Annotated in this window: 46 protein-coding genes (1 of these 46 running past the window's edge); 18 read left to right on the forward strand and 28 right to left on the reverse strand. The window is 46.5% G+C overall.

Annotated elements, in window-relative coordinates:
* Positions 1-317 precede the first annotated feature (317 nt).
* From QUA90_RS21015 to QUA90_RS21030, 4 genes are all read right to left on the reverse strand, one after another.
* Positions 318-3,815, reverse strand: coding sequence for a DUF4347 domain-containing protein (locus QUA90_RS21015; RefSeq protein WP_333447511.1), 3,498 nt, complete (start codon positions 3,813-3,815; stop codon positions 318-320).
* A 909-nt stretch (positions 3,816-4,724) separates the two neighbouring features.
* Entirely contained in the window at positions 4,725-5,129 is a 405-nt protein-coding gene (locus QUA90_RS21020; protein ID WP_333447513.1) for a hypothetical protein, read from the reverse strand.
* A gap of 118 nt (positions 5,130-5,247) precedes the next feature.
* Positions 5,248-5,421: a hypothetical protein gene (locus QUA90_RS21025; RefSeq protein WP_333323831.1), complete on the reverse strand. Its 174-nt coding sequence runs from the start codon at positions 5,419-5,421 to the stop codon at positions 5,248-5,250.
* Between the two features lie 68 nt (positions 5,422-5,489).
* Complete coding sequence (locus QUA90_RS21030; protein ID WP_333447515.1) at positions 5,490-6,977, reverse strand: hypothetical protein; 1,488 nt, start codon at positions 6,975-6,977, stop codon at positions 5,490-5,492.
* A gap of 74 nt (positions 6,978-7,051) precedes the next feature.
* On the opposite strand from QUA90_RS21030, the gene QUA90_RS21035 reads away from it, so the two are divergent.
* Entirely contained in the window at positions 7,052-8,713 is a 1,662-nt protein-coding gene (locus tag QUA90_RS21035) for a glycosyltransferase family 39 protein (protein WP_333447517.1), read from the forward strand.
* A gap of 130 nt (positions 8,714-8,843) precedes the next feature.
* Here the strand turns inward: QUA90_RS21035 and QUA90_RS21040 are convergent, their stop codons facing one another.
* From QUA90_RS21040 to QUA90_RS21050, 3 genes are all read right to left on the reverse strand, one after another.
* Positions 8,844-13,382 (reverse strand): response regulator, encoded by a 4,539-nt coding sequence (locus QUA90_RS21040; protein ID WP_333447519.1) that lies wholly within the window; start codon positions 13,380-13,382, stop codon positions 8,844-8,846.
* A gap of 223 nt (positions 13,383-13,605) precedes the next feature.
* Positions 13,606-13,953 carry a hypothetical protein gene (locus QUA90_RS21045; protein WP_333447521.1) on the reverse strand — a complete coding sequence of 116 codons (348 nt, stop codon included), beginning with the start codon at positions 13,951-13,953 and terminating at the stop codon, positions 13,606-13,608.
* Positions 13,954-14,236: 283 nt separating this feature from the next.
* On the reverse strand, positions 14,237-17,335 hold the full coding sequence (locus QUA90_RS21050) for an MFS transporter (RefSeq protein ID WP_333447523.1): 3,099 nt from the start codon (positions 17,333-17,335) through the stop codon (positions 14,237-14,239).
* A 301-nt stretch (positions 17,336-17,636) separates the two neighbouring features.
* On the opposite strand from QUA90_RS21050, the gene QUA90_RS21055 reads away from it, so the two are divergent.
* On the forward strand, positions 17,637-18,728 hold the full coding sequence (locus QUA90_RS21055; protein ID WP_333447525.1) for an RNA-guided endonuclease TnpB family protein: 1,092 nt from the start codon (positions 17,637-17,639) through the stop codon (positions 18,726-18,728).
* 191 nt (positions 18,729-18,919) lie between these two features.
* Positions 18,920-20,329: an FAD-dependent monooxygenase gene (locus QUA90_RS21060; protein WP_333447527.1), complete on the forward strand. Its 1,410-nt coding sequence runs from the start codon at positions 18,920-18,922 to the stop codon at positions 20,327-20,329.
* Between the two features lie 362 nt (positions 20,330-20,691).
* Here the strand turns inward: QUA90_RS21060 and QUA90_RS21065 are convergent, their stop codons facing one another.
* On the reverse strand, positions 20,692-21,573 hold the full coding sequence (locus QUA90_RS21065) for a glycerol acyltransferase (protein ID WP_333323845.1): 882 nt from the start codon (positions 21,571-21,573) through the stop codon (positions 20,692-20,694).
* 1,194 nt (positions 21,574-22,767) lie between these two features.
* Between QUA90_RS21065 and QUA90_RS21070 the strand changes: the two genes are divergently transcribed.
* The gene (locus QUA90_RS21070) at positions 22,768-23,703 is read left to right on the forward strand and encodes an SH3 domain-containing protein (RefSeq protein ID WP_333447529.1); all 936 of its coding nucleotides are present in this window, start codon (positions 22,768-22,770) and stop codon (positions 23,701-23,703) included.
* 264 nt (positions 23,704-23,967) lie between these two features.
* Here QUA90_RS21070 and QUA90_RS21075 read toward each other — a convergent pair whose 3' ends face one another.
* From QUA90_RS21075 to groES, 7 genes are all read right to left on the reverse strand, one after another.
* The gene (locus QUA90_RS21075; protein ID WP_333447531.1) at positions 23,968-24,396 is read right to left on the reverse strand and encodes a hypothetical protein; all 429 of its coding nucleotides are present in this window, start codon (positions 24,394-24,396) and stop codon (positions 23,968-23,970) included.
* Entirely contained in the window at positions 24,393-25,055 is a 663-nt protein-coding gene (locus tag QUA90_RS21080; RefSeq protein ID WP_333447533.1) for a glutathione S-transferase family protein, read from the reverse strand. The genes QUA90_RS21075 and QUA90_RS21080 overlap by 4 nt, the downstream gene beginning before the upstream one ends.
* Positions 25,056-25,264: 209 nt before the next feature.
* Complete coding sequence (locus QUA90_RS21085) at positions 25,265-25,471, reverse strand: hypothetical protein (RefSeq protein ID WP_333447535.1); 207 nt, start codon at positions 25,469-25,471, stop codon at positions 25,265-25,267.
* Between the two features lie 41 nt (positions 25,472-25,512).
* Complete coding sequence (locus tag QUA90_RS21090) at positions 25,513-25,773, reverse strand: hypothetical protein (RefSeq protein WP_333447537.1); 261 nt, start codon at positions 25,771-25,773, stop codon at positions 25,513-25,515.
* Between the two features lie 151 nt (positions 25,774-25,924).
* Positions 25,925-26,263 (reverse strand): flavoredoxin, encoded by a 339-nt coding sequence (locus QUA90_RS21095; RefSeq protein ID WP_333447539.1) that lies wholly within the window; start codon positions 26,261-26,263, stop codon positions 25,925-25,927.
* Between the two features lie 362 nt (positions 26,264-26,625).
* A complete protein-coding gene (gene groL, locus QUA90_RS21100) occupies positions 26,626-28,266 on the reverse strand; it encodes a chaperonin GroEL (protein WP_333081100.1) in 1,641 nt (546 codons plus the stop codon).
* A gap of 152 nt (positions 28,267-28,418) precedes the next feature.
* A complete protein-coding gene (gene groES, locus QUA90_RS21105) occupies positions 28,419-28,730 on the reverse strand; it encodes a co-chaperone GroES (protein ID WP_332945088.1) in 312 nt (103 codons plus the stop codon).
* Positions 28,731-29,134: 404 nt separating this feature from the next.
* Here groES and QUA90_RS21110 point away from each other — a divergent pair, with 404 nt between their 5' ends.
* The 7 genes from QUA90_RS21110 to QUA90_RS21140 all read left to right on the forward strand — a co-directional run bounded on the left by QUA90_RS21110 (position 29,135) and on the right by QUA90_RS21140 (position 35,303).
* A complete protein-coding gene (locus QUA90_RS21110) occupies positions 29,135-29,560 on the forward strand; it encodes a ferredoxin (protein WP_333383180.1) in 426 nt (141 codons plus the stop codon).
* 646 nt (positions 29,561-30,206) lie between these two features.
* Positions 30,207-30,857 (forward strand): response regulator transcription factor, encoded by a 651-nt coding sequence (locus QUA90_RS21115; protein WP_333081102.1) that lies wholly within the window; start codon positions 30,207-30,209, stop codon positions 30,855-30,857.
* Between the two features lie 338 nt (positions 30,858-31,195).
* Positions 31,196-31,717 carry a LabA-like NYN domain-containing protein gene (locus tag QUA90_RS21120; protein ID WP_006633075.1) on the forward strand — a complete coding sequence of 174 codons (522 nt, stop codon included), beginning with the start codon at positions 31,196-31,198 and terminating at the stop codon, positions 31,715-31,717.
* 188 nt (positions 31,718-31,905) lie between these two features.
* Entirely contained in the window at positions 31,906-33,546 is a 1,641-nt protein-coding gene (locus QUA90_RS21125) for a 2-isopropylmalate synthase (RefSeq protein WP_333447541.1), read from the forward strand.
* A 143-nt stretch (positions 33,547-33,689) separates the two neighbouring features.
* Entirely contained in the window at positions 33,690-34,490 is an 801-nt protein-coding gene (locus QUA90_RS21130; protein ID WP_333447543.1) for a class I SAM-dependent methyltransferase, read from the forward strand.
* 46 nt (positions 34,491-34,536) lie between these two features.
* Complete coding sequence (locus QUA90_RS21135; protein WP_333447545.1) at positions 34,537-34,842, forward strand: antitoxin family protein; 306 nt, start codon at positions 34,537-34,539, stop codon at positions 34,840-34,842.
* Positions 34,836-35,303, forward strand: a complete 468-nt coding sequence (locus QUA90_RS21140; protein WP_333447547.1) for a type II toxin-antitoxin system VapC family toxin — start codon at positions 34,836-34,838, stop codon at positions 35,301-35,303. The genes QUA90_RS21135 and QUA90_RS21140 overlap by 7 nt, the downstream gene beginning before the upstream one ends.
* Positions 35,304-35,392: 89 nt before the next feature.
* Here the strand turns inward: QUA90_RS21140 and hisC are convergent, their stop codons facing one another.
* The 4 genes from hisC to QUA90_RS21160 all read right to left on the reverse strand — a co-directional run bounded on the left by hisC (position 35,393) and on the right by QUA90_RS21160 (position 39,514).
* Positions 35,393-36,439 (reverse strand): histidinol-phosphate transaminase, encoded by a 1,047-nt coding sequence (gene hisC / locus QUA90_RS21145; protein ID WP_333447549.1) that lies wholly within the window; start codon positions 36,437-36,439, stop codon positions 35,393-35,395.
* A 73-nt stretch (positions 36,440-36,512) separates the two neighbouring features.
* Positions 36,513-37,226: a glycerophosphodiester phosphodiesterase family protein gene (locus QUA90_RS21150; protein ID WP_333447550.1), complete on the reverse strand. Its 714-nt coding sequence runs from the start codon at positions 37,224-37,226 to the stop codon at positions 36,513-36,515.
* Entirely contained in the window at positions 37,223-38,077 is an 855-nt protein-coding gene (locus QUA90_RS21155; protein ID WP_333447552.1) for an alpha/beta hydrolase, read from the reverse strand. Before QUA90_RS21155 ends, QUA90_RS21150 begins: the two co-directional genes overlap by 4 nt.
* Positions 38,078-38,254: 177 nt before the next feature.
* Positions 38,255-39,514, reverse strand: coding sequence for an esterase-like activity of phytase family protein (locus QUA90_RS21160; protein WP_333447554.1), 1,260 nt, complete (start codon positions 39,512-39,514; stop codon positions 38,255-38,257).
* A 21-nt stretch (positions 39,515-39,535) separates the two neighbouring features.
* Between QUA90_RS21160 and QUA90_RS21165 the strand changes: the two genes are divergently transcribed.
* The gene (locus tag QUA90_RS21165; RefSeq protein ID WP_333447556.1) at positions 39,536-40,870 is read left to right on the forward strand and encodes a tetratricopeptide repeat protein; all 1,335 of its coding nucleotides are present in this window, start codon (positions 39,536-39,538) and stop codon (positions 40,868-40,870) included.
* Positions 40,871-41,046: 176 nt separating this feature from the next.
* Here the strand turns inward: QUA90_RS21165 and QUA90_RS21170 are convergent, their stop codons facing one another.
* Together QUA90_RS21170 and QUA90_RS21175 are read right to left on the reverse strand one after the other, a co-directional pair.
* On the reverse strand, positions 41,047-41,334 hold the full coding sequence (locus QUA90_RS21170; RefSeq protein ID WP_333243041.1) for a hypothetical protein: 288 nt from the start codon (positions 41,332-41,334) through the stop codon (positions 41,047-41,049).
* Between the two features lie 311 nt (positions 41,335-41,645).
* A complete protein-coding gene (locus QUA90_RS21175) occupies positions 41,646-42,167 on the reverse strand; it encodes a GNAT family N-acetyltransferase (protein WP_333447558.1) in 522 nt (173 codons plus the stop codon).
* A gap of 210 nt (positions 42,168-42,377) precedes the next feature.
* On the opposite strand from QUA90_RS21175, the gene QUA90_RS21180 reads away from it, so the two are divergent.
* Positions 42,378-44,429 (forward strand): ABC transporter ATP-binding protein, encoded by a 2,052-nt coding sequence (locus tag QUA90_RS21180; RefSeq protein ID WP_333447560.1) that lies wholly within the window; start codon positions 42,378-42,380, stop codon positions 44,427-44,429.
* Positions 44,430-44,586: 157 nt separating this feature from the next.
* Here the strand turns inward: QUA90_RS21180 and QUA90_RS21185 are convergent, their stop codons facing one another.
* The 5 genes from QUA90_RS21185 to QUA90_RS21205 form a co-directional block, all read right to left on the reverse strand.
* Positions 44,587-44,805, reverse strand: coding sequence for a hypothetical protein (locus QUA90_RS21185; RefSeq protein ID WP_006633087.1), 219 nt, complete (start codon positions 44,803-44,805; stop codon positions 44,587-44,589).
* A gap of 142 nt (positions 44,806-44,947) precedes the next feature.
* The gene (locus tag QUA90_RS21190; RefSeq protein ID WP_333447563.1) at positions 44,948-46,165 is read right to left on the reverse strand and encodes a DNA double-strand break repair nuclease NurA; all 1,218 of its coding nucleotides are present in this window, start codon (positions 46,163-46,165) and stop codon (positions 44,948-44,950) included.
* Between the two features lie 407 nt (positions 46,166-46,572).
* Positions 46,573-47,367 (reverse strand): HAD hydrolase-like protein, encoded by a 795-nt coding sequence (locus tag QUA90_RS21195; protein WP_333447565.1) that lies wholly within the window; start codon positions 47,365-47,367, stop codon positions 46,573-46,575.
* A gap of 227 nt (positions 47,368-47,594) precedes the next feature.
* On the reverse strand, positions 47,595-48,332 hold the full coding sequence (locus QUA90_RS21200) for a DUF928 domain-containing protein (RefSeq protein WP_333447567.1): 738 nt from the start codon (positions 48,330-48,332) through the stop codon (positions 47,595-47,597).
* Positions 48,333-48,473: 141 nt separating this feature from the next.
* Positions 48,474-49,214 carry a DUF928 domain-containing protein gene (locus QUA90_RS21205; protein ID WP_333211781.1) on the reverse strand — a complete coding sequence of 247 codons (741 nt, stop codon included), beginning with the start codon at positions 49,212-49,214 and terminating at the stop codon, positions 48,474-48,476.
* 336 nt (positions 49,215-49,550) lie between these two features.
* Between QUA90_RS21205 and QUA90_RS21210 the strand changes: the two genes are divergently transcribed.
* From QUA90_RS21210 to malQ, 4 genes are all read left to right on the forward strand, one after another.
* The gene (locus QUA90_RS21210; protein WP_333447570.1) at positions 49,551-51,341 is read left to right on the forward strand and encodes a CHASE2 domain-containing protein; all 1,791 of its coding nucleotides are present in this window, start codon (positions 49,551-49,553) and stop codon (positions 51,339-51,341) included.
* A 74-nt stretch (positions 51,342-51,415) separates the two neighbouring features.
* A complete protein-coding gene (locus tag QUA90_RS21215) occupies positions 51,416-52,174 on the forward strand; it encodes a MinD/ParA family protein (protein WP_333344057.1) in 759 nt (252 codons plus the stop codon).
* 175 nt (positions 52,175-52,349) lie between these two features.
* A complete protein-coding gene (locus QUA90_RS21220) occupies positions 52,350-52,475 on the forward strand; it encodes a photosystem II protein Y (RefSeq protein WP_333053037.1) in 126 nt (41 codons plus the stop codon).
* Positions 52,476-52,937: 462 nt separating this feature from the next.
* Positions 52,938-54,446 carry a 4-alpha-glucanotransferase gene (gene malQ / locus QUA90_RS21225; RefSeq protein ID WP_333447572.1) on the forward strand — a complete coding sequence of 503 codons (1,509 nt, stop codon included), beginning with the start codon at positions 52,938-52,940 and terminating at the stop codon, positions 54,444-54,446.
* Positions 54,447-54,831: 385 nt separating this feature from the next.
* Here the strand turns inward: malQ and QUA90_RS21230 are convergent, their stop codons facing one another.
* The gene (locus QUA90_RS21230) at positions 54,832-55,713 is read right to left on the reverse strand and encodes a RodZ domain-containing protein (protein WP_333323895.1); all 882 of its coding nucleotides are present in this window, start codon (positions 55,711-55,713) and stop codon (positions 54,832-54,834) included.
* The gene (locus QUA90_RS21235; protein WP_333324001.1) at positions 55,710-56,504 is read right to left on the reverse strand and encodes a pseudouridine synthase; all 795 of its coding nucleotides are present in this window, start codon (positions 56,502-56,504) and stop codon (positions 55,710-55,712) included. Before QUA90_RS21235 ends, QUA90_RS21230 begins: the two co-directional genes overlap by 4 nt.
* Positions 56,505-57,122: 618 nt before the next feature.
* Between QUA90_RS21235 and QUA90_RS21240 the strand changes: the two genes are divergently transcribed.
* Positions 57,123-57,671: the 5' portion of a DUF2993 domain-containing protein gene (locus tag QUA90_RS21240; RefSeq protein ID WP_333447574.1), read on the forward strand. The gene runs 243 nt beyond the window's last position; only the first 549 of its 792 coding nucleotides appear in the window; the start codon lies at positions 57,123-57,125; the stop codon falls past the right edge of the window.

Here is a 57,671-nt window from a genome sequence, read left to right on the forward strand (position 1 = left end):
TTATATTTAACTCACCTTGAATATATCGATCGCTCCTGCTAGTGGTCTGCGATCAATTATTCAGCAAACCCTACTTATGGCTAGCCAGCTCAGGATTGCAATAGACGGATGTGCCTCATTCTAGGTGTGGGCGATCGGCAATAAACAAGATTTATTACCGATCGCAGTTGAAAAGAATCAGATCGCTCCTCTTCGTTGGCGTAGCCCCCGTAGGGGCGGTTTGCGCTAACGTCATCCACCAAGTTTCAAGAGTTTGAGAGCTTTCTTAACCACTTCTAAGCGCGCTGGCTGCTTATAGCGCACCCTACCCCAGGCAGTTAGATTGTTACCTGAGTGAAATCGCTAGCGGTGAGAATACCAGGAGTAATATTGTTAAGCTTCGCCAACAATTGATTGGTGTCCGTCACAGTAATCAAAGTTTGATTGTTGCTGGAAGTAATACTGAGTTGATTGAAACTCAAACCAGAATTCAACCCAATTAAATCCTCTCCCTTGCGGAAATCATTAATGATGTCGCTACCCGAACTTTGATTGAGGAAAAACACATCATTTCCCGAACCACCAGTCAAAGTATCGTCCCCCATATCCCCGGAAAGGAAATCGTCCCCAGCACCGCCGCTGAGAATATCATTACCCTTACCGCCGTAAAGCGTATCGTTATCGGTGTCGCCGAACAGCACATCGTTTTCATTGCCACCCAACAGCAAGTCGTTGCCCTCACCGCCATCGAGACTGTCGTTTTCTTTGCCGCCGTAAAGCGTGTCATTTCCAAAATCGCCAAAAATTAGGTCTGCGCCTTCATTGCCAAAAGCAATATCGTTGCCGTTTCCAGCATTAATTGTGTCATTTCCTAAGTTGCCTAAAATGTAGTCGTTACCATCTTCACCGAGTAAGATATCGTCATCTTTGCCACCAAAAAGCGTGTCGTTGCCACCGCCGCCGGCAACTGTATCATTTCCTAAATCTCCCCTCAAAAAGTCGTCGCCCTCACCACCAACAACAGTGTCATTATCTTTGCCAGCGTAGATGGTATCGTTGCCAGCGTCGCCAGAGATGAAATCGCTGCCTTGATTGCCGAAGATTGAGTCGTTATCTGCGCCGCCGTCAATGTTGTCATTGCCGCCCATGCCGTAGAGAGTATCGTTGGCGGCTTGTCCGTTAATTGACTCGTTGATGACACCGCCCATGATGAAATCGGTACCCTCGCCGCCGTTGATAGTTTGTTGGACGGGGTTGGGGGTGATGGTGGCAGGATCTAGTTGCGGGGCGTTGAGGCTATCGAGTAGGGAATCATCTGAGGCCGGAGTTGGAGTCGGTGCGGGAGTTGGTGTTGGCGGCGGAGTCGGCGCAGGCGTGGGAGTTGGCACCGGTTCGGGCGTGGGAGTTGGCGCCGGCGCGGGTGTGGGAGTTGGCACCGGTTCGGGCGTGGGAGTTGGCACCGGTTCGGGCGTGGGAGTTGGCGCCGGCGCGGGTGTGGGAGTTGGCGCCGGAGTCGGAGTCTCAGTCGGGACCGGCGCGGGTGTGGGAGTTGGGACCGGCGCGGGTGTGGGAGTTGGCGCCGGTTCGGGTGTGGGAGTTGGCGCCGGCGCGGGTGTGGGAGTTGGGATCGGCGCGGGTGTGGGAGTTGGCGCCGGCGCGGGTGTGGGAGTTGGCACTGGCGCGGGTGTGGGAGTTGGCGCCGGCGCGGGTGTGGGAGTTGGCACTGGGACGACACTACCTCCCAATTCAAAAGAGCCGCTGTCCACGATCGCACCTGGAATGCTGTCGCCATCTTGAGGGCGAGTCACGCCGCGCTGATCCGTAGTGGGTGCGCCGGTGGCAACCCCTTTATCAATTGCCGGACTTCCTATCAGCAGCGGCCTGACTAAAGCGCCGTTGAGGGTTTGCAAAGGGCCAAGTAAGGGGTCTGCGATCGTCACACTTGTCGTCACCTTGGTATCGGTGTCAATCACCGGCCACTGAAAATTCCCTCCTTGATCGCTATATTGGGCGGTGGCGTGTTGCTGAATGCCCCAAGGGTTTCCTCCGTTAGCCGCTGTATTGTTGGAAAGAATCGTGTTTTTGAGGGTGACATTATTGGCATCGGCGAAGATACCTCCACCAACCCAGCCTGCAGAATTATCGGCGATCGTCGTGTTGAGAATGGTTGTGGGTGCACCAAGAGTCATTGCACCGCCGAGTTTGTTGAAATCACCAGCAGCAAACGCCGTGGAGTTGCCAGAAAACGTACTGTTAGTAATCGTAGCAGGGGCATTGCGTGTCCACAGGCCGCCACCTTGATTGCCGGCTTTGTTGCCCGCAAAGGTGGTGCTGGTAATGGTCAATCCCTGGTTGGTGCTGTCGCTCAAAATCGTTACCCCACCACCGTTTCCAGGGTTTCCACCGGGTAGCGCCAGAATTTCGTTATTTTGGAAGGTGCTCTTTTCCAAAATAACTTTGTCTTGGCTGCCGGTGAACAGATAAGCTGCGCCTCCTTCACCTCGACCTTTATTGTCTTGAAATACGCTATTGGTAATCTTAATTGTGCCGGAAGCTTCGCTCGGATTGCTGGCTCGATCGGTATAAAGTGCGCCGCCGAAACCTCTTAAGAAAGAATTGGGCTGCCCTGTGGCGAAAGTGGCTGCTGTGGTGTCGTTGCCGATGAATCGAGAGTTGTCAATTGTCAGCTTACCTTGAAGGCTGTTAATTGCCCCGCCGTTAATTCCTTTGTTGTTGGTGAAGTCGCTGTTGGTGACTGTAAAAGTTTTGAAACTCAAAAAGCCGATCGCACCTGCACCACGTTCATCGTTAGCTGCGGTAGCCACGTTGCCATTGAATTTACTGTTGGTAACAGTCAGGGTATTGTTGAAATTACCGAAAATTGCGCCACCGCCTTGATCGGCGACGTTGTTGTTGAACTGAACGTTTTCTACTGTGAGGTTTACTTCGTCGGTTGTGCCGATCGCGCCACCTCGATCAGCCGTTTTGCCGTTAGTAATAATCAGGTTTTTGACCGCAAAAGTGGTAGCAGTCGCAACGTTGGCATTGACAAAAAAGGCGCGGGATGCGTTGTTACCACTGATAGTTAAACCGGGTGCGGCGGCGCCGTCAATCGTGATGTTTTTGCCAACGGGAATATCGAGTTGACCGCTGGTGAGGGTAATGGTTTGGCTGGCTAAACCTGGAGCGAAGGTAATTGTATCCCCTGCAACAGCGGTGGCGATCGCAGCTCTTAATGAACCGGGCCCGCTATCGCTATTGTTGGCTACTACGATCGTAGCTAAATTACCTGGGTAACTTGCCATCGCATCGGCCTGCAAGGCTAAGGGAGATTCAATTTGGCCAGAAGCAAATTCTAAATTCCAGTCGCCGCCGCTGCCGGTTGTGTTGGTGGATGCCGCAACGTCAGCCCCGGTTAATTGACTGAAGCGATCGACGAAATTAGCACCTGTACCGCCTGCTACATCGCAGCCGTAAAGCATGATGTCTGCTTGTGGGGCTAGTGAAGTTTGCCACTTTTCCAACTGGCTTTTGTATTGCTCTATGTTATCTGAACCCAGAGCAGTATTGCCGAGTTGTAGGCTGCCAGAATTGCCGTGAGAAATAATGTGAACCGAGTCTATCGCCCCGTTAGTAGAGGCGTATTTTTCAATTTCAGAGCTGATTTGTTCGATGCCGTTTTTGGTGCGATCGAGTATTACTACCTGCTGTCCCGGCAGCACTCCCGCTGTAAGTGACTCGTAATCTTCCACGCTGGAGTCAATGAAGACTAAGGAGCGCAGTGGCACTTTTTCAAAAGCAGATTGTGAGTTAACTTGAGCGAATGTAGAACTCATATTGGAGACTCCATTAAGGGCATTATTAGTAGATACACCCCGGAGTAATCTCATCAGACTTATTTGATTATATCTTAACACCTAATTTGGAAATGGCGTCATTTTAAAAATATTTTTGTTGATTTATTTTGAGCCACATTTACATTTTATCTATTGATCATAATGAAAATTATGACCTCTACCGATGGGAAGATATTACAATATTTATATTGCAGATTTAAATAAATCAATCTAGGTTGTACCATCAAATTTTTGCGACATTATTTGGCTAAAAGTAGCCTGATTTCAGGTAGTCGGAAAGGGTGGAGGTAATTTCCCCCAGAATAACTCCTCTTAATTATATTGAGTAGTTTTTATTTGATTGTGATATTTTACGTAGAGGCACAATGCACTAGAGTTTCCCTAGCTGTATTTCATCCAAGGGAAAACTGAATTATGTAGATTTTGAAGAATTCTATATGCTTTGAAGCTGCTAGGTGGGCGGTACACCTAAATACTGATTACCAGGACGTTTGGTTGCATTTACTAACAGTCAATCGATTTTAGATTTTAGAATTGAAGCATTGACACCACGGATAAATTCGGGGGCAAGTTTCATCGGATACAGGTTTTTTATTTCTCTACTGATCAATCCGGGGGCTTGTATCCTGGATGCTTGCGGTCAAAACGATCTAATATTAAGTGGAACCTATGGCTGGAAATCAATTGGCTTATGGGGTGCTACCGACACTGTGAGGACTGCCATCCTCACTGCAAAAGTGATTCAAGTTATTCAGCGCGAATTGAGATGATTGCTGATTTAGTCAGATCGAAATCGTTGATTGCGATCGCGCCTGCCTCCCTAATTAAAATTGTATTCGGGTTCAGTCGCTCTCGGTAGGTTCGATACCCTCCATTAAATTACTCTCCTTAATTAGCAAACAGTCGATCGCTCCCACCGCCGTTGCTGAGTGTACCACTATATTGATCGGCATAACACGAACCAAGTCCGTTGTTTTGAGTCATAGAGGTATGCGATTTTGACAATTGACTTTTGTATGGTTCCAGGTAATCTGAACTGAGGATAACAAAGCCTAATTGCACTTGGTTCGAGCTGCCGCCAGAAGTCGAGCCAAATTTGTCAATCTCTCTAAGGATAGAGGCAGATTTTTGAAGTGCGGAGGTGATTTTCTCGATGCACTCAGATTCCCCAGCCAAAATTGTGGAAACAAAATATCCACCTTCATTGATGCTGGAGTCATTGAATACAAAGCTTTGGGATGGGGGATCTGCGTATTCCGAGGCGGGAGTCGTTTCCCTGAAAGAAGTTAACATATTCCGTCCTCCAAAAGTGTGTTTAGCGGTAGATACAGCCTTGGAGTCAGAGCTTCTGAAACTGCCAGCGACCTTGTTTATTTCGCCCATTCTTATTTAACCTATCTATTAGTTTCCCCTATTTCTGCAGCACTGCCATCCGCGATCGCACGGAATTTATATTCTGCGTGTTTTCCCTGACTTCCGGCAAACGCCAAATTACCGATCGATCCGGTATCCTATCCGTGATCCCACTTTCAAAAAAGAATCCAACTGTAAGCCGGTGCTTCAAACCTCGATAGTCTTCAGTCATGCCCCCATCTAAAATCTAAAATCTAAAAGGGTATGACACTTAGTAGATGGGCCTCGCAACTGCACCGCTCAAGATTCTGTGGAAGATGGCGGTTTTTTCCCTGCATTGCGAATATTAATAATCTTGTTGAGCGCCTCAAACCAAAAAGCAGCCCCCATAGAAATAGCTACGCCGCTTAATATCCAACCAAACAATTTGGAAATCAAAGCCAGCCACAATAAATTCCCCTTGGCATCTCGTTCCAAGCTGTTCTGTTCGCTCCATCCAAAAGGCAGGGCTACCTCATCCAAAGCTATATCTACATCCTTTTGAACTTTTCTCAGACTTGTTAAATTATCTAATTTAGTCTTAGCATTTTTTTCCACCAACTGCTCAGCGTACACATTAACAGTCGATCGCAACATCGAATCCTTCGACAACCGATTAATAATATGAATGCTATCAGCATTAGCAGCTACAGCGATCGCAGTTCCGAGCAAAATCGCCACCCCTCTGGCATTCCGCTTGTAAACACCAGAAGCACGCTCCATCGATTGGTCAAACCAAATTTCAATTTCTTTCTGAAACCGCTGCAACTGCTCTTGAGTATCTCCGCCGCCTTTTTCAGCGCGCTGCGCTAAAATATAAAGGCTGCGTTTCAAAGATTCTGGCATACTGTCCAAGGTTTCTTGAATTTGTTGATAAATCGGACTCTCCTCTTTGATATCCATAATTTCTGCAACCGTATCTTGACTTTTTTTAACAGTATTTAACAGATTGCTGAAACTCGGTTGCAGTTGCCCTAGCAGCGCCACCCGCTCAGTTTTGCTGTCAAAACGAGCCTTGACAAAGGCCATCTGCCTCTGAAATTCTCTCCCTCCCAGCTCGGTTTCTGGTAGATAAACCTGAGAATCCTTAATATAAAATCCTAGCTTTTCCGACATTCGATCTAAGCTGTTGTTCAAACTTGCTAAATTGTTTTGATAATCTTCAACAACTCGATTGAACTCCGCAGTCAGCCACCTAAATTCTTGCTTAATAATCGGTTTGGTAGCATCCGGCAAACTCAGATGTTCTCCAATCTGTTGAATTTGGGCTAATTGTAAATCTTTAAATCTTTCCAATCTGGTTTTAGAGATAGAGCCTACCAAACTAGAAACCTTTAAAGTCTCCAAAAGGCTAGCCGAAAAACACTCGGCTGGAATATAAGAAGGCCCACTGGATTTATTGCCGAATACATTTTTAGTACCCGTAACTCCGTGGTAAAAATCCCCCATGCGGTGCGTAACAGAGCGGAATCCCTCTGATAACAGCCCTTTCGCTCCCTGATTCAAATCCTTGATAATCGGATTGGCATAAATCGAATGGGCTAACTGTCCGACTCGCTTAAATTGCAGGGGATCTTTCGATCCTTCGCTGCCGCCAGAAATCAGCACTTCGATCGACTTCTTTAAATGTTCCGCCCGCCACTGCCAAACAGTAGCAATCAGTTCCTGAATTTCCGAAGCTAGCAAGCTTAAAGTCAGGTAGATAAATACTAAGCCAATGATAATATCTATAATTACAGGCAAGTTCATGGTATTTTCCTAGTTGCAAATAACTGCTGTCTAAGTTTACCTTCAGTTTGGGACGCTCAAAACTCTCTTAACTTATGTCAGAAATCTTTCCATTCCTAAGCCGCAAACCGAAAAATCGCTGGAATGACAGCTTTACAGACAAAGTGTGGATGCTGGCTTTTCTGTTGGCTGCTGTGCTGATTTTCGGGCTGAATCTGGGCGGCGTGGCTTTGCGGGATTGGGATGAAGGCATTGCAGCGCAGGTAAGTCGCGAAATTTGGCGCGGCAACTTAAATTGGCTGTATCCGACGATCGACTCTATGCCCTATTTCAACAAACCACCGCTGGTACACTGGCTAATCGGGCTGTGTTTTGCCGTCGGCGGTGTCAGCGAATTGACGGCGAGGTTGGCACCGGCGATGCTGACGGCGGCTTCAGTGCCCTTGCTTTACGCCATTGGCAGGGAGTTGTTTCCTCCGCGTTCGATCGCCATTTTTTCTGCCCTCGTCTATCTGACGCTGTTACCGGTGGTGCGGCATGGACGTTTGGCGATGTTGGATGGGGCGGTTTTGTGTTTTTTGCTGGCGGCGATGTGGTGTTTGCTACGATCGCGCCGCGACTTGCGCTACACTTTGGGCGCGGGAATTGGGTTCGGACTCATTTGCCTCACTAAAGGCGTGATGTTGGGGCTGCTGCTGGCTGGGATGGGCTGTATTTTTTTGGTTTGGGATACCCCGCGACTCCTCACTTCTGCGTATCTTTGGGCCGGATTCGCGATCGGAACATTGCCAGTAGCTGCTTGGTATTTTGCCCAATGGCTGCACTACGGCCAATATTTCATCCACGCTAATTTAGTTAACGAATCTTTCCGACGCATTTCGGAACCTGTGAGCAGTCACAAAGGCCCGCCTTGGTATTATATTTTAGAAATTTTAAAATTAGCTTGGCCGTGGCAGTTATTTTGGCTACAAGGGCTACGTTTGAGTTGGGAAAATCGCAATTTTCCAGGGCCAAAATTAGTATTGGTTTGGACTGGAGTATATCTGCTGGCTATTTCTGTGATGACTACTAAATTGCCGTGGTATGTTTTGCCAATTTATCCAGCTTTTGCTCTTGCTGTTGGCAGTTATATCGCTGAAGTTTGGGAGCAACTATGGCTACCACCAGAACCGCTCAAAGAGGAAGCAGAAGAACGTTTTGATGCTATTTCTTTGTTGCCTCATCCCGCGATTTTGGCAGTGCTGGGTGTAGTTGGTGTTGTCGGCTGCATTTACTTCAGTGGCTTAGTGCAAATTGGGAAATACATTGTGCCGATGGAGCGAGATTTGCAGTTAATGCTGCTGTTTGTAGGTTTGACAATGACAATGGCGGCCGTGTTGCTGCACCGCCAAGACAGGCAGTTTATATTAGTTTTAATTTGGGGAACTTACCTGACGCTGTTAGTATTGGTGGCTTCAGATAACTGGGTTTGGGAACTGGCGGAGGATTATCCCGTTAAGCCGATCGCCGAAATTGTCCGCACAGGAACTCCGGCCGGTCAACAAGTGTTTACTTCTCACCGCTTGGGCCGTCCCTCGCTGAATTTTTACAGTCAACGCCAAGTTATTGTCGCCGACGCGCCGACGCTCAAAAAGAAATGGCAATCTCTTCCTAAACCTTATTTTCTGTTAGAAAAACCCGTTTTAAAACATTTACGTTTGCAGAATGCTGAGGTTGTCAAAACAGCCGACGATTGGGTTTTGGTAACTAAAAAGTAAGTTAATAGTTAACAGTCCCCTCCTTAGAGTGGGTGAGATAACTTTCGAGTGTCTAATGTTGCTTCAGATTGACAGCCTTACCCGGAGTGGACTTAAATTTATGAGAAATCAATCGAACAGGATCTAACCGCTAACAATCAACAGACTGCATTTCTATTTTTAACGCCGTTTCGACTCTTTGATACTCGGCCTCAACCTCTTCTAAAAGCGCGCAGGCCGGATCTGGTAAAGGCTGGTTAGCATTTGTTCCCATGCGGCCCATGATTTCGAGTTCCTCGCACAGCTCATACAAGCGAAAAGCACCGAGAGTACCGCTAATCGATTTTAAAGAGTGAGCCGATCGCCGCAAAGCCAGCGGATCGGCGTTGCACAGAGCCATAGAGATGCCTCGCAGCAGTTCGGGAGCTGTTTCGAGGTAAATCTCGATCGCCTCGTCCAAAGCTTCCACTTCTCGCAGTCCCTCTATAATCTTTGCACTCAGGGAATCGTGGCTATGTGACAAAGCCCGATCAAGATTTGATGTACCACAATCGATGAGGGCCAGCGAATTGGTAATTGTCAGTTGTGGATTTCCCGCAACAGCCACATTCGATCGCACTTCTAATTCACTCGTTCCTTCGATCTGTTCCGCCGGGGCATCCAAACAAACGATCGGCTGCAGACGGTCGAATGCAGAGTTCGATCGAGATTTACACGCTAGCAAAGCTCGCACCAACTGCTCAATTGCGATCGGCTTGCTCAAATAGTCGTCCATCCCCGCAGCCATACACTCTTCGCGATCGCCCTGCATCGCATTTGCCGTCATCGCCACAATCCAAGGTCTTGTCGATTTTCGATTTTCGATTTTCGATTTTCGATTGTTAGATTCCTCAATCGATTTGGGATTTTCGATTTTCGATTTTCGATTGTTAGATTCCTCAATCGATTTGGGATTTTCGATTTTCGATTTTCGATTATTAGATTGCTCATCAGTTACGGAAACCTCTGATTCTCCCGTGGGATTTTCTAAAGTTAAATCTGCTGAAAATTGCTCGCGGATGTGGCGGGTAGTTTCCAGTCCGTCCATTTCCGGCATTTGCACATCCATCAGCACCACATCATAAGGCTGGCGGCGCAAAGCTTCGAGCACTTCGATACCGTTTCCCGCCACATCCGCGCGATACCCCATCCGCTGTAAAATTTGCAAAGCCACCTTCTGATTCACCAAATGATCGTCAGCCAACAGAATCCGCAGAGGTAAGTTCTCGGCCAGCACGGGTATGGTTTGCAAGAAAGGCCCGCTAGTGCGCTGCCCTTTAAATTCCGTTGTCTGTTCTCCAAAAATATTGATTAAAACATTGTAAAGCTGAGATTGTTTGATGGGTTTATTCAAAAAAGCAGCAAAATCCATCTCCATAGCAGGGGGGTTAATTTCTTGCCTGCCGATCGAAGTTAGCATCACTAACGGCAACTTTTCGCAATCAGGATATCGGCGAATTTGCGACGCTAAAGCTAACCCGTCCATTTCCGGCATTTGCATATCCAAAACTGCCAAGTCAAACATCTCTTTAGCAGCCAGCCAATCTAAAGCCAAACGAGCCGAAGCTGAAGCCCTAACCACCATTCCCCAAGACTGAGCTTGGAGAGTCAAAATTCTGCGGTTGGTAGCATTGTCATCGACAATTAAGACTCGCTTGCCAGCTAATTCAGGTTGAGAATTGCTCAAGTTAAGTGGTAAGGAATTCTTGCAGCCAGAAACGATCGTACTAAAATAAAAAGTAGAGCCAACGGATTGCGTATTGTGGCCGATCGGCTTGTTACTGAGTACAGATTTGCCATAGCCATATTTTTCGGCAATTTCGCAAGATTCTGCCCATCCCAAATCAAAAACTGCCGATGATCTAAAATCTGCAGGAGGATTGCCCGCGACACTACCCATACTCTCCACCCACATCCGGCCGCCCATCATTTCGGCCAAACGCTTGCTAATTGCCAAACCCAATCCGGTACCGCCGTACTGCCGGCTCGTTGAAGAATCAACCTGACTGAAAGATTTAAATAGCCGATCCATGCGATCGCTCGGAATGCCGATACCGGTATCTTTGACCGCAAAATGTATTTCGTATGCTGGGTTAATTGCTACCGATTCGCCAGCAATTAATGGGGGTTCTTTAGCGTTAGCCGCCGACACTGAAATCTTTTTGGCAGTCACAGCAACCACCACTTCTCCAGCGTCGGTAAATTTAACAGCATTACTGAGCAAGTTGATTAAAATTTGCCTCAAGCGGGTGCTATCGCCGATCGCCGTTGCTGGTACAGTACGATCGATCAAGTAACCCACTTCCAGTTTTTTTTCTGCAGCCTTAGCAGCTACCAAGTCTAGAGATTCCTCAATGCAAGTGCGGATGTCAAACGGATGTTCCTCCAAATCCAATTTGCCCGACTCAATTTTCGAGAAATCTAGAATATCGTTGATCAGCGTCAGCAAGGCATCGCCGCTGCTGCGGATAGTTTCTACAAAATCGCGCTGTTCGCGAGTTAAGGGCGTATCCAGCAGCAAACCGGTCATGCCGATGACTCCATTCATCGGAGTGCGAATTTCGTGGCTCATGGTGGCTAAAAATTCGCTTTTGGCTCTAGTAGCTGCCAGTGCTTGATCGCGAGCTTTTGCCAAATCTACGTCTGTTTGCTGGCGTTCGAGTTCGCTTCCCACCCACTGAGCCATCAGTTTCACCAACTCTCTGTCTACAGCTCGGAACGGTTCTGTCACAGGAGTCGGAGAAAAGAAGCACAGAGTGCCGTAAACTTCACCTCCCACCGTGACGGGAATGCCCATGTAAGCTTCGATGGGGAAAGCTCGATCGTCGCTGTTGAAGGAAAAACCCGAAAATCGCACCGACTCAAAGTAAATCGGTTCTTTTGCCATTGACGTAGCGACGCAGAAAGTTTTTTCCAGATCATAGATTTGGTCTTTGACGATCGACCCGTCGGGACACTCAACAGCCATTATTTGATAGTTGTCGCCTTGAATGCAGGACAAAATTCCCACGGACAGGCCTAAATGCCGACATCCCATTCCCAGCAGTTCTTGGAGGCGCAAATCAAAGGTAGAGAGGTGGTTGAGCGGGTCTGTACGGGGAGCCGAAGTTACTTGGTACAAAGCTTTGATGGCAGCTTCGCTTTCTCGCAGTTCTTGTTCTGTTTGCTTCCGCACGCTGATGTCGCGGGAAATGCCGATAATTTCTTGGACTTCGCCGGTTTGGGGATCACTGATCGTGCGGCCGGTGGTTTCAAACCAAATGTATTTGCCGTCTTTGCGGCGGATACGGTAGCTGACGGTGTAAGTAACTGGGAGGGCCAGGACTTTCCAGTGAGCTTTGGCAATGGTTTCTAAATCGTCGGGGTGAAAATAATCCTTGGGGACGCGGCCGATGAGTTCCGAAGGTTCGTATCCCAGTAAAGCCCGGCTGGCGGGCGAGACGTAGACAAACACGCCTGTGGGGTCGTGTCTGGTGATCATGTCGGTTGAGTTTTCGGCCATCAACCGATAGCGGTCTTCGCTTTCATTACGTTCGACTTGAGAATTGCCCAATGCTTCTAGCATTCGGTTGATGCCGTCGGCCAAGCTTGCGAGCTCATCTGCTCCAGTCATCTGAACTCTTAAGCTTGGGTCGCCGTTGGCTGCGATGTTGCTGACGCTGGTGCTCAAGGAAGCCAATCTCGCCAAGACTAATCTTTCTAGCAACAGCAGGGTGATGGCGCTAAATATTAAACCTACTGCCAGTATTGATAAGGTAAACAGCTCCAAGGTAGCCTGACCTTGGCCGTAGATGATGCGATCTGTCTCTACTCGCAGCAGCAGCGCTAGGTTGCCGTGGATGTCGCGAATCAGGGCGTATCCTGCGACTAAGCTGTCGCTGAGTGGCTCGACTAAAATTTCTACTGATTTGAGGTTGGAAATTTTGAGTTTGACATTTTCCAGCTCCTGCCTCGATCGAGCCAGCCCCTTGGCGCTGTGCCCGGAGTAGTTCGCGGCTCCAACTTTAAAATCTAAACTCGGCAATCTAAAATCCACTGACAGGTGAGTCAGTTCTGAAAGCAAACCGATTTCGCTGCTGTCGAGGTAGCGTCCCAAGATCAGCGTTCCCCGCGACGGGCCTTGGGCGTTGCTGTTGAAGATGGGCTTGGCGGCAATCAGCAGTCTGGCTTCTGGCAAGGTGAGGACGCCTGTTTTGGCTGCGGGGCGATCGCCCTCGACTGTCGATGAGTCTAGTAGTGCCTCGGTCAAGTGCTGTTTAAAGCTTTCGGGAATCGGGATTTCTGTTTGGGATTTGAGGTCGAAACCTTTGCTGAAGATCGTCTTACCGTTGGAGTCCAGCAGCACCAATAAGTTTAGTCTCAAGTAAATAAATGTCGAATCGACGAAATTTGACTTGACAAATTTTTCGTTCCGTGTTTCGACGAAAGAGTAAGTATCGTCCCACTCGGCGTAATCTTGGGCGCTGGTGTCTAAATTCGACAAGTCATCATCTAATGCGTCCAAAGCCCGTGCGACATCCTGGCGGACGTACTGTGCCTCCAGGTTGTGAAAATCATGCAGCAAAATAGTTGATGCAGTGGCATAGAGAACCACAATCAGGCTGATCAGCGCTGCACCGATGATTAATAGTGTTTTTTTTCGGAGTTGCATGGCGTCGCCCTCCTCACGGTGCTAATAGGCAACTAGCCAGGAGAGGTTTGAGACGTAGGTTGTTTAGCATTGGCGATCGCAGGGCCTGCGTGTTTGGACTTTTCTGGGCTGACGAAAGCAAAGCCCTTGGTATTTCCAAGGTATCCGGTATGTTGCCCCCCACAGTCAGTGTAGTATTTTCACAGCTTTAGTTCCATATTATTTACAACCTATGACCTACAAGTTATAACCTGACGATCGGCATCTTCAACATAAACCGCCGATCGAACTCAAAACAATTCGCGTTTGATACTGACGCAGCCAGGGATGTGGGCGGTTGGGAGAACAGGCGTGCTGGGTGGAGAACCCTCTCTATTATTGTACCTAAAAAATATTGAGGAGAGAGGGAACTGGCCCGCGAAGTTTGCTTTGCCAAAAGGTTCTCACTCCAATAACTGTTTTGATTTTTGTCATTCTTCAGCAATCCTTGCAACAGTTGTAGAATCTGCCGAAAAGCAAATCCCGCCGGGAAGCCTGAACCACGTTCAAAAATTGTGATAGGAGAGGTAATGAATATCCGGCGACTTTTCATTTACATCCGCAAATAAAATATACAACAATCAAAAAAAGCCGCTTTTTACTTTTCTATTTTAAATTAATCAAAACTGGTAATTAAAATGTATAGATTCACCGTTGGCACCAGCCTCAAAAAAGGGGTAGGAACTGGTTTACCATAACATTATTCAACCGTACTAACAAATTAATAAAAACCCGTTCCCACTTCCCGATCAACTCCTTTACTAACATTAGTGCCTGATATCAGTAGAAACTCATATCAGGCACTATCTGCAATCTGATCGCAACTTGGGTCTTTTTTATCGGATGACGGCTAAAGCACCAGCGCCGGCTGCTGCTGCGGCCGAGGTAAGAGCGGTGAAAAACAGCCACCAAGAGGCAACTTCTGCTGCTTTCCGGGTTTCTTCGGCTTGTTTTTCGGCTTGTAATTTGATGCTTTCGAGGCGAAGCTGTGCCTCTTGCTGCAAGCGTTCTGCTCTTTGCAAGACGCTGTTGCGGCTTCTTTCAATTTGGTCGATCAAGCGGTTGGCATCTGCTTCGGAAATGTCCTCGCGAGAACTCATTAGTGCTACTAAAGTATCGCGGTTGAAATGACCCAGCCGATCGCGCAAAGCATCAAATCCGGCTTGCGGATCGTCAAATAACTTCCGCACATCCCGCGTAATGCCTTCGTAGTTGAGTTCAGGGCGATCGAGCGAATTGAGGTAATCCCGAATTTTTCCGAGAATCCCGTCAATTACCGACTGAATACCCTCCTGTATTTTCTGAATTTGCATTGCGAACTCATCGCGCACCGACAAAATTCCATCGACAATGCGATTGGCTTCTGCTTCAGAAATATCCGGCCGCTGAGACAGCAGAGAAACAACTGTAGCTCGATCGATGTGTGACAAGCGCTCGCCCAAACTGTAAGCGCCGACTTTCGGGTCATGCAGCAGCAGTTGCAAGTCGCGCTTGATGGCTTCGGGATTTAATTCATCCTTGCCCGTATTACGCAAATAATCTTCTAAAACGCTCTGAAAATCCTGCACTTGGCTTTGCATCCGCTTTGCCAAACGGCGCGGCGCTTTCACAATCGAGCCAAGGGTTTCCTGCACTTGGTCGATAATTTGATTGACTTGTTCCTCGCTCAAATCTTGTCTCTGAGAAAGCAGTTTTACCAAAGTATCGCGATCGACTTGAGACAGACGGCCACGCAGCGCTAAAGCTCCTTCTTTGGGATTTTGCAGCAGTTTTGTCAAATCCCGCTGAATCCCTTCAGGATTGAGTTCTGATTTGCCCGTATTGCGGAGGTAATCTGCAAGGGCGGTTGTTGTATGGTCGTACTGATCCTTAGCTTTTTCGGCCAACTTTTGCGGCGCATGCACCGCGCTGTGCCAATTTTCTTCGGCGCTGTCGAGAAGGTGATTTACTTGGTCTTCGCTGAGGTCTTTCCGCTGAGATAGCAATTTTACCAAAGTTTCGCGATCGAACTTAGAAGCTCTAGCTCTCAGCGCCCACATTCCCGCTTCCGGGTTGTCCAGCAGCGTTTTCAAATCGCGCTTGATGCCTTCGGGATTAAGTTCTTCTTTGCCCGTAGACTTCAAGTATTCTTGTACTCTTTGCCACTGGTTGTCTAGTCGGGCCTGCGCTGCTTCTTGCAGACCTTTAGCATCTGCTAAAACTACATCTCGCGTCCTTTCCAACTCTTGAACAATCTGTTCTACTTCCTGGAATCCGAAGTTTTCGCGGCCTCGGAGAATTTGCACAAAACTGTCGCGGGTGTAAGGAGAAAGCCGATCGCGCAACTGTTCGTAACTAGCGTCGGAATCCTCTAAGATTTTTTTGAAATCGCTCCCGATACCTGCTGCTGTCAGTTCTTCTTTCGGCGTCAGCTTCAAATAAGTTTCCAACCGCCACTGCAAATCGCGAGATTTTTCTTGCTCCTCCGCAAAGATCACGGTTTGTAAAACGCGCTGTCTAATTGCTTCTAATTCCTGGGAAATTTCTTTAATTTTGTCTTGGGTAAAAACGCCTCTACTAGCCAGAATTTCGGCAAAATTAGACTGTTTTAGTTTTTCTAATTCGCGGCGCACAGTTCCAGGATCGGCTGTAGGATCGTAGAGAACGTCCCGAAATTCGCGCTCGATGGCTTGGGGGTTCATCTGCCACGAATAAGTGTTGAGTAGGTAGTTTTCTACGTCCGCACGAATTGGGCTGTAAGTTACGGGTTCGCCTTTGACTTGAGCGGTAATTTTATCAGTTTGCTGGGTAACTTTCTCTTTAGCTTCTTTGAGCTGACCGACTACTTTTTCCACATCCAAGTCAGAAATATCCGTGCGACCCAATACTATTCCCATTAAAGCATTGACTGCCATTGTCGTTGCTTGGGACATCATGGTCGGGCTTTGTCCAGAATTTTGACCGCCCAGATTGCTGAGGGCTTTTTCTACTCTACTTGCCAATTTATCTGAGACCAAATCTCCAGATTTGGCAGATTTGAGATAGTCTACTAATTGGGCGATGCCGTCTGATTGCTGCCCTTGTTTTCCTACTTGTTTCCAAGCATCTTGAAGTTGGTCTACAATCCGGTTTACGTCGCGTTTTGATAAGTCCGATCGCGAACTTACTAAATCTACGAGAGTTTGCCGATCGAGATTCGGCAAATTTTCGGCTGCAATAGTTTTTAGTTGCGGATCATTAAGCAATTTTTCAAACTCGCTACGCATCCCTTTGATGTCTAATTCTGGCGGTTTGAGGCTTTGGATGTAGTCTTCGACGTTTTCGCGCAAGCTTGTGGGGTCGATCGCGCTACCCAGTTCATGACCCACTGCTGCTGCTGCTGCTTTGGCTGTGGCGACTACTTGGTTGCTGGCTGCTTTGGCGCCGATAGCCGAGGCTGCTGTGCCGACAATGGCTTGAAAACCTGATGTGGCAGTGTTGACGACGGAACCGATCAAGGAACCGACTGTGGTGGAACTCACCCAAACCAGCATTGAGAAATAGGCTGCCCACACGACTAAACCGACGATCGCACCTAAACCGGGACTGCTAATCAAGCTGAGCTTAACTGCTAGCAAGCAAGCAAAGAATAGGGCAACGGTGACGGTGATTAGCGTCCAAGTACCTACCTTTCGGCCGATGTGGCGGACTGGGGGGCTGCCGCTATCCGAGTGGTGGCCGTCGTCGTGGGATTGTCCCATGTACGAAAGGCCCGCAGCTACTGATAAATTTGTTAGCAAGAGTTGGAAAGCGCAGGCTAGTACGACTCCAGCTATCAAGGCGATAAAAAATTGCGGCCCGGAATAAAGGAGTGCTGCGTCTTCTGCTGTGTTTGTAGTAGTCTGCTCTACTGGCACTTGGGCCAGCCAGAACCCGATGTTATACAGTTGTGGATTTATTGGCAAATTTTGATACATAGTATATTCCTCGTTAAGAGTGGGTGCGCGCGCTCATTGGCGCAAGTTAACCAATGTATAGTTTTAGACTCATGCCCCCAATGGCAAGCATCGCCTTATTGACGAGCTAAAGCATCCCCCTACAGTTGGAAGTGTAAAAATATGTCTGCAGCCGGCTGTCACTTTAGGAATATTTGTGCTATGTAAGTCTGATTAAAATAATCGCAGAGGAGAATCTGTGGTCGATCGATATTAAGAGCAATACTTAAGTGCCAAATAGTTTGCTAAAATTCTCCATAGTTAATCATTGAGAGGAAGTTTTGTGTTTGCCCTCAAACGAGCGCTCAAACTGAATAACAACGAAGCGACTTTGATGGCAAGACACGCAGGATTCCGGCGCGTAGTATTTAACTTTGGGTTAACCTTGCGGACTCAAATGTATAGCGAGGGGCAATTCACAGACTCGAAAGTGCTCAACGAAGTTAAAAAAGTTCTCACCAACTACGTCAAGAAACAGCCTGAATTTGGTTGGATGAACCAGTTATCTAGTCGAGTTTATCAAAACGCTTTGATTGACTTGAAAGATGCTTTTAGTAGGTATCGTTCGGGGAAAGCAGGTCATCCGAAATTGGCTCATCGCCGATCCGGTCAATCTTTTACGGTCGATTCGTCTAACGGCAAAGTTTTATTGGCTGCTGGCAGTACAATCAAGATTCCTACCTTGGGAAGTTTTCGACTTTATGAACCCTTAGAATGCGGATTCGTATCTCAAACTTTTACGATTTCAAAAGAAGGAAGTCGCTGGTTTGTGTCCTTCTGCATTGATGCAGAACGTTTGCCAGTTCGACAGCCTGAGAACTCTGTAGGAATCGATGTGGGCATTAAATATGCGGCCACCCTGTCAAACCAACAGGTATTTGATGCACCAAAGCCGTTAAAACAAGCGAAAACCAAGCTTGCTACCTTGCAACGCAAAGCCTCAAAACAGATAAGAGGCTCCCAAAGTCAGCGCAAAACCTACCATAAAATCAGCAGAATTCACGCACGGATAGCTCGTATTCGTTTAGATTTCCTTCACAAGTTAACAACTTATTTAGCCAAAACTTTTAAGCTAATCAAGATTGAAAACTTGAACGTTCAAGGAATGATGGCGAATCACAAGTTGGCCGGGGCAATATCGGATATAGGGTTTTACGAATTCAAACGCCAACTCGATTATAAGTGCAAAATGTATGGGGCACATTTAGTGCTGGTAGACAAATGGTTCCCCAGCACTAAAACTTGCTCGAATTGTGGCACTAAAAAAGATATGCCACTAGGCATTCGGACTTTCGACTGTCCTGTTTGTGGCATATCTTTAGATCGCGATTTGAATGCAAGTCTGAACATTTTAAACTGGGAACCCTCGGCTTGAGGGGGATAGCCTACTTATCTTGGGATTAGCCGTCTACCCAACAGCGTAGGAAGTAAACATGAATTGTATCTAAAGATGGCTTTAGATACGTTTAGGTAAGTTTTATGAAGCAGTCGGCACAGAAGCCCAGACAAATTGTTCACAATTCATCTACCAATGCCATAGCAAATTAGCTTCCAAGGAATTCGATAGTGCACCGAGAAAGTCATGCAATTATTATTGGCGGCAGTTTAGCAGGACTGTTGGCCTCTAGAGTATTAGCAAAACATTTCGACCGAGTAAGTATTGTTGAACGAGATTTTTTTCCAGAAAAACCCGCACCTCGCCCCGGTATCCCTCAATCCCGTCACCTTCACATCCTTTTAAATCGGGGAAAAATGATCCTAGAAGAGTTTTTTCCGGGCTTGGAAAACGAACTGGTAGCTGCTGGTGCTCCTAGTTTAGATCCGAGGTCGATCGGGTGGTTTAGTCCGGCGGGTTGGGCCCCGCAATTTAGTCCGGATCTAAATGATTTAATTATGTTCAGTCGGGATTTACTTGATTGGCAAATTCGCCGCCGCTTGGCTGAAAATACGAACGTGCATTTCCTCCAAGGAGGTACAGTAACGGGGTTGCTGGCGAATGCCTCGCACACGGAGGTTGCTGGCGTGTCGGTGCGTTTTCGCGATCGCCACAACCCTAGTAACATCCATACAGAGAATTTGTATGCAGATTTAGTAGTCGATGCTGGTGGCAAAGTTTCCAAAACACCTAAATGGTTGAAAAGTTTGGGCTATGAACCTCCACAAGAAACTGTTATCAATGCTTTTGTCGGCTATGCCAGCCGCATCTATAAATGCAGCGGTAAATTGTCAGAAACAGCGCCAGTATTTGTGTCACTAGCCCCGCCAGTTCGCACTCGTGGCGGTGCAATTTTTCCGATCGAAGGCAATCGCTGGCTGGTGACTCTCGACGGGGGCGATCGCGATTATCCCCCCACAGACGAAGCAGGTTTTGTAAAATTTGCCCGCAGTCTGCCAACCCCGACAATTTATGATGCGATTAAAGATGCAGAACCAATAACACCTATTTATAGCTATCGAGGTACAGAAAATCGTTGGCGCCACTACGAGCGCCTCCGTCGTTCTCCTGAAAACTTAATAATTATCGGTCATGCAGTTTGCGCTTTTAACCCGATATACGGACACGGAATGACGGTTGCTGCACTGGATGCTCAGATGCTAGATGAATGTTTGCAAAAGCAAAGAGAGCGGTATCCAGAAGGCGATTTAACAGGCTTTGCGCGAGAATTTCAACAAAAACTAGCAAAATTACACACTATTCCTTGGATGTTTGCCATCAGTCAGGACTCTCGCTATCCGGGAAGTACAGGTGCAAAACTAAACCTTGCTACGCGACTGACAATTGATTACATGGATTTGGTGTTAAAAGTGCTGGTCCCAGATGCTAAAGTTTGTCAAGCATTTGTGGAAGTTGTGCACATGATTGAGTCGCCGGCTGTACTTTTTTCTCCCAGTATTGCGCTTAAGGCGATCGGGCAATTAGTCACCGTTCGACAGAAGGCAGAATTAAGATCAAGAGTTTATACAGAATCAGGTTAGTTTTGCCAAGTCTATTTTTTCACCGCCGAGTAAGGAAGATAAACGCAGATGAAATCCTCTTCATCTGCGTTGATTTAACCTGATATGATGTCCGCTACCACCTGCATGATAAAAAGTATCACTTTGGCGAGTGCGGTTTTCGGGTATTTCACGTAATTAAGATGGGTAAAATCCGATTTATTACCGCAATTGTCGGTTTTTGAAATAAATCTAATGATTTATTTCAAAAACTGTTTGCAGTCACGACTTACCCACAAGAGTCGAGAAACCAGTTTTTTTACCCATATCCCTCGCGACTCACGCTATTTTGTCGTAAAAAAATCGGTTTCTGCTGCAGAGAATAATCTAGGCTTGTGCAATTGTTACTTGCCAGCCAAACAATCTAATTGTTCTTGCATTTGGGCGGTAACTCGCTCGAAACAAGCATCAACATAATCGCGATCGCGCGCCGCCTCCGAACCATACCTCTCAAATACAATCGGTTCGCACACGCGAGTCCGAATTTGCACGGGTAAAGGCAGGTTTGGCAAAGGCCCAATACTCAATCCCCAAGGCAATCCCAAATACACTGGCAATACCACTGGATCGATGCCAAATAGCCACGGCATTCCCAATTCATGCAATTGCTTTGCTTGTTCGTACAAATCTGCCAAAACTATCAAAGTATCGTGGGCACCGTGGGATATAATTGGTAAAATTGGCACTTCTTCTCGCAATGCTAATTTGATAAATCCCTTGCGTCCCGCAAAGTAGATTTGATCGCGCAAGTGGTGGGGGCGAAAAACATCTTGGGCGCCGCCCGGATAGACAAGAACCGGGGCATTTTTCCGCAAAGCTGCGATCGCCATTTTCGGATGCGCCTTGAGGGCTCCACACTGAACCGCCATGCTAGCAACATCAGGAGAAACTTGCCAAACAGTGGGGTGCATCAATCCGTAGGCCAAGCGTTCAGTTCCGTACCTGCGGAACCATTCGTATAGGAACATAAACATATCTGGAGCGGCAAGTCCCCCGTTGTGAGAACCAACCACGAGCATTTTTCCGCTGGCGGGTACGTGGTGCCAGCCGTCGCTTTGTACGCGAAAGTAGTAGCGGTACAGCCATTCCCAGAGTGGCAACAAAAGCTGAATGAAGTCGGGATTGCGATCGTCTAAAGATAGACCGTCAAAGGGATATTTAGAGGATTTGCCGTCTTTTTTGTTAGTAGTTTTTGTCACTGCAAAAATATTTAACGCTTTGGTCATTATATAGTAGAAGGAAGAAAGCTTGAACTCTCGAATAGAGAAGGCTTTAGTTATTTGGACAGAAGGAATAAGGGAGGAGATTAGTTGGGCTTTTCCTCTCCTTGTGAGTGTGCTAATCCCGATCGCCCTCAAAAAAAACAATTCATATCATTAATATGATCCCATTCCGAAGGAATCTACCGCATTAGTTTTAGCCAGTAAAAACCTCATAAACATGGAGCGCGGTTGCTATAGCAATATAATTAAATCAGAATTGGCGCAAATATTTGGTTTCTGATGTGAGCGGGCTGCTTTTGTTCGGAGGTTTTGTGCTGGTTGTCTCCACAGGAACAAAACCGTTTGCAAACAGCTACAGCAACTGTCGCTGATGGCGGGGCGACTTTAGCCAGAAAAACACAACTGTGCCTCAAGCCGATAAGTTTCCGTTTTGGAAGATTTTATCAAATTGACGCCAGCCCTCGGGTCAATGCTAGCGATTGGTGCTGTTTACCACAATTTTAAGTAAGGTACGATCGACAATGGAGTTATGTGAGCGCGATCGAAGAACTGTATCCGGCTTCCGACACCCCAGTACGACCATGGGGTCGATCGCGCCAATCGCCTGTCAATCGATTTTAGATTTTAGATTTTAGAGGCGACCCCACGGATAAATGCGGGGGCTTGAGGATTTTCGATTTTCGATTTGGGATTGATTCCACGGATAAATCCGGGGGCTTGCACCATCAAGAAATTCTTGGTCAATCTGAATCTTGGAGCATGTCCAGCACAATCTCGCTCTCGAAGCTGCCAAGAATTCACCTGAAATGTAGCCCCATATTACTCAACTGCAACAACAGGCAGCTAAATGGTTTAACGAACACCTGACAAGATATTGGCGGACAACACATGACTTTGATTCCTAGTAAACTGTCCCGCATTTAAACAGTTAACTGTTGACGTTCCCCCTCTGCCATTCCCCGACTCGGACACTCTGGCCTTCTCCCCCTATCCCGCTCTGCCATAATGAGCCATTTATAGGCGTAGCAGCTTTATGTCTCTTCGCTCAACTCACGAAACATTAAATAATATCAATAAAACTTGACTTGCGGTCATAAAAAAGTTATATAAAGCTTTTTTGTGGAAGACAAATCGATTTTTTTGCTATATTGACCTGCAATTAAGATAATTATTGTGGTTAAGTGAGGATTTGAACGGATGAAAAACTTGAATTGCTGGAATAAACCCGCTGCATTGCTGGGCGCGCTCGCGATCGTAGCCGGAAGTTTGCAGGCGAATGCCATCGGTGTTGCCGCCCCATCAACATCCACTGTCAGTCAAGATGCTGAAAATATTTCCTTTGAAGATAGCGCCACGTTTCAAATAGCCCAGGCTGGCAACCTTTGCCGCAAAGTCACTCCCAAAGAAGGTTTGACGGTTCGTCAGAACCCAGACCCCAAATCCCCTAGAGTTGGCGGGGTAGCACTTAACACACAGGTAACGCTGTCCCAAGGTGCTACTTCTGTTAAAGCCTCCGACGGTCGCCTCTGGATTCAAATTACCGCTCCCGTCACAGGGTATGTGGCTAGTGGCTATCCCAACGACGAAAGTAATTTAGGTTCGTGCACAATTAGTCAAACTCCTTCCCCAACTCCTGCACCAGCGCCAGCACCAGCGCCAGCACCAGCACCAGCACCAGCGCCTGCACCGGCACCTTCCCCAAGTCCCGCACCAGCGCCAGCACCTGCACCAGCGCCAGCACCAGCGCCAGCACCAGCACCAGCACCAGCACCAGCACCAGCACCAGCACCAGCACCAGCACCAGCGCCAGCGCCCGCACCAGCGCCCGCACCAGCGCCAGCGCCAGCACCAGCCCCAGCACCAGCCCCAGCCCCAGCACCAGCCCCTGCAGTGGGCCCTGTAAGTCTGTGTCGCCAAGTAGAACCTCGCGTAGCGCCGAAGGGTCTAGTTATCCGCGCGGAGCCTTCAAAGACTTCTGCTGTTAAAGGCAGCGTAGCGGCTAACGGTCAAGTAACGCTTGTTCCCAATTTCCAATTAGTGAAAGATAAGAATGGAGAACAGCGCAATTGGCTTGAGATTTCAGGCCCTGTGCCCGGATTCATCTCGGCTGGAAATTTGATCATGTGCAAGTAAACTTCTGAGTTTGATCGCTCTTTTTGACTAAAAGAGCGATCGACACCGAAAATAGTTTTAAGTTATTGTGGCGCAGCCAGGAAACAACGCGGATCCCAGATTGCTTCCTGGACTTACGCAGGAATAACTGATTTCTGTCGCGAGTCAGCGGTAGCTAATCTTTCTGGGCCTCTGTTTTTCATCATCGGTTGCGTAAAGTCCTAGCTTGCTTCCTCGCAACGAAGGCGGGGTGAAGAAATTTAAGCAAAAAGCCGATCGACCTTTCTACCTACAGAGCCCGCTTGCCCAATCTCGGTGTCCGCGATTTGGTTGACACTTCGATTGTCGGCCAATCCAGACAATTTCCCACTTATTTTGCCTGAGTCTGAGTTCGATTCGGTGTCGCATTCCGGCAACAGAATCGTCAGCTAAACCGACGACTGTATGCACAATTACTGCTGTTTCTCCCGTGGGATATTCAACTGCAATTTGGTCGCTTTTTCGGCCTTCAGATTCTCGGTCACTGCTAAAGAGTTTTGCTGCGATATCTTTGGGGTTGGAGACGGTAATTTTGCGATCGACAAGGAACTGTTTAGCGTTAATTTCTTCGTAGTTCGATCGGGCGGCGGGCTGCCCCATTGCTGCGATGGGAATTTGGATGCAGGCGAAAACAGCTAGGAAAAAGAGCGATCGCTTGACAATTGATTTGTTCATGAGGCTTCCGATTCTGCGAGAAATTTTTGTCTCCGAGACGCGAAAGCCGCCAAATCTGCTTCGGTGAATTGAGTTTGCTGCCATGAGGGGCGGGCAAGCAGTCGATCGCACCAAGCTTTAATTTTAGGATAGCCGTCTATGGAGACATCAACCCAAGATAGCAAGGGCACGACGGTGCCGGCAACGCACTCGGCAAAGGTAACAGTGTTGCTAGCGAAAAAAGGGCGATCGTCCAACAAACCTTCAAAGAATTTCAACACAGTATCGACTTTTTCCTTAGCCTTTTCGATTTCCTCCAGTTCAGGAATTCCCCAGCCCATTTTTTCACTGCTGAGGGGGTAAAGTGCCGGCGCAAGTTCGTTAACCGTGACCAATTCTACCATTTTCACAACTGCCAAATCTTGCGGATCTTTCGGCAGCATTGCCGGTGCTGGATACTTCGCTTCTAGATAGTCAAGAATTGCTAAAGACTCGACGACAGTGAAGTCATCATCGACCAAAACAGGGATGCGGTGAAAAGGATTCATGGCGACAAACTCAGGTTGCAAGTGATCGCCGTCCAAGTGGATTTCTACTAATTCAAAGTCGAGGTTTTTTTCTAGGAGGGCGATCCACACGCGGCGGGAGTTGGCGGAAATGGGAGTGTGGTAAAGTTTCATAAATGGTGTGCCTGGTTATTGATAGGTAATAAAAGCCACATTTTGATTATGCACTTAGGCGGATCAGTTTTTGTTGGCTTCTCTCCAAGTTATTCGAGAGCTTGACCTGAAATTACTCTGATCCGTTTACAGGCTTCCTCCGCCGTCATCGCCTCGCTAGTTTCCCACTCTGCAAAAGTCACTTCTAGGGCTTCAGATAGCGCTTGTTCCTAAGCGATATTTTCCCGTCCAGTATTCTGATCTAAACTTGTCGTCATATCTGCGAGGAGAAGCTCTAAAAATTTAATATCGTTCCCTAGATCGGCAGCCTCATCCTCATCTACATCTTCAATTACTTGCAAACTTTCTTGATAGGCATTTATTTGATGTTCAATGGCTTTTATCATAAATCTTAAATCTTTAAATGATAGATTCATATTATTTCCATTCCCAAGGACGAATATTTAGCAATCCCTAACTAGGCAGTTGCTTGAAGAAGCATATCCTCTACTTGTCTAATTTCCTCCCAATTAATTACGGCAACCCAAAGACTTTCCTCTTCAGAATATTGCACCACGCCATCCACTTCTAATTCTTCACTATAGAGGGTGAGCAATTGACCATTTTGCAATTTAATATTTTGGCGACTTAAATCTTCAATTGTACCAACACAATTCAGACGAAGGCGACTCTGTTTATCAGCATTATGAAAGTCTGCAAAGATTCTAGAAGAACTCATATTTCTTACTACACTTAAGATGAATTTTTTGAGGGGAAAATTTACGCAACTGCCTCACTAAGATGAGATTGTAGGGTGCGTCAGACGAAGTGATGGATTAATATAACCAGGGTTTGAGGGTCTGACGCACCCTAATCTATGTGCCAGTTGCCTAAGTCCTAGATGGGTTAGGAATCGTTGGTGTCAGCAGAAGACTTGCTTTTTCTGGTGTTAAGCCAGTCAGAGTTGCATGATTTAAACTTCTGCCAGAAGTACGGATCACATCTCCACCTTCGGAACGAACTTTACCCACTGTGGTAACACCAACTTGTCTATGAGGGATTGGTAATGCTAATTCTGCTACAGACAATTCTACTGCACATTCTACAGAAATTCCCGTGATACCGCTGGGGTGGGTTCCTATGGCACGTTGAATATCTTCTGGATGATTACGACCACCACGAACTACTAAGGCTTCGTTGGGAATTATCTCTACATTTGTTTTAGTCATGTTCAAATTTGATTAAAATTTCTAGTTTTAATGTCACCGCAGGGTTGGGCTATTAGGTTGTGACCTTGCGTTTTGAGTAAAAAAATATATTATTTAATATCTCTGAAAAAAGTATTTAACTGATCTTCAGAGTTAAAGTCATGCCTACGCTAACAATACTCCGGACAGTTTTTGAGACAGAGGCTGAAACCCGCATTCTACCGTTAGCATTTGACCTCACTGAGAAGGCTGAAACCCTCATTATACCGTTAGTGGTTGAAAACTGTCCGGACTATTGCGCTAAAAGCACTTCCAAATAGAACAGGGCGGACATTTTTGCCCGCCCCATCAAACTAGCTATTAGTAATCAAACGATCGATTAATTAGTAATCGAAGTCGCCGCCGCCCATGCCGCCGCCAGCGCCAGCAGCAGCGCCATCCTTCGGTTCAGGCTTGTCAACGACGATGCACTCGGTTGTCAGCACCATACCAGCAATAGATGCGGCATTTTGCAGAGCAGAACGAGTTACCTTCGCAGGGTCAACGATACCAGCTTCAAACATATCGACAAACTCATTTGTCGCTGCGTTGAAACCAACGTTGAACGGCTTTTCTTTGACGCGCTCAGCAATCACAGCGCCATTCAAACCAGCATTTTCAGCAATCCGCTTCAGAGGAGCAGCCAGAGCCCGTGCCACAATCAAAGCACCGGTCAATTCTTCGCCCTTCAGGCTGCTGTTAGCCCACTCTTCTAATTGAGGAGTCAGGTGAGCCAAAGTTGTACCGCCGCCAGGAACAATTCCTTCTTCGACAGCAGCTTTGGTTGCGTTGATCGCATCTTCAAGACGCAGTTTGCGATCCTTCATTTCTGTTTCGGTAGCCGCGCCGACTTTGATGACTGCGACGCCACCAGCCAATTTGGCCAAACGTTCTTGCAGCTTTTCTTTGTCGTAGGAAGACTCGGTTTCGTCCATTTGACGGCGAATTTGTTCGCAGCGAGATTTGACTGCGACTTCGTTACCTTCGGCAACAATTGTGGTGCTGTCTTTGGTGATGGTGACGCGACGAGCTTTGCCGATTACTTCCAGCTTGGTGTTTTCCAGTTTCAAACCGGCATCTTCGGTGATCAGTTGACCGCCGGTCAATACGGCGATATCTTCTAACATGGCTTTGCGTCGATCGCCAAAACCAGGTGCTTTAACAGCAGTCACGTTCAACACACCGCGCAGTTTGTTGACAACGAGGGTAGCTAAAGCTTCTTTCTCAATGTCTTCTGCAATGATCAACAGCGGGCGGCCGGAACGGGCTACTTGTTCGAGCACTGGTACTAAGTCTTGTACCAAGCCGATTTTCTTGTCTGTCAGCAAGATGAAGGGTTCTTCGAGAATCGCTTCCATCCGTTCGGTGTCGGTAACAAAGTAGGGAGAAATGTAGCCTTTGTCGAAGCGCATCCCTTCGGTGATTTCCAATTCGGTGGTCATAGACTTCCCTTCTTCCAGGGAAATCACGCCTTCCTTGCCCACCTTGTCCATTGCGTTGGCAATCATTTGGCCGACTTCATCGTCGTTACCAGCAGAGATGGAGCCGACTTGAGCGATGGCTTTGGAATCTTCTACTTGTTTGGCGTGTTCGGCAATTTTTTCTACCAAAAACGTGGTTGCTTTGTCAACACCGCGCTTGAGGGCGATCGCATTTGCGCCGGCTGCTACGTTACGCAGACCTTCTTTGACCATGGCGTGAGCCAAAACGGTAGCTGTTGTGGTACCGTCGCCTGCTGCGTCGTTGGTTTTGGAAGCTGCTTGACGGATCAGGGCAACGCCTGTATTTTCTACGTGGTCTTCTAGTTCGATTTCTTTGGCGATGGTAACACCGTCATTGACGATTTGAGGAGCTCCGAATTTCTTTTCGAGAACCACGTTACGGCCTTTGGGGCCGAGGGTTACGGCCACTGCTTCGGCCAAAATGTCCATACCGCGTTCGAGGGCGCGACGTGCATTTTCGTTGTAGATGATACGCTTAGCCATAGTTTTTGGGGATGAGAGGATTTGAGATTTTGGATGGGGGATGATGGATTTTAGTCATTTGTCCCGTGTCATTAGTTGTTTGGCGGCGTTCGCTTTAAACTAATGACTGATGACTAAGGACTAAGGACTAAGGACTGATGACTAATGATTAATTAGTTAACGATCGCCAGAATGTCTTTTTCTGCAAGCAAGACGTATTCGTCTGTGCCGAGTTTGATGTCGGTGCCGGCGTACTTCGAGTAGAGAACTTTGTCGCCGACTTTGACTTCCATTTCAATGCGGGTGCCGTCGTCATTGCGCTTGCCGGGGCCCACGGCCGCGACTTCGCCTACTTGGGGCTTTTCCTTAGCTGTGTCGGGCAGAAGGATGCCGCCGGCGGTTTTTTCTTCGCTAGCGCTTACTTTTACGAACACGCGCTCGCCTAACGGTTTAACGGTAGAAACACTCAGTGATACTGCTGCCATAAATAAATCTCCAGATTACAGATTGTCGTCAGTCGTCAGGGGTCACGATGAAAGCAACAGCGGACTACTTACAACTGACATATTAGCACTCTCGACTCCTGAGTGCTAATTTAGCTCTAGAAAGGGGCGATCGCAACTTAGTTGTCAGTACGGGTTCCCGAACCGAGCATGAGTTGAAGGGAAGGAGAGGGGGGAGTGCAGGGCTGTTTCATTCTCCAAAAAACGAGGATTTTGTAGGGGTAGTGCCCCCGTGCCTACCCTCCCCACCGACGATTTTTCGGTTATTTCATAGGTAGGGGCAGCCACGGGGGGCAGCCCCTACAAGACAATGAAACCGCCCTGGGAGTGGACGCTGTGGTGATGACTTTAGACCGCTAACCAATTACTTTTGAGTGATGAATAAAATGACAGAAAATAACCAGGAATATTGCAGCCAAGGCTTGAGCGCTTGCGTCCAAAGCCTGGGAATCGCTCAAATCGAGCGGCATATTTTTATCTGTGCCGACCAAACCGTGCCCAAGTGCTGCGCTCGGCAAACCAGTCTGGAGGCGTGGAATTACTTAAAAAAACGCTTGCAAGAATTGGGGTTGGACAAGCCAACTGCCACTCGACCAACCTGCGTTTTTCGCACCAAAGCCAATTGCCTGCGAGTGTGCGCGTCTGGCCCGATTATGGTAGTCTATCCAGACGGAGTGTGGTATCGCGACGTTACTCCACCCGTCATTGAGAGAATTATTCAGGAACATCTCCTAAACTCAAAGGTCGTTCAAGAATACGCTTTCTTGACTCATCCTTTGCCAGTGCCTGCTGAGGCGGAGCAAAACGTCTAATTATAGCGCTGTTAAAGTACATGGGTATAATTAAAGGTTAAATTTAAGGTTAAGGGTGAGAATTTGAGACAGTTTGGCTTGCGGGCAATCGCACCTGCTACAGCTCCATAAAACTGTAGTTAGGTTCTTGTCTTCCCTGGGTGGCTTCCCGTGTTTCTGGTGTTTCTCAAAAGGTACACCAAAAAAATCGATCGGAGGAACTGTGAAATTTTGTGCAAAAATTTCTCAGTGGCAGACACTAAGCAGGTTGCCAAACTACACTAGAAACAGTTAAATACGTAAGTAGGGAGTCTGCTTAAATTTCTCTATATCAGAAGTATCATTTAAAACCGGGGCATTAACCTGAAATTGAACCGATCGAGATTAAATATTTAACTTGCGCTCTGTTAGGCAATCTCCAATCAATCAAGGCCGATCTTGACAGGGCGATCGTCCATTACTGGTTTTGGCTGCGTTCCAGGTCGTAAGACACTCAGAAACAGCCGTCGATTACAGGTTGGGAAGCGGTAATACCCGCCCCGCTTTCCCTCACCGCCATCCCTTCAGTCGATCGTCGTCCTCCACTCCCAGCCGGGTGGCGGGGGACTGACCGAAAAAACAGAAGTGAAAAGAAGGAAGTATGCGGGATACTTTAGCGGGAATAAACATGACAAAGGACAATAATTCAGGAGAACAAAAACGGCTGATGCTGGTTGACGACGACCCCAATTTGATCTTGCTGGTCAAGGACTACTTGGAGTTTCGGGGTTACAACGTCATTACAGCAGAAAACGGCAGAGACGCTCTGGAAAAACTAGAACAAGAAGTTCCCGACTTGATGATCTGCGACGTGATGATGCCGGAAATGGATGGCTACACTTTAGTCAAACACATCAGAGAAGACCCTCGCACGAGCTGGATTCCGGTTCTTTTCTTGTCCGCAAAAGGTCAAAGTTCAGACCGAGTAAAAGGCTTGAGCACTGGGGCTGACGTTTATATAGTCAAGCCTTTTGAACCAGAAGAACTGGTGGCCCAAGTGGAATCTTCTCTGAAAGCAGCATCCCGCTTGATTAGCCACTCAAATCCCGGTATGGACAGTGGCCCAAAAATTAAGGCGCGCCGCAATGTCGAATTGACTCCCACTGAGTTAAAGGTCGTACAGTTGCTAGCGCAGGGTATGGCAAACCGCCAGATCGCAGACGTGATGAATGTCAGCCAGCGGACAATCGAAAGCCACGTCAGCAATATGCTGGGCAAAACAGGTCTGCACAACCGGACAGAGTTAGCTCGCTGGGCTCTTGAAAGCAAAAAGGCTTGAGCGGAGGTAGTCTGCGCTATGAAATCAGGGGAGCAAAATCTACTGCTATGCGCTGGGCGTATGCCTGCTTGGCGGTAGGGCGGTGGGCACGGTAGTTTGAAGGCGCCATTAACCTTGACACGGCAGCCGGTATTGAGTTACTAGGCGTATAGTTTGTGAGGGCCCCTCGCTCAAATGCAAGCAGGGTTAAAAGAACCCTCTGGCGGTAGAGCCGAAAATATGAAATACTGGGGAGATGGAGTTTTCTGAAGTCTAATCTATTGCCTCAGTTAGCTCCATGTTGCTAAAATGTGATATTTAGATTAACTTCTTTCTACAATTATTAGGTCTAAGTTTCTATGACAAACTTAATGAACCGCCTTTCTATTTTTGTGGACGGGAACAATATGTTCTACGCTCAACAAAAGAACGGTTGGTTTTTTGATCCTCGCAGGGTGCTCGAATATTTCAAAACTTCGCAGCCGAATGTCATCTTGATCAATGCTTTCTGGTATACGGGTCTCAAAGACCCCCAAGATCAAAGGGGATTTCGAGATGCTTTGATCAGTCTGGGTTACACGGTTCGCACTAAAATTCTTAAGGAATATTACGACGATGCTTCGGGCAGATATTCTCAAAAGGCTAATTTAGACATAGAAATTGTGGTTGATATGTTTAATACCGTGGATCAATACGACCAAGTTGTGCTGTTTAGCGGGGATGGGGATTTTGAGCGGGCGATCGAGCTGCTCCGCTCGAAAAATACTCATATTACTGTGGTATCAACCGAAGGAATGATTGCTAGAGAGTTACGAAATGCTACAGATAGGTATATAGACCTAAATGAAATTAGGGAACATATCGAGAAGATGGATTATTAGTCAGTAGTTATTAGTCATTAGTCATTAGTTATTAGTCATTAGTCATTAGTCAGCAGTCATTAGTCAGTAGTTATGGGTTATGGGTTATTAATTATTCGTTATTGGCGCGAGACAGGGGACTGGTGACTGGAGGCTAAAAATCCAGAAAAACGGACAAGTAAAAATCAGGAAAACACTTTTTTAGAGCTATGAAAACTCAACCAAGTCAAGACCGGATTATTATTTTCGATACGACTTTGCGAGACGGAGAACAATCTCCGGGTGCATCTCTGAATGTGGATGAAAAGCTGACGATCGCTCGCCAGTTAGCGAGATTGGGCGTGGATGTGATTGAAGCGGGTTTCCCTTTCACCAGCACGGGAGATTTCGAGGCAGTCCAAAAAATAGCCCGATCGGTTGGCACAGAAAATGGGCCGACAATTTGCGGTTTAGCGAGGGCGAGAAAGGAGGATATTAAAACAGCAGCCGAGGCTCTGAAACCTGCCGTAAATTCGCGAATTCATACGTTTCTGGCTACGTCCGATATTCACTTGGAGTATAAGCTGAAAAAGACGCGGGCTGAGGTTCTGGAAATTGTACCGGAAATGGTGGCTTACGCTAAGTCTTTTGTGGATGATGTGGAGTTTTCGCCGGAAGATGCTTGTCGATCGGAACCGGAGTTTTTGTATCAGGTTCTAGAACGAGCGATCGCAGCGGGTGCGACTACTGTTAATATTCCCGATACTGTCGGCTACACGACTCCGAGCGAGTTTGGGGCTTTGATTCGGGGAATTAAGGAAAATGTGCCGAATATCGATCGCGCAATTATTTCGGTTCACGGTCACAATGACTTAGGATTGGCTGTTGCTAACTTTTTGGAAGCTGTGAAAAATGGCGCCAGACAGTTAGAATGTACGATTAACGGGATTGGCGAACGGGCGGGAAATGCAGCTCTGGAAGAGTTGGTAATGGCGCTTTACGTGCGGCGCCAATATTATAATCCGTTCTTGGGCCGGCCTGCAGATTCTGAGGAACCGCTGACAAATATTGACTCGCGCCAAATTTATAAAACCTCGCGGTTGGTTTCCAATTTGACGGGGATGTTGGTGCAGCCAAATAAGGCGATTGTCGGGGCAAATGCTTTTGCTCACGAGTCGGGAATTCACCAAGATGGGGTGCTGAAAAATAAGCGGACATACGAGATTATGGACGCTGAGTCGATCGGCTTAACCGAAAATCAAATCGTCCTGGGTAAATTGTCGGGGCGCCACGCATTTCACACTCGCTTGAAAGAGTTGGGTTTTGAAATGGCCGACGATGAGCTAAATAAGGCTTTTGTCAAGTTTAAGGATTTGGCAGACAAGAAAAAAGAGATTACTGATTGGGATTTAGAGGCGATCGCCAACAACGAAGTGCACCAAGCACCGGAACTTTTCCGGTTAGAATTGGTGCAGGTTTCCTGTGGCGACAAATCTCGCCCGACAGCAACTGTCACTGTGCGGAATCCGGCGGGCGAAGAATTGACCGATGCGGCGATCGGCACTGGGCCTGTGGATGCGATTTACAGGGCAATTAACCGGGTGGTAAACGTACCCAACGAGTTGATCGAGTTTTCTGTACAATCGGTAACAGCGGGCATCGATGCGATCGGCGAAGTAACAATTCGCTTGCGGCACGAAGGCAAAGTATTTTCCGGCCACTCAGCAAATACCGACATTATCGTAGCGTCCGCAGAAGCATACATCAGCGCTTTAAATCGCCTGTATCAGGCATTGCAGCATACTACTGAAAAATCGTCGGAACAGCCAACTCAGATCAGAAATGAAGTTGTTGCAGAAGCACAGCGCTGATAAATTTCTTGTCAGCCATTTTTCTTGAAACAAACCGCAGACGAACCCAGATCGAAGCAGATAAATCTCAATTAATCTGCCTTGATCCGGGTTTATCTGCGGTTTAAAATTACTTTTTTTTACTAATAACCAACTCTTGAAAAATGCAAGACGAAACTTTAAAAAAAGAGCGCCAATTCCACGATGCTTGGGCATCCACAATCGATATTGACGGCATTCGAGTCAATGATTACTTTGAAGCTTGTACGGCCCCAGAAAATAGATTTATCGTCCAGCAAATGGGCGATATTACAGGCAAACGCCTGTTAGATTTAGGCTGTGGCGCGGGAGAAAATAGCGTTTATTTTGCTAAAAAAGGCGCGAATTGTGTGGCGGCCGACTATTCTCAAGGCATGGTAGAAGTTGCTCTGAAATTGGCAGAGAAAAACGGCGTCAAAATAGACGGCTGCACGGTGAATGCAATGGCGCTCGATTTCCCGGACAATAGTTTTGATATTGTTTATGCTTCTAATTTGCTGCACCATTTACCAGAACCTGACAAGGCAATTCGCGAAATGCACCGCGTGCTGAAGCCTGGGGGGAAAGCTTGTTTTTGGGACCCGATGAAGCACAATCCTGTGATTAATGTTTACCGCAGGATGGCGACTGAGGTGCGGACGGAGGATGAAAGTCCTTTGGATATTAATATTGTGAAACTTGTTCAATCTTTGTTTTCGGAGACGGCTTATGATACGTTTTGGCTGACGGCGCTTTGGATTTTCTTGCGCTTTTATTTGATAGAAAAAGTGCATCCGAATGAGGAGCGTTATTGGAAAAAGATTATCATTGAACAAGAGAGATTGAAACCGGAATACTCTCGGTTGGAAGGGTTGGATGGATTTTTGAAGAAGTTGCCTTTGATGAAGCGCTTGGCTTGGAATTTGGCTGTGGTGGCAACGAAGTAATTAAAAGAAGTACAATAAGTCAAAGCATTTAATTAAGAGGCTAATTATGCCAGAAACTATTACTGCTATCTACGAAAACGGGGTTTTTCGTCCCTTGAGTTCTGTGTCTTTCAAGGATGGGGAAACTGTGGAAATCACAATTGTAGCAGAAGTGTCGCCGGAAGAACTCAAGGGCGATCGCGAAAAAGCGATTAAGTTGATGGATTTACGAAAATTGATGGGTTTGCCAACAAAACAGTTTAAGCTAGATGCAGCCGCAGAACAAAAGCGGCGCGAACTGTTTGAAAAACTCAAGGGAAGAGTGGGGAAACCTCTTTCTGAAATCGTTATTGAGGATCGCGGCCCGTGGTAAATGCCTATTTCTTAGACACCAGCGCTTTGGTTAAACGGTATGTGCCTGAATTGGGAAGTAATTGGATTCAATCCATTACTGTTCCTGCAGCAGGTAACTTTCTCGCGATTTCTCAAATTACTTGGGTGGAGGTATGCAGCGCTTTTTCACGCCGCCAACGAGAGGGTACTCTATCTGTCGATGAGGTTGACCAACTTATGGGAGATTTTCGCACGGATTTTGACAACCAGTATGAAGTTCTTGAAGTCGATCGCACTTTGATAGAAACAGCGGGCGCACTGGTGATACAAAACCCGCTGCGGGCTTATGATGCTGTGCAATTAGCGTCAGCTTTGCGCGTTCAATCTACTCTCGTTTCCGTGCCAGATACTCAACTAATTTTTGTTTCGGCGGACAACCGATTGCTGAATATTGCTCAGTCGGCAGGGTTGGCGATTGATAATCCTAATAATTATCCGTAATCAAGGTGTTGGTAGTGAGGAATGCAAGTCTTCATACCAATCAGAGGACTAAAGTCATTACTAGAAACTAATTTTAGTGGGATCGTTATTTATAGGATTTCTTTCAAAGTTTTAATTAATATTTGATTCTGTTCCTCCGTACCTACACTAATCCGCAATTTGTCTTCTAATCGAGGCTGATTGAAGTATCGAATCAATATTCCCCGTACTTTCAGTGTTTGATAGATCCTTTCTGCATCGCCGTTTGGTGGTCTAACTAACAAAAAGTTGGTTTGCGAGGGCCAAACGTCAAAGCCTAATTCCTGGAAAGTAACGGCTAGTTTTGCTCGCGAAGCCTTAATCTTTTCGGCATTGGCTGTTTTGTGATCTTGATCTGCGATCGCACCCGCCGCCACTGCATAGGCTAAAGCATCCACATTGTAGCTGTCTTTGACTTTATTTAATTCAGCCAGCAGCGCCGGATTTGCTATGGCAAAACCCAGCCTCAATCCTGCTAGGGAATAACCTTTGGAAAGCGTCCTCAAAACTATAACATTACTGTACTTTCCTGTCAAGTTCAAAGCATTTTCTTCGGCGAAATCTACATAAGCTTCGTCGATCACAAGAATGCCCGATAACTCTTTAGCCAGTTTCTCCAAATCTGCAACAGATATGGCTGTTCCCGATGGACTGTTGGGCGAAGCTACAAATGTCACTGCACCCTGGGCTGCTATTAGCAAATCGACTGGTAACTTGTAGTCGTCGGGATAAGGAACTTCAACAAATTCTGCATCTTGAATTTGTGCCAAAGTGCGGTACAATACATAGGTTGGCGCGGGACAAACAATCTGTTTCCCAGATTCGCCCACAGCGCGAACTATCAAGTTTAATAAATCGTCGCTGCCGTTACCTACCGCAATCCAATCGTCTGGTACTCCTAACACTTTACTAGCAGCGATGCGGAAACTTTTGCCACTTGGATCTGGATAGCGCCGCAGCATTTCTCCGTCTATTTCCTGAAGCACTTTTAAGGCTTTGGGAGAAGGCGGATAGGGATTTTCATTAGAATTTAGTTTAATAATTTTTGTGCCTAGCGGTGGCTGTTCCCCCGGCACATAGCCAGACATTTCGTGGATGCTTTTGCGAAAGTAATTCATCTATTAATTCAGTTTTGTGGAACGGGCATCTTGCCCGTTCTTGATAATGGTGCAAGATATCAAGTTAAACAAATTATATCAAACAATTAGTGACTATCCGTGTTATACCCAAATCAATTAACTTTTGCATATCCGCTCGATCGTCCACCGTCCAGGCTACAATGTCAACTCCCTGACTCCGGCTTTCTTGAATTAGTGCGGGGTTTTCCAGCAAAACGCGATACTGGCTGCTAATCAAATTATCCTGATAGGTCACAGCTTGAGCTAATTGAGTTTTGTACGCTTCTAGATTAGCAACAATATGTCCGATCGCCAAATCGCCAGATAGCCGCCGCACTTGTTCCAGAAACCCATCGTTAAAGGAGGTAATAACGCATTTATGTTGGATTTCTTCGCCCTTCAAAGTATTGACAAAATCCGCCACATCTGCATCAGACCACTCGCAGTGCGGCTTGACATCAAAGTAAAGAAATTTGTCAACATTTTTGAGTATGGTTAATGCGGCTTTTAAAGTAGGAATTTTTTCTTGTGAAAATTCATCGCTAAACCATTTTCCCGCATTAAGTGTCTGCAATTGGGACAGAGTTTTTTCCCTAACTTTGCCAGAAACTCCAGTGATTCTATCTAATGTTGCGTCGTGAAAAATGACTGGTACGTTGTCGGCGGATAGCTGGATGTCAAATTCGATCGAATGAGCTCCACGGGCGATCGCCAGTTCAAAAGCTGCTAAAGTATTCTCCGGGGCGATCGCCGAAAATCCCCGATGTGCGATAATTTCTAAATTCACTGTCTTGTGCCCTCTAAAAAATCTGCCACAGTTTGATTAAAAGTTTCCGGTTCAGTCAAAAAAGACCAGTGATTCCCCGGTACTTTTGCAACAGTAAGATTTTTCAAGTATCTCTTGTATGGCTGCATTTGCCAAGCCATGCGATTTACGCCTTTTTCCGGCTGTACAAACAAAGTTGGTATCTCAATATTTTCAGTTAAACCGGCAACTTTCATCACTTCTGTAAATATCTGATTTCTGGCTGCAATTGCAAATTTACTGCCCCAACTTCCGTCGGATTTTTCTTCGATTTGCTGTTGGAATACCATTTGCTGCAAGTCACTCCAATCTGCGTATTCTCCCGATTGTTTGGCTGCTGCTTCTGCTTGGGATAAAGTCGCAAACGGGCCCACACATTTGAGACAGTCTAATTTTCGGTAAACAATTGGCAGGGTGAGTTTCATCGCGGCGGGCATTTTTGTGATGAAGATGGGGTCTACTAAAATCATACTGCAAAAGCGATGGGGATTTTGCCTCGCCCAAATCGGTGCTAGTTTGCCCGTCCAAGAATGTCCTAAAATGTGGGCGTCTGGCCAGTGGAGATGTACCATCAAAGCTTCTAAATCTGCGATCGCACTTTCAAAAGTATAGCCGATTTTTGGTTTGCTACTTTCTCCGTGACCGCGCATATCTGGCGCTACAATATGATAGCGGTTGGACAAGTAATTGCCCAAGTTAGTCCAGACACACGCACTATCTGCTAAACCGTGCAGCAGCAGCAAACGGGGATATTTTTCTTGACCTGTGTCTGGCTGCCATTCTAGGTAGGAAAGTTCAATGTCTGGTAAGTGCAAAGTATTACGAGTTGGCATAATTAGGGTATTTTATAGGTGGATAAATGTGATTTAACTTTTTTAGAAACAGGCAAGATGCCTGTTCCACAAGGAGTGAATTTTATTGTACTGTTTTGATAAACAGGCAAGATGCCTGTTTCACAAAGAATAAATCTTCTTGTGGGGCGGGGTGGGCTTCTAGCCCGCCCTTCTGACTTAACCTTTGCCCTTCAAACTCAACAAAATAAACTGAGTTTTCTGCGCTTCATCAAAATTGTCATCGCTGACCAAAACTATACTCTGGCTGCCATCTGGCAAGCGCGGGCCGAGGGTCATCCCTTCTAAATTGTACAGCGGAATTCCGAGTTCGCTTAAGTCTAGCAGCAACTTTTTCTTAACAGGTTCGACCGCCACTCGCCCTTTGAAACTCTGGATTCTCGAAGTATCTGTAGCCGCCCCAACCGCTACTTGATAAATCCTAGCGCTGTATCCCGACAGCCCAAAAGAACGTTCTAAACTCAGAATCTGACCGCCACCGACAGTTACTAATTCTGTTAAACCGTTCAAAATAGTCATGGGAACTTGGTCGAGATTGTAAAGATTTTCTGAGACTAATTGCGGCGTTTTATCGACGATGACATAATGTAAAAGACGGAGTTTACTTGCCTGTTCCGGGTCTAAATCTTGCATTAACGGCGCTTCCGTAGCTGCGAACAAACGAAACGGATCAAGACCGCCCGGACTAAAGGTTTCTGGGTCGATGGTTAAAGATTCAAAACCTAAATTGTCCACAACTCCTTGCTGCTGTTTTTCATCGCTGGCATCGGGAATATAGCGCTTTGGGATAGGCAAATTTCCCCGCATTTGCCCTGTTTTGAGGTCAAATTCTCCGAGAAAAGGAGGGATGCCCACATGAGTAACGCCTTCGCTGGCGACAAATATTGAATTGCGGGGAGAAAGGGCGATGCCTTCGGGATTTATGGAACCCCAAGAGAAGGTTTCACCGTCTGCTTTTTTGAGGGATGTAACGCCGTCAACGGTAACTTTTTTCAGGCGAATATTGCCGGGATCACTTGATGTTAGGTCGAGTCGGAGACTGTAAAATCTGGCTTCTCCGTTTTCGCTGGGGTCGTCGGAAAGAGCGTAAAAGCGATAAGCTTTGGAAGTGACTGCGCTAATACCTTTGGGGTCGTAGGTAATTCCTGACAAACCGCCGACTGGTACTCCTTCAAAATTCATTTTTGGCAATTCGTACTCGCCCAAAAATTCTAGGGACATTTCTGGAAAAGAGCGGTCTTTTGCAACTGCGGGAGGCGGGGCGCAAGCTGTGCAAACAGTTAAGAGAATAAGGGCTAGACTAAATAAGCGTAAAATACGCTCGCCCAGCGTCTTTAAATGCCAATAATTGCTCAGCACGGTGACATTTATTTTGTTGCTCTTGTTGAACTGTTTACTTTTGTGCCATCTTTGTGACATAATTTATACCGTTTTGTAGATATGCAAAACTTGATGTTTCCAGAAGAAATGCCGAATCGCGGCAACCAAATTTTTAGAATGAGAAGTTCTGTACCAATTGGGTGCTTGCTTTTCCTGTGGCTGTGTGCTGGTTCTATTGCTAGCGCCCAAACTAATCCACCAGCCCTCGATCAATTTTCTCCTAATCCTCTAGAAATTACCACACCCGATCCCCTCACTCCCGCCACTGAATCTTTGAGCAGCACTCAGCGGGATGAACTGACAGCGGCTTTGGAAGAGTTAAACTTAGAAGCAGCGACTAAACTGCAAGCTGGAGACGGCGCGGGTGCTTTTGAAATTTGGTTCCGAGAATTGCGGCTGCGGAGGTATCTGGGCCCGGCGGCGGAAATTGCTGCTTTGAGTCGGGTGGGAAGTGTTGCTTGGAGTAACAGTAAAAACCTCGAACTACAGCTTATTACTAAACGGTTGCAAGCAATTCAAAAAGAAGTCAAATCCCAAGTACCACTTAATACTGAGTTGCTACCCGCCTTCGCTGCGGCTTTTCAGCAGGTGCGCGCTAAAGGCCCGACTGTAGAAGTTTACCAAGAAATTCTCGAAAATGCGCGCCAAAACCAAGATATATTGGCTCAAGGTCAGATTTTGAAGGCGATCGGGCTAATTCACATCAATTGGTTGAGTTACGATAAAGCTGCTCCGGTGTATGAGGAATTGGCAACTTTAATTCAGGAAAACCGGGATTTATTTGCTGCTAATTCTGCTGTGCAAAATTCTGCGGTAGTTGCGGGAAACGGCGCGCCGCCGCAGCCTGTAACTCCTCCAACTGAGGTAGATGCTCTCAGACAGTTGGCCTATGTTTACCAGCAGTCGAAACAACCCCTAAAGGCGATCGCAGCTAGGGAAAAACTAGCCTCAGTGTATCTTAACTTACAAAATCCCAGCGCTATACCACCGCTCAAAATTGCGATCGCCAGTGATTACCAAACCATAGGTCAAATCAATTTAGCCGCTCAATACTATCAGGAAGCCTACAATTTAGCCGTCCCCATTCAACAGTATGCCCAAGCTAGCGAAGCTTTGGATAAATTAGCATTGCTTTACCGAGCGCAAAAGCAGTGGGAGCCGACTTTGCGGATCTATCAAATGCAGTTGCTGTTAGAAGAGCGGGCTTACAATTTCTACGGATTGATGAACACTTACGACAATATCGGTCAAGTTTATCAGGAGATGAAGGCTTACGATAAAGCTTTGGAATCCTATCAAAAAGGGTTGGAAGTGGCTAAAAAATTGGGACACAGACAAGAGTATTTTGCTAAGAAAATTCAAAAAGTTAACAAGCAATTGCAAAGAACTTCGTAGTTGTCAGCAGGCAATAATGACAAATTGCAATGTGAGTAATTTAAATGCAGTAGGTAGGCGGGATTAAACTGAACAATGTAACAGTATGTAAACATTGCTCTGTCAGCCACGCTTAGAGCTAAGGAGACTTTACAATCGTTTACATAGTTGCGTTTTACAGCGCCTACCTACTTATTTTAGATATCTATATATCCCCTGGGTTGAATAACCCCGTTGTCTATTCTGAACCATTGGTGAGAATCTATATTTCTCACGTATACTGTTCCTTTTACGGTTAAATGTTTTTGAATTCCTTCGGCTTTCATCATCTTCTGCGCTATATTTAAGGGAACAAAGCCATCTTTGCAAAATTTTTCCCTGGCCTTATTTATGAGCTCTGCACCTTCAGCGAGAACCTTGGGTGAGAAATTTTTGCTGCACGCCAATGTCTCTGGAGTTACAATCCAATCATCTTGTTCAACCATTGATTAACTATTGTGATAAAATTACAATTATAATCTTTGCATTCAGAATGTCTTTAAATCGCTGTATCAGCAGAAATAGAAGCTTGCCTCTCCCACTCCCCAAAACCCTGGATATTGCCTACTTTTCGGCATTGCCCCTTCTATATCAAAATAGTGTGCCAGTGGTAAGTAGGTACGCAGGATTAAACTGAACCATGTAACAGTATGTAAACATTGCTCTGTCAGCCACGCTTAGGGCTAAGGAGACTTTATAATCGTTTACATAGTTGCGTTTTACAGCGCCTACCTACTTAAGGTGTGCAATGCACACCCTACCAAACTACTTTTGACGGGTAACTTTCTCGCGATATAGAATAATATACTACATCTGTTTCGTAGTAATGAGCATTTTTTTCATATTTCATGCCAACTTTCTGTATCACCCGCTGGGAGGCGATATTTTCTGGGCGGGCGATCGCAACTATTCTCTCCAATTTTAATATTTTAAATCCATAGTTGAGACTAGCAAAAGATGCTTCAGTCGCCAATCCTTGATTCCAATAAAGTTTGTTGAGTACATAGCCAAGCTCAACTTCCGGTGTCTGATCCAGCAAACCCAGTCCGCAGCGACCAATCATTTTACGGTCTATTTTATGTACTACAGCCCACATTCCAAAGTTGTTTTCTTCCCAACGTTTGAGCATGGTATGAATGGCTATTTCTGTTGCTTCTCTACTTCTAACTCCTGTGAGGTATTTCATTATTTCCCGATCGCTGTAGATGCGGTACAGATCGTCTAAGTCGTCTGGCGTAAATAGTCTCAGATACAATCGGGCTGTCTCTATCTCTTGCATGATGACAGTATAACCTTTAAGATTAGATTATAGTACCACTTTGGCGGGCTACAAACATTTTAGTTGGGTTTCGTTCCTCAACCCAACCTACTGTTACAAGAAAACACTCTTTGTGAAACAGGCATCTTGCCTGTTACTGATATTAGTGTCAAATATTGATTCTATTTGTTACAATTATTAATTAGATATATTGTAAAGTTTTTGCCATCAATGACAATTTCCTCACCAGTAGCAGACACCAAAAACAAATCCGGCCAGGAAACAGACTGGCGGTTATTCATGAGGTTGGCATCTTACGCAACCCGCAGCAAACGCTTGCTGATTATTTCGATCGCACTATTAGTACCGCTAGCAGTCTCAGGAGCAATTCAACCGATTCTCATCGGACAGGCAATTTCGGTAATTCGCTCGGAACCTACCTACGAATTCTTGCGGGGAGTGCCTCTATCTGCTGCATTGAATATTTTGGCAGTTTTGCTCATGCTAACTATAACACTTAGATTAGCACTGCAATCACTTCAAGGGTATTTAGTCACGAAAGTAGGGCAAATAATTACTACAGATATTAGAAATGATTTGTTCGCCCACGTCACATCGCTAGCAGTGAGATTTTTCGATCGCACTCCTGTCGGTAAATTGATGACTCGCCTCACCAGCGATGTAGAAGCTTTGGGAGAGGTTTTCTCTTCAGGGGCGATCGGCATTGTCAGCGATTTATTTTCAATTTTAGTAATTGCCATTTTCATGTTTACCATGCAGTGGCAACTAGCTTTAATGTTGGTGCTGATGATGATACCAATTACCGCAGTCATAGTTTATTTCCAGTACCAATATCGCATAGCAAATTACAATACCAGAGAAGAACTTTCCGAACTCAACGCCCAACTGCAAGAAAACCTGACTGGTATTGGCGTAGTGCAGCTATTCCGCCGCGAAAGCTTCAATTCACAATTGTTTCGCGTCACCAATAAACGCTACATTAAAGCAGTTGACAAAACTATATTTTACGACTCAGCGGTATCTGCAACATTAGAATGGATTGCTTTAGTAGCGATTGCAGCCGTTTTGTGGATGGGGGGTCAAAGGGTTTTAGCAGGTAATCTTAACTTCGGTACTCTGTCTGCATTCATTTTATTTGCTCAGCGTCTGTTCGACCCGCTGCGGCAATTTGCCGAAAAATTCACCGCTATTCAAGCAGGATTTACCGCCGTCGAACGGATTAGCGATATTCTCAACGAACCGATCGAAATTAAAGATCCCACTAGCGGGAAGAGGGAAGAAGGAAGAGGGAAGAGGGAAGAGGGAAGAGGGAAGAGGGAAGAGGGAAGAAGGGCAGGTTATTCACCATTGTTGATAACTGGACATCCAGAGGCAACGGCTTACAACTTGTCTCCGTTCGATCGAGAATTGCCAGATAATCATCAAAATCCAGCAAGTTCAGAATATCGTTTAGTGCCTAACAATCCCCAATCACCCCCCGCCAACCCCACCTTGCTAAGGGGGGGAGAAAATGCCAAATCGCAGAATTCAGAATCGGGAGAAATCCAATTTGACAACGTGTGGTTTGCTTACAAAGAAGACGAATATGTCCTGCAAAACCTCAATTTCACCATCAAATCCGGCGAAAAAGTAGCATTAGTTGGCCCCACCGGTGCGGGCAAAAGTTCGATTATCCGTCTTCTGTGCCGCCTTTACGAACCTAGCCGAGGACGGATTCTGGTTAATCATGTGGATATTCGGGATTTGCCTCAAGCAGAGTTACGCAGGCATATAGGCGTGATTATCCAAGATGGCTTTCTATTTGCTGGTGACGTGAAGAGCAATATCAGCCTGGGAGAAAGTTACTCAATTGAGGAAATTCAAGCAGCAGCAGAAAAGACAAATGTTGCCCGTTTAATCGAACAGTTGCCTCAAGGTTATGATACGCAATTGCGGGAACGGGGAACGAATCTTTCGGGGGGACAAAAGCAATTATTAGCCTTTGCTCGCGCCGCTATTCGCAATCCCAGTATCTTAGTTCTAGACGAGGCAACTGCTAGTTTGGATGTGGGGACGGAAGCTTTAATTCAAGAAGCTCTAGAGCGTTTGATGGCGGACAGAACGGCGATTATTATTGCCCACAGGCTCTCGACTATCCGAAATGTCGATCGTATTTTAGTGCTCAAACGCGGGCAGTTAGTAGAGTCGGGCAGCCACGAAGAGTTGTTGCAGCTAGAAGGGTTGTATGCCAGTTTGTACAAGTTGCAAATGCTGGGAAGTTAATATCTGAAGGAAGAAGGAAGAAGGAAGAAGGAAGAAGGAAGAAGGAAGAGGGAAGAGGGAAGAAGGAAGAGGGAAAATTCTCGGAATCCCCTGATACCCGGCTTCTGGAAGAAGTCGGGTATCTAAAAGAATCTCAAATCTCAAATCTTAAATCGGCTCACTTGCCCGAAATCATTTTCCCCAGGGTTTCCGGCAAGTGAATTATATGTTGGAAAAGCTGATTGGGGCCGATGCCAAATAATAACTGCATCGTCAGCACAATTGCTGCTAAACCAATCGCTGTCCCGATGCTGGCTTTCAACACTTTAAAAGCCCAATTAAAGACTAGCCAAGATACAAGTAACGAAGCAATTAAGATAATTAGTTCTATTGGCATATAACATTTTTAACTTGATTTTAACTCTACATAAATTACGTATCAATACCAAAGAAACCGGGTTTTTTATCGGTTTTCAAGGCTCAATTGCAGTATTTCCGTAAAAAAACAGCTTTCTGCGTCCAGGACTGTACTTCTTACTTTAAGCAATACTGCCGCGCTTCCGTGTTTCCTTATAAGAAATTCCGACATTCTTTAAGCCGGCTTTAATCATTTGCTGCTCTAACAAAGCGAAAAAGCGAGTTCGATCGCCCCCCGTGACTACCGCTTGATTGTGAGCTTCTGCTAGCGTCACCGGATAGCCGCCGCCTTTGTGTACTTGAGCCAGCATCATTCCTAATGCTAAATCTAGCTGGTCTGTATCTTGTGCTACCCATTCCGGCACTTCTATTCTAGCAATTTCTGTGCCAACGTGAACGTAACAGAAATAAACTGAATTAAGGCCGTACAAATCTAAAATGCGAGCGTGAGATTTCCACAAAGGGCTTCTTTGTCCCGGTGACAGGATTGTTGCCCATAAGATGGCATCCCGCAAGGGTTCAAATTCTTGACAAGGTGCTTTTTCGGCGAAAGAAATTGTGGCAGCAAATCCGACGTTCGGGCAATTTGTCATGCAGTCTGGTACTTCGTGGGTGCAAGCTTCAAACCGCAAAAAAGATAAGCTTTCGCTGCTGCGAGAAGCGCTTAAGTATCCTAAGAGCGGAATTCCTGCTAAACGCAACTTGTCCCAAGCTTCTAAAATTGGTAGCAAAATTTGATCGCGCGCTTCGCTGGGTAACTGTTCCAAAAACCAATAAATCAGGGAACCGTCTACCATGGCTAAAGCTGGCGCGGGCAATTTATTGTCGTTAACTTTTGCCCAATTGCAGCCCATTTCTGCTAAGGCAATTGCTTCGGAAACTGCGCGCCGATATCCCATCCATTCTTCGGTTCTAATTCCCCACTGTCGCGAACCGTACAAGTCTTCGGGTTTGTAGAAAACCTCCGGCACGCTGTCTAAAACTGGGTGGCGGCTTTGTCCGTAGTGCAGCATGACTGTGCCGACGTTTAGCAGGTAGCAGTAGGCTATTTCGTGATGGTTGGGGGAAATTTGCGATCCGTCTGTCGCAAAGACTGTGTGGGCTGCGGGGGGTGCGGTGATGTAGGTACGATCGTCCAAGGGCTCGATCGGCGTGGCAGCATTGAATAAAGTGCGATCGCGCCAATTCTCTTGCAATTCCACCAATTTTTCCTGTTCCGCTGCAGCCTTTACCAGCAAATTCTGAGCCACTTCCAAACGTTGGCGAGCGGCGTGAGCTTCCACATTCAAATGTTGGCTCATTCCCTGCATTGCCTTGGCTGCTTTAGTTAAATCGAGCATGGGTTTTAAGTCTCAATATTAGAAAGCTTTCAAGCTGATAAATTATCAAAATACTTTTCAATTTTTTGGTTCCGAAGCTTGGTTTTTTGTTATACACGCGGTTTGAGCAACTAAAATACTTCGTACCATCCCGCAGAAATAGTAGAAAACCCGGTTTTTGAGGTCAAGAGTACCTGCAAGAGTCTATAAAAAAAACATTTTTTTTGTCGAGATCCTTGCTTTTATGAGGGATTTCTGTTATATTTATCTTATAATGGGATGGTTGCAAAAATATTATTTTTGCAACCATCCCATTATATTAAAATACCATGTCTACGCCGCCAAAGTCAACAAAAAAGATGTAAAATTTTGTGATTTTTTTGACTCTGAAAATCGAAAAAAAATCACACCTGTCAAAAAATCTAACATCAACAGTCGAGTGGCAGCCAATCGGCAAAATCTCCGGCAAACTGCGACAGAGAAAGCAATTGAACTGGTGGATTTTGAGCCACAGATTCCCGTTCGGGCAAAGTATTGTAACCCCAATCAGCCAAAAACAACCTGACCTGAGATAAATCCGGCTGCTGCTTCACCGACAGCAAAGTCTTTAACCTGTCTTCCACAAACCAAATAGTCGAATCTTTGCCAGACGCGGCCAAAAATTCCCGCAAAATTTGGTGTTTAGGCTTGTTGTATTCCTTACCAAAAATCAACTCCGGCGGCATTTGTACGCCTGCTAGCTGCAAAAGTTCCCGTACAAAACGGCCTTCCTTCGTAGTGACGATCGCCACTTTCACCGAACTCTCCTGCAACGAGTGCAAGCGATCCGCAACCCCTGGATAAAAGCGGTGCAAAGACAGCCACCCTGCTAAATCCTCAGCAATCCAATTATCGCGCAATCCGTCTAACATAGCGCCTACCGACTGCGCTTTCAAATTATTTTCGGTCAACAAATACGGTACTATATTGGGCCACTCTAGCAAAATTTCCTCTGGGGAAATTCCTGTCAGCAGTGCGCGGATTAGCAGCGGCATTTCCCAACCGGTTTCGATGGCGGGCCGCACTCGGTAAAAACTCAAAGCTAAATCTGGATCTGGCACTGTTTCTAATGGTTTCCATATTTGACAGTAGGTACGCCAAGCTGTTTGGAAATATTCGATTAGTCCGTCACAAATCACACCGTCAAAATCAAGAGCTAGAATTGTCGGAAAGTTATTAGCCATCAATCGATTTTAGATTTTAGATTTTAGATTTTGGATTGAAGAATTGAAGAATTTGAGAATTGAAGAAAGTGATATCACTGATGAATCCGGGGACTTGTTATCGGATACTATTTTTTGGTTGTGCCAGGATAAAGACGGGGGCTTGTACCCTGGCTGCTTTCGGTCACTGGATTGAATCATTGAAGAATTGACTATGCAAACACTCAGCAGTGATTGGTCAAGAGTCGTTATTCAAAAGACTGAACTAGCGGCTGAGTGGCAATCGATTCTAGTCCTTGGGACTGCAACAATTGCGTCCACTCGGCCGTCAGCCGCGAATCATCGGGTGCGCGGCGTCGCATTTCGGCTAGAGTCGCAAGAGTCTCGTACCAAATCCCATTTTTAGCATAAGCAATCACCTTAGCCATAGGATCGGGATTTGCCAAATCGTTCTTGAGATTTGCCTGGGGTTCAATTCGCTGCATCCATCCTTTAACAATATAATCTCCCGAACGCTCCAGAGGATCACAGGCTAGTGCAAACGACCACACATATCGTTTACCAACCTCAATATTTTTTGTCTTGTCTTTCTCAGAAAGGCTAACTCCAACAATTCCGGCTTTGTCATTTTTTAAAGTAGTTTCGTAGACTACTTCGGATTCATCTGCGTTTAGCAAAATAAACTCTACTTGAGCCGCCGGTTGAGAAACATATACAAAAAATGTTGGCGACTCTGTTAGCGTTAAGCCAATATTGCTTTCAGGTATTAAGGGAGTAATGAATAAACCATCCCGTAACTTACAGCCTCGATGCGTCCCCCCTTGCCTGTTGTCGGGGGCTGTTACATCGGGAGGTGTGAAATTAACATTCTGACTCAGCAGCATGGGTGCAGGCACAGCCTGCATCGGTGTCAGCAAACTGGGGAGAGTAACGGCGATCGCCAATACAGTCATCGCCAGTGCAGTAAAATTTATAAAACGTTTCATTTTTCCACCAACTTGTAGAAATATTTATAGAGCGTATCTCTAATGTTAACCCGGAGTTTTAGCTCCGGGCGCGATCGAGTAAATGGGTCGATTTTCACATCACCATCGACAGACCGATAAAATTTCCCGAAATAGCGAGATTTAAAGAGGCGCAACCAGTGGTTGAGCTGCAACAGATTCCAGTCCTTGGGACTGCAATAATTGCGTCCACTTAGCTGTCAGCTTCACATCCCCCGGTGTTTGACGCCGCATTTGGGCTAAAGTAGCGATAGTTTCGTACCAAATCCCATTTTGAGCATAAACGTTGAGCCTAGTCATCGGGTCGGGATTTGCCAACTCGCTCTTGAGAGTTGCCTGCGGTTCAATTCGCTGCACGAACCCTTTAACAACTAAATCTGCAGCTCGGTCTTCGGGGTCGCAAACTAGCGAAAATGACCATACGTATCGCTTACCAACTTCAAGGGATTTGTTGTTGTCCACGGTAGCCGGAATACTAACTCCAACAATCCCGGATTTGTCTAGTTTAAAGGTTTTTTCGTAGACCACTTTGTCCTCCTTTTCGTTGAGCAAAGTAAACTCTATTTCGGGCGAGGTGTTAGGAATATAGACAAAAATTGTGGGAGAATCTGTTAGGGTTAAACCGATATTAGTTGGAGGCACTAAAGGAGTAATAGATAAACCCGCTGGACAAAGCTTGTTGCCACGATGTGTCCCTCCCTGTCGGCCGGCCGGGGCTGTTACGTCGGGAGGCTTGAAATTAACATTTTGACTCAGTAAAAGCGGCTGAGATTGTGCGCGCATCGGTGTAAGTGAACTGGGTACGGTAGCTGCGATCGCAGATACGCCGACCGCAAGTGTAGCCCGATGTAGAAAACGTTTCATTTTGTTGTACCTTTCACTATAATTTCAAACACAGGCATTGGCTGATGGCGACAAATATTTTTGAGCTGCTAGTCGAGGGCGCAGATACACAATTTATACCTTGACATATCATCAATAACATTTATTAATTCGAGCGGCAAGGGGATTCTCTGTCGGAAAAATCAGGTTGCCTATGCCACAAGTATAATTGGATACAGTTGCTTGCGATGTACTGTAAATTTTTGTAACAAAGTGGCCGCAGTTTCCGAGTGTTCTAAGATGGAGGAAGCCTCCAGCAGGCGGAAAATGTGAAACAACTGCTGTTCCAGAAACGAGTCAAACTTTTATGCTGGGATAATGAGTAAAATATCTAACAACATTCGATCGACAGTGGCTCAATTGAGTCAAATGTATAAACCATCACTAGCATTGGCTAAGTCTGTATTACTTGCCAGCGCGGCAGTAACATTATCCTTGATGGGGGCCAGACAGCTAGGAATACTCGAACCAGTAGAATTAAGCGTTTACGACCAAATGGTGAGGTGGCGTCCCGATGAACAGCCAGACTCGCGTTTGCTAGTTGTGGGGATTACCGAAGCAGACATTCAGAAACTGAAAGAGTGGCCAATATCCGATCGCAAAATAGCTGAAATCTTACAAAAACTCGACAAAATGCAGCCGGCAGTGATCGGTTTAGATGTACTGCGAGACGTACCATTAGGAGACGGGCGCCAGGAATTAACTAAAATTTTACAAAAAAGCGATCGCATTATCGGGGTATGTTTAGTCACCGACGGGAACCCCGACAATCCAGGTTCTCCACCTGCGCCGGGGCTGCCAGAAAACCGGGTCGGATTTGCAGATTTCGGAGTCGATCCGGGTGGCATACTCCGCAGGGCTTTATTATTTATGAAACCGCCGACCATTGAGGGCAACTCCTCGGCCCAAAAACATCTTTGCAATGACGATTCTCAAGTTTTATATTCCTTCAACCTCCAGCTAGCACTCCGCTACCTGCAAGGGCAAAAAATCTCTCCCAAACTCGCCCCCGATCAATCTTTATGGCTGGGAAAAACCCAATTAAAACAACTAGCAAGCAATGACGGAGGATACAAAAATGCCGATGTCAGGGGATATCAAATATTAATTAACTATCGTTCCAAGCAGCAAGTCGCAAACCAAGTCAGAATCACCGATGTTTTAGAAGGGAAAGTTGACCCGAATTTAGTTAAAGATAAAATAGTGCTCATCGGTTACACCACAGAAACCGTTAAAGATTTCTTTTATACTCCTTACAGTGGGCGACAGCAAAGCAACCAATTCATGCCTGGTATCGTGGCACACGCACAAGTAGTCAGCCAAATTTTGAGTGCCGTTTTAGACAACAGACCGATGTTGTGGTTTTGGCCGGAATGGGCAGAAATCCTGTGGATTTCGGCATGGTCAATTGTCGGAGGAACGTTGGCATCGCGGATGGCTCACCCAGCGAAGTTGACAGTGACATTCGCAGCACTGCTGTCCGGGTGCTGCGCGATTAGTTTTGGGATTTTTCTCTTAGGAGGGTGGGTACCTGTAGCAGCGCCAGCCTTAGCATTAATCTTAACTGGCGGTAGCATTGTATCAGCAGAAAGATTTAATAAAGCCGGATACGGGAAAGCAATTAGCGATCGAGTTAAACAAGTCTTCAAAATCGAAATAGACCAAGCCAAAAAAGAACAGCAAGTCGCAGAAATCACAGAATCTGATTTCTTTAAAGAATTGCAGCAAAAGAAAGATAAACTGAGGATTAGCAAACAAGAAACCTCTGAAAAAGCACCTTCCGAACCCCAAGAAATAATTGCCATTACCCCAGAGCTTCCCAAGGTCGAAAGTCAAACAGACGAATACCTAGCTCAGTTGCAGGAAAAAGCCAAACAGCAGAAGCAGCGCGCCGCCGTGACTGAATCGGAAAGCGGTTCTCCAACGGATGTCCCGAACGATACCCGTTGTGGTGCTAGTTCAGCCGAAACTAAACATGATGACGAGTTCAGCGATTTGCAAACCAAAGCCAAACAGATGCGGCAGCGCAGGGGCGCCCAAAAGATGATAAAAGATGAAAAAATTGATAGTTTAACAGATAAGGAGGATTTGGGGGGCAAGGAAGAATGACAGACAACTCGACTGCATCATCGAGAATTGCATCATAATGGGTTCTCCCCGTTTCTTACCCTAATACGCAGATCATGTCCAAAATCATCTCTGTCCACTCTTACCGGGGCGGAACTGGCAAATCGAACACGACAGCAAACCTGGCATCTATTATCGCTCGCAGCGGAAATCGGGTCGCCATTGTGGACACAGACATTCAATCACCGGGGATTCACGTGCTGTTCGGTTTCAGCGAGAGCAACATGGATCGCTGCCTGAACGATTACCTGTGGGGCCGGTGTCCGATCGCGGATACGGCCTACAATGTGAGTTCGCTACTGCCAAAATTAGCCACTAACGGCAGCCTCTACCTGATTCCTTCGAGCATTAAAGCAGGGGAGATAGCGCGAGTTTTGCGGGAAGGCTACGATGTGGGACTGCTTACCGACGGCTTTCAAGAACTGATCGAGGTTTTGAACTTAGACTACCTATTTATAGACACGCACCCGGGACTCAACGAAGAAACCCTCCTCAGCATCACCATTTCCGACATCCTGCTGCTGATTCTGCGTCCGGATCAGCAAGATTTTCAGGGAACGGCTGTCACAGTAGATGTGGCCCGCAAATTAGAAGTTCCCAAGATTTTGATGACGATTAATAAAGCCCCAGAATCGCTGGATTTCGAGGATTTGAAGCAGCAAGTAGAGAGTATTTACAAAATCCCAGTGGCAGGGGTACTGCCCCACAGCGACAAGATGATGCTGCTCGCCAGCAAGGGGGTGTTTGCGCTGCACTTCCCTAACGACCCTCTAACTAAGGTGGTGGAAGGGATTGCCAAACAGATTGTGGGATAATTGGTACAGCGAAGACCGATCGCCCGCCTAGGAGTTTCGCTTTCGCTCTCAATTCTTGCGGAGCGATGTCCTCCTGTGTATCCCGAATATTTGGTTAAAGAGTCAGGAGAATGGCGACAAAATGAGATACAAATAGATTATGAGAATTTGTTAAAAAACTTTAGGAGGAGAACTCATGGATTTTGACTTCCGCATACTAATAGTATTGATGCCCGTATTGTTGGCGGGCGGCTGGGCTGCTTACAACGTCGGCGCTATAGCTCTCAAACAAGTGCAGAAATTGTTGAACAAGCAAGCGTGAACTAAGCATTATCACCAGTAATTTCGCAGCCGGCTGTTTTTTGAGATACAAAACAGCCGGCTAATTTGTGCATTGGCTCTGCTTAAGTGATGGCTGATTGTTGGCGGGCAATTTACGACTGCAGAGAGAGGGGGCGAAAACAAAAGAAAAGTATATTTAAAGATTAAGCAGAAACCGGGTACGCTCAAGCAAAATACTTTGTTGCAGCAAACGAGTCTGGGTAAAAAAACCTAGCTGTGAAAGCAGGGCGATCGCATAACTTCAGATTGTGATGTTTTCCTTTTTACTCAGGACTTGTGAGTAGAGTGTTATAAAAATATTTGGTAAGCACGTTATCGCAGAAAATATGAGACAATCACAAAAGAATTTGCCCTGAGAATCTCCCTCAAGACTACGAAGTTTAATGAGTAGGGAAGATAGGTCAAATTGTCAATGTTAAATTCCTATATCTTTAGATAGATTATGCTTTTTCCCCGATCGAGTGGCCTTTTACTCCACCCCACGTCCTTTCCCAGTCGATTTGGCATTGGAGACATGGGAATAGAAGCATATCGCTTTATTGACTTTTTAGTAGAGAGCGACCAGCAATACTGGCAGGTATTGCCGCTGGGGCCGACAGGATACGGCAATTCTCCTTATTCGTGCTATTCAGCAATGGCGGGAAACCCGCTGCTGATCAACCCAGAACTGCTGCGGGACCAGCAATTGCTCGGAGATGAAGACTTCGCTAATTTGCCCGAATTTCCGCTGGATTATGTAGACTTCGATCGAGCGATCACGCTGAAAGTGCCTTTGCTCAAAAAAGCTTGCGAAAACTTCAAAGCCAAAGCATCCCCGATCCAGCAAAAAGAATTCTCAGGTTTTTGCCAAAGCAAAGAGAATTGGCTGGAAGATTACGCCTTATTTATGGCACTAAAAGATCACTTTGGCGGTGTTAGCTGGAACAATTGGGAACCAGAAATTGCCCGTCGAAAACCAGAGTCAGTAGAGAAGTGGCGTCAGCAGCTAAATGCTGAAATTTATTACTACCAATACGTTCAGTTTGAGTTTTTTCGCCAGTGGACGGAGTTGAAACGCTATGCTAATATGCGGGACATTAAAATTATTGGCGATATTCCGATTTATGTAGCTCACGATAGCGCCGATGTATGGTCTCATCCAGAAATATTTTGCTTGGATGAAGCCAGCGGAGAACCAGCTTTAATGGCAGGAGTTCCCCCAGATTACTTCAGCAATACAGGTCAATTGTGGGGCAACCCCGTATACAATTGGGAGAAGTTGCAAGCAACTAATTTCGACTGGTGGGTGCAGCGTTTTGAAGCGATTTTCTCTTATGTAGACGTGACTCGGATCGACCACTTTCGAGGATTTGACGCTTACTGGGCGGTGAAGCGCGGACAAGAAACTGCGATCGAGGGAGAGTGGATTAAAGCGCCGGGAACAGCTTTGTTGGATCTAATTAACGAGAAGTTTGGCAACTTGCCGATTATCGCTGAAGATTTAGGGGTAATTACTCCAGAAGTGGAAGCTTTGCGCGATCGATACGAGTTTCCAGGAATGAAGATTTTGCAGTTTGCTTTTGGCGCGGGCCCTGGCGATCCTTTTTTGCCTTTCAACTACGATCGCAACTGCGTAGTTTACACCGGTACCCACGACAACGACACGACTGTCGGCTGGTTCAATCAACTGCAACACTACGAAAGAGATGAGGTTTTGCGTTATTTGGGCTGCATCGATCCCCAAGGCATTCACTGGTCTTTAATCCGCATGGGCTGGATTTCTATTGCTAATTTGGCAATTGTGCCGTTTCAAGATTTGTTGGGTTTAGATACTGACGCGCGGATGAATTTTCCGGGGAAACCAGAGGGAAATTGGGGCTGGCGGTATCGACCCGAAGCTTTGAATTGGGATGTGAGGGATCGGCTAAAAACTATGACTTACATCTGCGGGCGCGCTCCTAATAAACATTGATCGTCGGTAAGGGGTAGTGGGCAGTGGGTAATTGGTAATTGTTAATGGGTAATATCAAATCTGTTAGCATCGGAATTCTTCCTATCTCTCTACTCTTTATCTGCGTGAATCAGCGTCAATCCCTTGTCATCTGCGGTGAAGAAATTCTCTTTTTTAAACCGCAGAGACAGGCAGATAAACACAGATTAACGCAGATGAATTAGATCAATTCCGGTTGCACCATCCGTGGTTGACTGTTGACTGGATTTGACTATTCCGATGCAACCGGGTTTGATAGAATTGGTAATTGGTAATTGGTAATTAGTGCATCAAGACGGACATTCTAATTAAACTCTGTGGACTGCCCGCTATTACCTATTACCCATTAACAATTACCAATTAACACTCAACCTTCATTCTTGGGCGGTGCTGAAGGCTTGAGTTCGTTTGCTTTAAAAACAACTTCTTTGGCGACTCCAGGATCTCCGAGTGGTTCGGCCTGTCCGTTATTAAGAGCAACCATTACCCCGCCGGCGTTACCTGCTACCACTACTAATTGCTTTTGAGCCTCCCAGGTGCGAACAGTCCCGGTCGGCAAAGTTCCCTCAAACTCTGTTTTACCATCGACTTCAACCTGCATCCACGATTCTGCTTTAAAAGTGACGCTAACCATTACTGGTTTATTGCCAGATTTATTTAAATTTTGACCGGTTCTTACTGCTTCGACAGCCTCGTAACTATCCGGTTTCTGATTTTGTGAGGGTCTTGATGCCTCAGCAGCTAAACGAGCTTTTTCTTGCTGCCCAAGTGCTAGTTCTTCGGTTCCGGCACCGTTTTTTGCGGTAACAGAACCGCTCATCAACTGAGATAAGACATTGACCGAACAGATAATTAGAAATGTGTAAAAGAGGTAGAGGTGCATCGGCCGCAACTGAGGCCCATCTTGCCAGGATAGCTTGGTTCTCGATCGGGGTGGCGGTTCGATCGGGAAAAAGTCGGCAAACTGAGTTCCGTCCAAACCCATTGCTTCAGCGTAGCGCTTGATCAAACCCTGAGTGTAGACGGGTTCGGGAAGTTGGTCTAGTTGACCGTCCTCGATGGCTTGCAGTAGATTCCGCCGAATCATTGTTACCACGGCTACTTTGTCCAAACAAATCGACTGCTGTTCGCGGTACTGGCGGAGTTGAGTTCCTATTTCCGCTAGCTTCTTCTGAGCTGTTTCTGGCTCTTGGGAGTGCAGTTTCTGCTTAGTGGTTTTGAAGAATAAAAACAATAAATTCTTTGTCATATGCTGTGCTCCTGGGAATTTACTGGCACGCTTATTGATGTTAGGTTGACTAGATTCCATAAATAAATAATTTCCGCATCTTCTAGGGGTCGGCAGCAGCCGGGTGGCAATATTGGCGAACCGGGCCGCTGCAATTGAATCGGGCCGATGGCTGTGCGGTGCAGGCGCACCACGGGATATCCCAACTGTTCGGCCGTTCGCCGAATCTGTCGGTTCCTGCCTTCTGATAGAATGACTTCTAACAGAGTTTGGTCTCGCGCGCGATCGAGAACTTTAACTTTCGCGGGCAAAGTTTTTCTGCCGGACAAGATGATGCCCTGACGCCACGTTTGTAGTATGGGTTCCGGGGGATCGCCGCTCACCCAAACCTGATAAGTTTTGGCGATCGAGTGACGCGGATGGGTCAAACAAAATGTCAGCTTACCATCATTGGTGAGCAAGAGGGCGCCGGTGGAATCCGCATCTAAGCGTCCTACGGGGTGGATGCCTTGACCGGAGCGCAGTTGGGGTGGCAGCAAGTCGAGAACTTTCGATCGGGCCCTTGGATCGCTGCAAGTAGAAACTACGCCTGCCGGTTTGTTGAGCAACAGATAGACCTTTGCGGGTCGATCCGTTGGTTTCACCGGGACTCCATCGACTTGGATGAGATCGCGATCGGGATTCGCTTTTTCTCCTAAGCGAACAATATTGCCATTAACTCGGACTCGTCCAGCTACAATCATCTGTTCTGCAAGACGGCGAGAGGCAATGCCCCACTGGGCGAGGATTTTTTGCAGCCTTTCATCAGACATGACGGGAGTGTGGAAATCCCCAACGAGCGAACGGTGGGGAGGAAACACGACACGGTTAATTGATTAACCGTACTAGCAATGCTCAATTCCTGGTTGGGAATAAATTATAATGCTGACCAATTATTACAGGACGCCCGGCAAGAGTGCAGATTGTCCTTGTGCCCGGTGCAGATTGTCCTGATGGCATTACCCTGAATGCTGTGCAAAAACTACGACGAAAAGACTCGCTGCAGGCACAGGTTTGCACCGTTGGTTTGCGGCTGGTTTGAAAGGTGTGGGTCTGACCCGACCATAAACCAACACTACCATAAATCCCGTACTCCTGGTTAAATTTATACGCTCGATCGCGAATTTTTCATCGGGATCGCACAACTCGTGAACTACCCCAATATCCCAAGGGGACAAAGGTGAGAATTTTTCTGCTTCTGGCCTTGCTGATGCCAGATTGATGCTTGATTTTGGAGTTAATCGGACTTGTGTTCATCAACCCGGTTTCTCACGAAAATCAGAGGTTGATAGCCGTATATTTGTGCAGAAACCGGGTTTTCGAGGCGGGATGTGCAAGTTCTAGTTAAATTTATGTGCTTGAATATTAAGGTTTATATTCTGAAATTGTTTATGACTGTCGATCGAAACTCTCTTCAATTTGACAATAGAGATACCGCTAGTGGCTGTGGTGGGACTGTGAATCTCGGCGAGGAACCGGGGAGACCTTCGCCGAGTCAAGGCAGCCGAATCGCGAGCGCGGTGCTGTCTCCGGCGGTGCAGTTGTGGCTGCGATCACAAGTTCAGCAGGTGGACGAGTTGAAGGTGAAAATTGAGGGGAGCGATCGACAAATTTTCAGCGGTGCGATCCCCAAAGTCACGGCTGCCGCTCGCGGTGCTGTGTATAAAGGACTACACTTAACTGAAGTTGCCATAGAGGGCTGCGGCATTCGCATCAACCTCGGTCAAGCTCTCAAAGGCCAACCCCTGCGCCTTCTGGAATCCGTTCCCGTGGCAGGCGTTTTGAGGCTTAGCCAAGCGGATTTGAATGCGTCGCTGAAAGCGCCTTTGCTGGCTGATACTTTAAGCGAATTTTTGCTGCCAATGCTGCCACTGACAGATAGGGAACAGTCGCTGAAGTTGCAAAATTCGCAGATTGCAATTGAGGCGGGTTTGTTGACG

The organism is Microcoleus sp. D3_18_C4 (assembly GCF_036702355.1).
Taxonomy (GTDB): Bacteria; Cyanobacteriota; Cyanobacteriia; order Cyanobacteriales; family Microcoleaceae; genus Microcoleus.

Bases quoted from the DNA above. Each gene is read 5' to 3' on its own strand.
- QUA90_RS21235 (WP_333324001.1), bottom strand. From the start codon at position 56,504: ATGTCTGATGAAAGGCTGCAAAAAATCCTCGCCCAGTGGGGCATTGCC.
- QUA90_RS21070 (WP_333447529.1), top strand. From the start codon at position 22,768: ATGAAAAACTTGAATTGCTGGAATAAACCCGCTGCATTGCTGGGCGCG.
- QUA90_RS21195 (WP_333447565.1), bottom strand. From the start codon at position 47,367: ATGGCTAATAACTTTCCGACAATTCTAGCTCTTGATTTTGACGGTGTG.
- QUA90_RS21200 (WP_333447567.1), bottom strand. From the start codon at position 48,332: ATGAAACGTTTTATAAATTTTACTGCACTGGCGATGACTGTATTGGCG.
- QUA90_RS21030 (WP_333447515.1), bottom strand. From the start codon at position 6,977: ATGAACTTGCCTGTAATTATAGATATTATCATTGGCTTAGTATTTATC.
- QUA90_RS21230 (WP_333323895.1), bottom strand. From the start codon at position 55,713: ATGACAAAGAATTTATTGTTTTTATTCTTCAAAACCACTAAGCAGAAA.
- QUA90_RS21125 (WP_333447541.1), top strand. From the start codon at position 31,906: ATGAAAACTCAACCAAGTCAAGACCGGATTATTATTTTCGATACGACT.
- QUA90_RS21110 (WP_333383180.1), top strand. From the start codon at position 29,135: ATGACAGAAAATAACCAGGAATATTGCAGCCAAGGCTTGAGCGCTTGC.
- QUA90_RS21095 (WP_333447539.1), bottom strand. From the start codon at position 26,263: ATGACTAAAACAAATGTAGAGATAATTCCCAACGAAGCCTTAGTAGTT.
- QUA90_RS21205 (WP_333211781.1), bottom strand. From the start codon at position 49,214: ATGAAACGTTTTCTACATCGGGCTACACTTGCGGTCGGCGTATCTGCG.
- QUA90_RS21170 (WP_333243041.1), bottom strand. From the start codon at position 41,334: ATGGTTGAACAAGATGATTGGATTGTAACTCCAGAGACATTGGCGTGC.
- QUA90_RS21160 (WP_333447554.1), bottom strand. From the start codon at position 39,514: ATGTCACAAAGATGGCACAAAAGTAAACAGTTCAACAAGAGCAACAAA.
- QUA90_RS21090 (WP_333447537.1), bottom strand. From the start codon at position 25,773: ATGAGTTCTTCTAGAATCTTTGCAGACTTTCATAATGCTGATAAACAG.
- QUA90_RS21185 (WP_006633087.1), bottom strand. From the start codon at position 44,805: ATGCCAATAGAACTAATTATCTTAATTGCTTCGTTACTTGTATCTTGG.
- QUA90_RS21135 (WP_333447545.1), top strand. From the start codon at position 34,537: ATGCCAGAAACTATTACTGCTATCTACGAAAACGGGGTTTTTCGTCCC.
- QUA90_RS21115 (WP_333081102.1), top strand. From the start codon at position 30,207: ATGACAAAGGACAATAATTCAGGAGAACAAAAACGGCTGATGCTGGTT.
- QUA90_RS21180 (WP_333447560.1), top strand. From the start codon at position 42,378: ATGACAATTTCCTCACCAGTAGCAGACACCAAAAACAAATCCGGCCAG.
- QUA90_RS21015 (WP_333447511.1), bottom strand. From the start codon at position 3,815: ATGAGTTCTACATTCGCTCAAGTTAACTCACAATCTGCTTTTGAAAAA.
- QUA90_RS21210 (WP_333447570.1), top strand. From the start codon at position 49,551: ATGAGTAAAATATCTAACAACATTCGATCGACAGTGGCTCAATTGAGT.
- QUA90_RS21190 (WP_333447563.1), bottom strand. From the start codon at position 46,165: ATGCTCGATTTAACTAAAGCAGCCAAGGCAATGCAGGGAATGAGCCAA.
- QUA90_RS21050 (WP_333447523.1), bottom strand. From the start codon at position 17,335: ATGTATCAAAATTTGCCAATAAATCCACAACTGTATAACATCGGGTTC.
- QUA90_RS21025 (WP_333323831.1), bottom strand. From the start codon at position 5,421: ATGACTGAAGACTATCGAGGTTTGAAGCACCGGCTTACAGTTGGATTC.
- QUA90_RS21130 (WP_333447543.1), top strand. From the start codon at position 33,690: ATGCAAGACGAAACTTTAAAAAAAGAGCGCCAATTCCACGATGCTTGG.
- groES (WP_332945088.1), bottom strand. From the start codon at position 28,730: ATGGCAGCAGTATCACTGAGTGTTTCTACCGTTAAACCGTTAGGCGAG.
- QUA90_RS21165 (WP_333447556.1), top strand. From the start codon at position 39,536: ATGCAAAACTTGATGTTTCCAGAAGAAATGCCGAATCGCGGCAACCAA.
- QUA90_RS21215 (WP_333344057.1), top strand. From the start codon at position 51,416: ATGTCCAAAATCATCTCTGTCCACTCTTACCGGGGCGGAACTGGCAAA.
- QUA90_RS21080 (WP_333447533.1), bottom strand. From the start codon at position 25,055: ATGAAACTTTACCACACTCCCATTTCCGCCAACTCCCGCCGCGTGTGG.
- QUA90_RS21065 (WP_333323845.1), bottom strand. From the start codon at position 21,573: ATGACCAAAGCGTTAAATATTTTTGCAGTGACAAAAACTACTAACAAA.
- QUA90_RS21035 (WP_333447517.1), top strand. From the start codon at position 7,052: ATGTCAGAAATCTTTCCATTCCTAAGCCGCAAACCGAAAAATCGCTGG.
- malQ (WP_333447572.1), top strand. From the start codon at position 52,938: ATGCTTTTTCCCCGATCGAGTGGCCTTTTACTCCACCCCACGTCCTTT.
- QUA90_RS21155 (WP_333447552.1), bottom strand. From the start codon at position 38,077: ATGCCAACTCGTAATACTTTGCACTTACCAGACATTGAACTTTCCTAC.
- groL (WP_333081100.1), bottom strand. From the start codon at position 28,266: ATGGCTAAGCGTATCATCTACAACGAAAATGCACGTCGCGCCCTCGAA.
- QUA90_RS21045 (WP_333447521.1), bottom strand. From the start codon at position 13,953: ATGAAAAGTCGCCGGATATTCATTACCTCTCCTATCACAATTTTTGAA.
- QUA90_RS21175 (WP_333447558.1), bottom strand. From the start codon at position 42,167: ATGCAAGAGATAGAGACAGCCCGATTGTATCTGAGACTATTTACGCCA.
- QUA90_RS21075 (WP_333447531.1), bottom strand. From the start codon at position 24,396: ATGAACAAATCAATTGTCAAGCGATCGCTCTTTTTCCTAGCTGTTTTC.
- QUA90_RS21120 (WP_006633075.1), top strand. From the start codon at position 31,196: ATGACAAACTTAATGAACCGCCTTTCTATTTTTGTGGACGGGAACAAT.
- QUA90_RS21220 (WP_333053037.1), top strand. From the start codon at position 52,350: ATGGATTTTGACTTCCGCATACTAATAGTATTGATGCCCGTATTGTTG.
- hisC (WP_333447549.1), bottom strand. From the start codon at position 36,439: ATGAATTACTTTCGCAAAAGCATCCACGAAATGTCTGGCTATGTGCCG.
- QUA90_RS21040 (WP_333447519.1), bottom strand. From the start codon at position 13,382: ATGCAACTCCGAAAAAAAACACTATTAATCATCGGTGCAGCGCTGATC.
- QUA90_RS21020 (WP_333447513.1), bottom strand. From the start codon at position 5,129: ATGTTAACTTCTTTCAGGGAAACGACTCCCGCCTCGGAATACGCAGAT.
- QUA90_RS21085 (WP_333447535.1), bottom strand. From the start codon at position 25,471: ATGAATCTATCATTTAAAGATTTAAGATTTATGATAAAAGCCATTGAA.